This is a genomic window from Micromonospora psammae (assembly GCF_036902725.1).
In the GTDB taxonomy this organism is placed as follows: domain Bacteria; phylum Actinomycetota; class Actinomycetes; order Mycobacteriales; family Micromonosporaceae; genus Micromonospora.
The window spans coordinates 1-56,398 of record NZ_JBAKHM010000011.1; the positions used below are offsets into that span (position 1 = coordinate 1).

The following is a 56,398-nucleotide window of genomic DNA, read 5'->3' on the forward strand; positions in this document are numbered from 1 at the left end:
CGGGCTCCCGGGGCGGGCCGCGCGGCGGGGGTGGGCGAGGGCCCTCGCCCACCCCCGCCGCGCCGGCCGGGGTGGGCGTGCCGCCCCACTCACCGGGTGCGGGCACGCCCGGCGGCCGGATCTGGCGGCGACCGCCGCCCGCCTCCGACTCGCCCGGCTCCTTCGCGCCCGGCCACGGCTTGGCCACCCGGGAGGCGAGGACGAACTCCTTGCGCAGCGGATGCCCCTCGAACTCCGGCGGCAGCAGCAACGGCGCCAGGTCGCCGTGGCCGGCGAAGTCGATGCCGAACATCTCGTACGTCTCCCGCTCGTGCCAGGCGGCGCCGGGGTAGACGTCGACCACCGACGCCACGATCGGCGACTCGCGGGGCACCCGGGTGCGCAGCAGCACCCCGTGCCGGCGGGTGGTCGACCAGAGGTGCGCCACCACGTCGAAGCCGGCGGCCAGCTCGTCGACGGCGGAGAGCCAGTCGAAGAAGTCGCAGCCCAGCTCGGCGTCGTCCCGCGCCGCGCGCAACGCGTCCGCCCAGGCCGCTGGGGGTACGTCGACGGTGGCGCGGGCGTACCCCTGACCGCCGGAGACCGACGCGGTGGCCTCCACCGGCGCGAGCAGCGCGGCCATCCGCTGGCCGACCTCTTCCGGAGTCATGCCGCTGATCCTAGGGCCGACGGCCCGGGACCGGGTCGGGCCGCCCGGCGCAAGCATCTGCCGCTTTGCCCGGCGGGCGACCGCCCGACCGGGAAGGATGAGGGCGTGCGAGCTGTGACTGTCTCTCCCGGCATGCCCGATTCGCTGCGGCTGGTCGAGGACTGGCCGGAACCTCCCACCGAGGAGGGCGAGATCCTGGTCGAAGCCCTGGCGGTGGGGATCTGCGGCACCGACCTCGAGATCGTCTCCGGCGCCTACGGGGAGGCCCCGCCCGGCCAGGACCGCCTCGTGCTGGGGCACGAGGCGTTGGGCCGCGTGCTGGAGGACCCGACCGGCACCCTGCGACCCGGCGACCTGGTCGCCGGCGTGGTGCGGCGCCCCGACCCGGTGCCCTGCCCGAACTGCGCGGTCGACGAATGGGACATGTGCCGCAACGGGCAGTACACCGAGCACGGCATCAAGGGCCTCCACGGCTTCACCCGGGAGCGGTGGCGGATCCAGCCGAAGTACGCCGTCCCGCTGGACCCGGCCCTCGCCTCCGTCGGGATGCTGCTGGAACCGACCAGCGTGGTGGCGAAGGCGTGGGACCACATCGATCAGATCGGCGCCCGCGCCCTGTGGCAGCCGCAGACCGCGCTGATCACCGGGGCCGGACCGATCGGCCTGCTCGCCGCGCTGCTCGCCACCCAGCGCGGCCTGACCGTGCACGTGCTCGACCGGAACACCACCGGGCCGAAGCCGGACCTGGTGCGGGGGCTCGGCGCGACGTACCACACGGTGCCGGTGGCCGAGTTGGATCTGCAACCCGACGTGGTGGTGGAGTGCACCGGCGCCCCGGTCGTGGTGCTGGACGCGATGTGCAAGGTCGGGCCGACCGGCATCGTCTGCCTGACCGGCGTCTCCAGCGGCGGCCGGGCCATCGACTTCGACGCCGGTGCGTTCAGCCGCTCGATGGTGTTGGAGAACAGCGTCGTCTTCGGCTCGGTCAACGCCAACCGCCGGCACTGGGAGCTGGCCGCCCAGGCGCTCGCCCAGGGCGACCAGTCCTGGCTGAACGCGCTGGTCACCCGCCGGGTGCCGGTGTCGGGGTACCTGGACGCGTACACCCACGCCAGCGACGACATCAAGGTGGTGCTGGACTTCACCGCCTGAGCCGCCGCGTCGGGCCGCTCAGATGCCGGGAAGCCGGCCGTTGCGGAACAGGTCCACGAAGAGCTGGTGGTCCTCCCGGGTCCGGACGCCGTACGCGTGCGCGAAGTCGACCAGGTGCGCGACGAAGCCGTCGCTGTCGGCGTCGACCGCCGCGACGATCGCCTCCTCCGTGGAGTAGTCGACCAGGTCGTGGCTGGACTCGTCGTCGGCGACCGAGTGCATCCGGGCCACCGCCCGACCCAGGTGCGACAGCACGCCGCTGAGCTCCTCCGCCTCGTTGACGTCGGCCCACTCCAGGTCGGCCGCGTACGGGGAGATCTCGGCGACCAGTTGGCCGACCCCGTCCAGCTCGGTGAAGCCCAGCCACGGGTCGGCGTACGCCTGGAGGGCCCGCTGCGACTCGGCCGTGCGGTGCCCCTGGTGCCGGAAGTAGCCGCGGACCCGTTCGTCGTCGATGTGCCGCGCCACCGCGGGCACCTGCGCCTGCTTCATGTAGAGCACGACGTCGTTCTCCAGGGCCTGGGTGTGCCCCTCCAGCAGCAGGTTGTACGAGGGCAGCCCGGCCGAGCCGATGCCCACCCCCTTGCGCAGCACCACGTCCTTGATGACCGCGGCGACCGGGCGCAGCCGCCGGGCGGACTCCGGCCGGGTGGCGAGGTAGTCCTGGTAGGCGGCGCAGACCCGCTCCCGGGTCTCGGAGTCGATCTCGAAGACGCCCTCGGCCAGGGAGAACCGGCGTTCGTAGTTGTCGATCGTGGTCTGCGTGGCGAGCAGCTCGACCCGGGTGTTCAGCCGGGCCTGCTGGAGCACCCGGAGCAGCACGCCGTCGGCGGTGTCCAGCGTGATCGAGCCGATCGCGTCGTCCCCACCGGTGGCGATCCCCCGCAGCTCGGCCAGGTACGACCGGGCGAAGACGTCGACCAGGTCGCTGATCGCCCGGTCGGAGAGAGCCTTCGCGTAGCCGAGCAGCGCCACGCTGGCGGCGAAGCGCTTCAGGTCCCAGGAGAACGGCCCGACGTACGCCTCGTCGAAGTCGTTGACGTTGAAGACGAGCTGCCCGGAGGCGTTCATGTAGGTGCCGAAGTTCTCCGCGTGCAGGTCGCCGTGGATCCACACCCGGCTGGTCCGCTCGTCGAGGAACGCGTCGTCGGCGAAGTCGCCGCGCTGGTCGGCGTAGAAGAGCGCCGCGCTGCCCCGGTAGAAGGCGAACGGGGAGGCCGCCATCTTGCGGAACTTGCGGCGGAACGCCGCCGGGTCGAGCGCCATCGACTCACCGAACTCCTCGGTGAGCACGTCGACGATGAAGGCGGAACGCCGGTCCGCGGGCTGGGTCATGGAGCGCAGGTTAGCCCCCGCCCGCCACCTCGGGGCCTCGTCCGACCGATCGGTCCCACCCGGCCGACGGGCCGCGACGGGGTGGCGGGGAGGCCATCCATCGATCATGCTGTCCGGGTCACGTGCGGGGGCCGCGACACCACGGTTGCAGCGGGCGACGGCCCTCGGACCGGATCAGCCGGCGCGACCCGCGTCCGGCCGTCGACGTGGAGGACCACCGCGCAGGCCGGCTGACCTGAACATGGCGGCCGCCGCCCGGACCAGCTCCGGGTGGCGGCCGTCTTCAGTCGACGGCCGGGGGGCGTACCGGTGCGGCGGTGAGCGACTCGACGGGGCGCGGGGCGGCGGCGTCACGGGGAGGGGCGTCGGTCGGCGCGGCGAGCGGGTCGGGGCGGGGCACCCCACCGACGCCCGACTGCTCGGCGGCGATCTTCTCCTGGAGGCTGAGGATGCCGTGCAGCAGCGCCTCCGGCCGGGGCGGGCAGCCGGGCACGTAGACGTCGACCGGGATGAGCTGGTCGACCCCCTTGGTCACCGAGTACGAGTCCCAGTACGGGCCGCCGCAGTTGGAGCAGGAGCCGAAGGAGATCACGTACTTCGGCTCGGGCATCTGGTCGTAGAGCCGCTTGATCGCCGGCGCCATCTTGTCGGTCACCGTGCCGGAGACCACCATCAGGTCGGCCTGCCGGGGGCCGTGCGCGAACGGGATCACGCCGAGCCGGATGAAGTCGTGCCGGCCCATGCTGGTCGCGATGAACTCGATCGCGCAGCACGCCAGGCCGAAGTTGAACACCCAGAGCGAGTAGCGACGGCCCCAGTTCAGCACGAACCGGATCGGCTCGCCGAGCACTGCCGGCACCTGCACGACCGCCCCCTTCCTGACCCTCACGGACAGTCAATCACAGCTGCCGCGCCCCCTCCGCACAGTGGGGTCGCGCGGAGGAACAGCCCGAGTCCGACGGCAGGAGCCCGCAACCTTCCCCACCGTCCGGTTGTCTGACCTTCGTCGAGGTGCACGGCGCCGCGACCGCCACGGGGAGGACGAATGAGTGTGACGAAAGACGTGCGGGTGGGCGAGCCGCCGCCGGACCCCCTGCGGGAGGCGGCGCCCGACCGGTCCGAGCTGGTCTTCGACGACTTCTACCACGCCCACTTCCGGGGCCTGGTCGTTCAACTCGCCGCCTACACCGGGGACCGCGGCCATGCGCAGGACCTGGTGCAGGAGGCCTTCTGCAAGGCGTTCGCGCGGTGGGACCGGGTGGCCGGCTACGACGATCCGCTGGCCTGGGTACGGCGGGTCGCCTGGAACCTCGGCCACAACCGGTGGCGACGGCTGCGCACCGCGCAGGCGTACCTGCTGCGGCAGCGGGAGACGCACGTCGCCGGGCCGACGCCGGACCGGGTGGCGATCGACACCGCGTTGGCCAAGCTGCCGGACCGGCAGCGCCGGGCCGTGGTGCTGCACTATCTCGCCGACCTCTCGGTCGCCGAGATCGCCGCCCAGGAACGGGTCGCCGAGGGCACGGTCAAGTCCTGGTTGCACCGGGGCCGAACGGCGCTCGCCGCGCACCTGCGCGACAGCGCCGAGGAGGTGGGAGATGTCTGAGTTGGGGAACGTCGACCTTGCCGGGGAGTTCACCCGGTACCGCGAGACGATGCTGGCCGAGGTCGAGGTGCCGGGGCCGGCGGAGGCCCGTCGGACGGTACGGCGCCGGCGGCGCCACCATCTCGCCACGGCCGCCGCGGCGGCGGTGGCGCTGCTCGGCGGGCCCGCCGTCGGGTACGCGGCCCTGGACCGCTCCGGCCCACCACCCGAGCCGGTACGCCCCACGCCGAGCGCGAGCCCGACGCCCACGCCCAGCGGCTCGCCGAACCCGACCGGGCCGCCCTCGCCGACGACCGCCAGCCCGAGCCGGACGGCCCCGGACGGGCGGATCAGCCGGCAGCAGCTGGCCGCCGCCCGCGTCGACCTGCCGGCGTGGCGGCCCGGCCCGGCCTGCCCGACGGACGGGGTCCGGTTGGCCGCCGAGGCCGGTAGCGCCCGGGAAAAGACGAACGCCATCGAGGAGGTCGAGACCGGCGACGTCGACGGCGACGGGGCGGCCGAGACGGTGGCGCTGATCCGGTGCGCGCTGGGCAGCGGTGGCCCCCAGCAGGCCGTCGCGTTCGACCGGGACGACGCGGGCCGCATTGTCACGGTCGGCCGGATCACGGCGAGCACCATCGAGCAGCCGCAGTGGTTGACCGGGCTGGACGTGCGCGCCGACGGCGTCGTCCGGGTGCAGGTCGCCGACCTGGCGCCGGGCGGCGGCTGGCCGGGCGACTGGTCACAACGGCAGTGGCGCGGCTACCGCTGGAGCGGCGAGCGGTTCACGCAGGTCGAGGGGCCGACCTCGTTCGGCCCGAACCCGTACTCCACTGACCTGGCGGTGACCGCGAAGGACCTGATCTTGGCCGACGACCCGACCGACGGCTCCCGGGTCGGCGCGATCCAGGTGCGGATCCGCAACCTCGGGGACCGGCGGGCCGACGCGGTGCCCCTCACGCTCGACCTGCCGGTGGCCCTGCTGCCGTACGGCTCCGCCTGGTCCGGCTGCGGCCCGGACCCCGGGCGGTACCGGCCGCCGCTGAGCTGCGACCTGGGCCCGGTCGAGGCGGGGGGCGAGCTGGTCGTCCGTCTCGGGGTGCGGCTGCCCCCGGGTGCCAGGCTGACGCCGGGCACGGCGGCGGTGCGGGGCGCCGCGACCGGTCCGGGTGGGTACAACCTGCTGGACCCGGACGTCGACAACAACGAGGACACGATCGCCTACCGGTGACGGGTCGGCGGGGGTGGCCGGCGGCGGCCACCCCCGCCGGTCACCACGTCGGGCGTTGCAGCAGGCCGACGAACTCCACCAGCAGCCGTTCCCGCAGCGCGGGCGGTGCCGCGTCGAGCAGGGCGTTCACCGTGGCCAGCCGCCCCGGCAGCGGGCCGGGGCCGGCGCCGAGCCCCAGCCCGGCGGCGAGGTCGGCGATCAGCTCCGGGGTCAGCGCGTCCGGGGTCAGCGAGGTCGCCAGCGCGACCAGCTCCGCCGGCAGCCGCACCGGCCCGGCCGCCCGGGCGGCGGCGACCGCGTCGGCCAGGTCCGGCCCGAACTCCGCCACCCGGGGCGCCACCGAGGCGGTCACCGTCAGGTGCACGCTGGCCGGCAGGCCGGCGTACCTCAGCTGCGGCTGGGTGTGCCAGCCCCGGGCGGTCAGCTCGTCGACCAGGACGAAGAGGTCCAGCTCCGGGTCGGTCGCGGTGAAGCAGACGACCGTGGACTCGGGTTCGGCCATCAGCCGCAGCCCGTCGACGTCGCGCACCGCGTCGGCCAGACCGGCGACCGCGTCCCGGGTGGCGGCGGCCAGCCGCAGGTAACCGGCGTCACCGAGGTGGCGCAGGGTGGCGTACGCGGCGGCGATCGGGCCGCCGGAGCGGGTGGAGGCGAGCACCGGGTTGACCATCGTGTACCCGGGCCAGTCGGCGTACGCGAAGTACTGCGGGGCGCGCAGCGCCGGATCGCGGTGCAGCAGCACCGAGACGCCCTTGGGGGCGTACGCGTACTTGTGCAGGTCCACCGAGATCGAGGTGACCCCGGCGACGGTGAAGTCGAACGGCGGCACCGGCGAGCCGAGCCGACGCAGGTACGGCAGGGTCCAACCGCCGAAGCAGGCGTCCACGTGGCAGCGGGTCCCGGCCGCCGCCGCGGCGGCGGCGATCTCGGCGACCGGGTCGACCACGCCGTGCGCGTACGACGGGGCGGAGCAGGCCACCAGCACGGTCTCCGGGCGGATCGCGGCGGCCACGTCGGCCGCCGACGGGCGCAGGGTGACCGGGTCGACCGCGACCGTGTCGAGGGTGACCCGGAGCAGGTGGGCGGCCTTGGCGAAGGCGGCGTGCGCGCTGGCCGGCACCACGATCCGCGGCTCGGCCAGCCCGGGCCGGGCGTCCCGGGCCGCCTTCACGGCCAGGATCAGCGATTCGGTGCCGCCGCTGGTGACGCTGCCGACCACGTCGGGGGCGGTGCCGCCGGGGCCACCGCCGAGCAGCCGGGCGGCGGCCCCGACCAGCGCGTTCTCCATCGCCAGCAGCGACGGGAAGGCGGTCGGGTCGAGCCCGTTGACGTGCGCGCTCAGCGCGTACGCGGCCGCCCCGAGCTCGTCGAGCCCCGCCACCCCCGGGTCGTACACGTAGGCGAACAACCGCCCCCCGTGCGTTGGCCGGTCCAGCGCCCGCAGCTCCCGAATCTCCGCCAGCACCCGCTCCGCGGGCACCCCGTTTTCGTCGATCATGGACTTGTGGTGCCTTTCTCGTGGCGATCAGCGGCGTTTCTCTCGGACGAGAACCGCATGATCGGCGGGGACGGGGGGCGGCGCCGGAGGAGGAGGGTCGCGGGGGCGATCAGGAGGGCGGGGAGGACGGTGAAGCCGAGCAGGACGCCGAGGCGGGCGGAGTCGGGTTGGGCGGCCGCGGTGCCGGTGTCGGAGGAGACGTAGCCGGAGAGCTGGAGGACCAGGCCGTAGATGCCGGGCCCGAGGGCCAGGCCGAAGGTCTCCCCGGCGGTCCAGAGGCCGGTGAAGACGCCCGCCTGGCGGCGGCCGGTACGCGCGGTCTCGTCCGCCACCCGGTCGGGGAGCAGGGCGAGGGCGAAGACCTGCTGGCCGGCGTACCCGATGCCGATCAGCGCGACCAGCGCGTAGACCGCGGCGGCGGGCAGCACCGGAGCGGCGACCAGGGCCAGCGCTCCGGCGGCGAGCAGCAGCGACGCGGCGACCAGTGCGGCGCGCTTGCCCAGCCGCGCGCCGACCCGGGTCCAGAGCGGCATCACCAGCAGCGCCGGCCCGACGAAGCAGGCGAAGAGCAGGGTGGGGCCGTTCGCCGGGTCGCGCAGGATCTGGTCGGCGAAGTAGCTGACGCCGGCCAGGATGGTCGCCACCCCCGCCGACTGGATCACGAAGCAGGCCAGCAGCGCCCGGAACGGTCGGTTGCCGGCGGCCACCGCGAGCTGGGCGCGCAGCGTCGGCTCGGTCTGCGTGACCGCGCCGACCGGCGCGGAGCGGGTGCCGAGGAAGGCGCCGACCGCGCCGAGGCCGATCAGGGCGGCGACGAAGAGGCCCATCCACCGGTGCCCGGCCAGCCCGTCGCCGCCGGCGGCGACCACCATCGGGGCCACCGCCCCGGAGACCAGGATGGCCAGCGCCAGCACCGCGATCCGCCAGCTCATCAGCCGGGTACGCTCCGCGCCGTCGTCGGTCAGCTCGGCGGGCATCGCCACGTACGGCACCTGGAAGAAGGCGAACGCGGTGGCGGTGGCCAGGAAGGCGACCGCCACGTACGCCCCGGCGGCCGGGCCGCTGCCGAACGGCGCGGCGAAGATGGCGGCGAAGATGACGGCGAGGGCCAGCCCGGCGCCGAGCAGCCACGGCCGGCGGGGCCCCCAGCGGGAGCGGGTCCGGTCGGAGATCCGCCCGGCGACCGGGTTGACCAGCACGTCCCACGCCTTCGGCAGCAGCACCAGCAGGGCCGCCACCCCGGCGGCCACGCCGAGGGTGTCGGTGAGGTACGGCAGCAGCAGCAGCCCCGGCACGGTGCCGAACGCGCCGGTGGCCAGCGAGCCCAGCGCGTATCCGGCGTGCACCCGGCGCGGCAGCGGGCCCACGACCGGCGTTCCGGTGACCGGGGAGCCGGCTGGTACGGGGGGCGCGTCCATGCGGCCGAATGTTACTCACGTTATGGCACCGGTCACATCCCCTCTTCCGGCCACCAACTCGCCGCCGTCATGTCCACCCCGGCGGGACGCAGCGGGCAGCCCTCGGCGCGCAGCCGCGCCCGCGCCTCCACCTCGTGTCCGGGCGGCAGCCGGCCGGCCGAGTTCACCACCCGGTGCCAGGGCACCCCGCCACCGTGCCGGGCCATGATCGACCCGACCAGCCGGGCGGAGGCCCGACCCGAGCGCTCGGCCAGGGCGTCGGCCACCGCCCCGTACGACATCACCCGGCCCGGCGGGATCCGCTCGACCAGCGCGAGCACCGCCTCCACGTACTCCTCAGGCGTCACGAGCTGCCACGATATGGGAACGCTGCCGGGGGCGGCCGGATCGGTCACGCAGAATGGGCGGGTGCGCGACGCAGTCACCTCGGCCCGGCGGATCGTCGTCAAGATCGGGTCGTCCTCGCTGACCACCTCGGCCGGTGGTCTGGACGACACGCGGGTCGACGCGCTGGTGGACGCCCTCGGCGCGCTCGCCGCCGACGGCCGCGAGGTGGTGCTGGTCTCCTCCGGCGCGATCGCCGCCGGCCTGGCCCCGCTCGGCCTGGCCCGGCGCCCCCGCGACCTGGCCACCCAGCAGGCCGCCGCCAGCGTCGGGCAGGGCCTGCTGATCGGCCGGTACGCGGCCGGCTTCGCCCGGCACCGGCTCACCGTCGGGCAGGTGCTGCTGACCGTCGACGACGTCACCCGGCGGGCGCACTACCGCAACGCGTACCGCACGCTGCGCAAGCTGCTCGACCTCCGGGCCGTGCCGGTGGTCAACGAGAACGACACCGTCGCCACCGAGGAGATCCGGTTCGGCGACAACGACCGGCTGGCCGCGCTGGTCGCCGCCCTGGTCGACGCCGACCTGCTGGTGCTCCTCTCCGACGTGGACGCGCTCTGGACCGGCGACCCGACCCGGTCCGGCAGCAGCCGGATCACCGAGGTCCGTGGCGAGCGCGACCTGGCCGGCATCGACATCGGCGGCGCCGGCCGGGCCGGGGTCGGCACCGGCGGCATGGTCACCAAGGTCGAGGCGGCCCGCATCGCGACCGGCTTCGGCATCCCGGTGGTGCTCACCGCCGCGCCGCTGGCCGCCGCCGCGCTCGCCGGCGAGCCGGTCGGCACCTTCTTCCACCCCAGCGACCGGCGCCCGGCCGCCCGGCTCTTCTGGCTGGCCCACGCCACCTCGCCCCGGGGCCGGCTGTACCTGGACCCGGGCGCGGTGCAGGCCGTGGTGGGGCGGCGCAAGTCGCTGCTGCCCGCCGGGATCACCGCGGTGGACGGCGCGTTCACCGCCGGCGACCCGGTGGACCTGGTCGACGCCGCGGGCGCCCCGGTCGCCCGCGGGCTGGTCAACTACGACGCGGTGGAGCTGCCCGGGCTGCTGGGCCGCTCCACCGGTGAACTCGCCGCGGCCCTGGGCCCCGCCTACGAACGAGAGGTCGTCCACCGCGACGACCTGGTGTTGCTGTAAGCCGGGCCCCTGCCGGCAGGGGCCCTCCCACACCTGAGGAGTGCAGCATGAGCGTCGTCGAGCAGGCGCGACGGGCCCGGGACGCCGCAGCGGAGCTGGCCGTGGCCACCCGTACGGTCAAGGACGCCGCGCTGGCCGCGATGGCCGACGCGCTGGTGGCGCGTACGGGTGAGATCCTGACCGCGAACGAGGCGGACCTGGCGGCCGGGCGGACGGCCGGGCTGAGCGCGGCCGTGCTGGACCGGCTCGCCCTCGACGCGGGCCGGGTGGCCGGCATCGCCGACGCGCTGCGGCAGATGGCCGCCCTGCCCGACCCGGTGGGCGAGGTGGTCCGCGGCTCGACGCTGCCCAACGGGCTGGAGCTCCGCCAGATCCGGGTGCCCTTCGGGGTGGTCGGCATCATCTACGAGGCGCGGCCCAACGTCACCGTGGACGCCGCCGGGATCTGCCTGAAGTCCGGCAACGCGGCGCTGCTGCGCGGCTCCTCGTCGGCGGCGCACTCCAACGCCGCGCTGGTCGCGGTGCTGCGCGACGCGGTCGCCGGCGCCGGCCTGCCGGCGGACGCCGTGCAGCTGCTCGACGCCGGCTCCCGCGACTCGGTGAAGGAGCTGATGCGGGCCCGGGGCCTGGTGGACGTGCTGATCCCGCGCGGCGGCGCGTCGCTGATCCGCACGGTGGTGGAGGAGTCGACGGTGCCGGTGATCGAGACCGGGGTGGGCAACTGCCACGTTTACGTCGACGCCGCCGCCGACGTGCCGAAGGCGGTCGCGGTCACCCTGAACGCGAAGACCCAGCGCCTGTCCACCTGCAACACCGCCGAGTCGCTGCTGGTCCACGCGGAGGTCGCCGGGGCGTTCCTGCCGGCGGTGCTGGCCGCCTTCGCCGAGGCCGGGGTCACCGTGCACGGCGACGCCCGGGTGGCGACGTTCTCCGACGCGGTGGTGCCGGCCACCGACGAGGACTTCGCCACCGAGTACCTCTCGGCGGACATCTCTGTCGCCGTGGTCGACTCGCTCGACGCGGCGGTCGCGCACATCCGGCGGTACGGCACCGGCCACACCGAGGCCATCGTCACCGACTCGGCGACGGCGGCCCGGGAGTTCGTGGCCCGGGTGGACGCGGCGGCGGTGATGGTGAACGCGTCGACCCGGTTCACCGACGGCGGCGAGTTCGGCTTCGGCGCCGAGATCGGCATCTCGACGCAGAAGCTGCACGCCCGCGGCCCGATGGGGCTGCCCGAGCTGACCTCCACGAAGTACGTGGTCACCGGGGACGGCCACCTGCGCGGCTGACGGTCCCCGATGGAGGGTGACCCGACGGTCGCACCGGGTCGCTAGGCTGGTGCCCGGTTCGGCACTGCTCGGCTGGGGAGGCGGCATGCTGGGCGAGAGCGCCCTGGAGCAGCAACTGGCGGAGGCACGCGCCGCGCTGCGGGAGGTGAGCCGCACCGTGGTCCCGCCGGAGCGGGTCGAGTCGGTGGCCGAGGCCGCCGACGGGCGGATCCGGGTCACGGTCGGCGTCGACGGTCGGCTCAGCGCGGTCGACCTCGATTCCCGGGTGCTCCGGGAGGGCTCGGAGTACCTCGCCGACGAGCTGCGGCGGGCGGTGAACGCGGCGCTCGACGGCCAGGCCGAAGCGGTCGCCGGCACCGAGCCGATGCCCGACCTGGCCGCGATGACCGCCACCGTGGAGCGCCTCCAGGACCAGAGTCTGCGCCAGATGCGAGAGATCAGCACCGCGATCAGCGAGACCATGCGCAAGCTTCAGCAGCGGAGTTGACCGTGGAACCGCTCGATGTGGACATCGACGCCCTGCGCCAGGGGGCGGACCAGCTCGCCCAGGCCAAGGAGAGCGTCCGCCAGGCGTTCGAGGCCTTCCAGGCGGCGGCGGGCGGCTACGCCGACGCCTTCGGCGGCGACGGGATCGGCATGCTGTTGAGCGTGGGACACCAGGCCTGCCTGGAGGCGCTCACCGAGTGCTTCAGCACCAACGTCGCCGAGCTGGAGAGCTACGCGGACGGCCTGAAGGGGATGGCCGAGAGCTACCGGGAGATCGAGGAGGGCGTCAGCGCCTCGTTCCGCTCGATCCTCGGCTCACTGGGTGGCTGAACCGCCACCGACGGACGACGAAGGGGGCCGGTGTGGGTCTGACGCTGCCGGGTGAACTCGCCTCGCTGCTCTCCATGATCGGGTACGACTGGCCGGAGTCCGACGAGACCGCGATCTTCCGGCTCGCCGGCGAGTGGACCGGCATGGCCGACCGGATCAACGGCTCGGTCGCCCAGCTGGAGTCGGCGGCGCGGACCGTGCTCGACACCAATCGGGGAGAGAGCTTCACCGCGTTCGCCAGTGAGTGGAACGACAAGGAGTCGGCGGCCCGGAACATCGCCGACGCCGCCAACCCGGCGAGCGTCATCGGGATCGGGCTGATGGCCGCCGCCGGTGTGGTGCTCGCCCTGAAGATCAACGTGATCATCCAGCTCGTGGTGCTGGCGATCCAGATCGCCCAGGCGATCGCCACGGCGGCGGTCACCTTCGGCGCGTCCCTGCTCCAGATCCCGATCTTCAAGGTGATCACCGGCCTGATCGTCGACGAGCTCATCGGCATGGCCGTGGACACGGTGCTCAATGGCTAAGAAGCGGACCAGCCCGCCCCGGCAGGCCCAGGCGAAGGGTGCCCGGATCGTCTCGGCGCACCTGGAGAACGCCGACGTGTTCCGCACCGCCAAGACGGCCGGGACCACGCCGAACGGCCCGGCGGTGCTGGTGCTGCGCAACCGGCCGGATTTCGACAAGCGGGACTTCGACCGCAAGGCCAAGGACCTGGTCCGGCTCGGCCAGGAGGGGCGGCTGAGCAAGGCGAAGTCGGACCGGACGGCCAACAACGTCTACCACCGGGGCGGCCGGGGAACCAGGCCGGGCACCCGAACCCGCACCAACGTCTTCCGGGACCGGGTGATCCGCCGGCTGACGAAGAACGAGCAGCTGACCCAGCAGCACGGTGACCGGACGACCAACCAGTACCTGGCCAACAAGGAACTCGTCGACCGCCTCTACGACGGCCGAGGGCCGATCCGGGCCCGGGGCGAGGGGTTGGACCCGGACCACGTCCACGAGCTGCAACTCGACGGAAAGGACGAATACGCTAACCTGAGGCTGATGGATGCCTGGACCAACCGCCAGATCGGCAGTGACATCTCCGTGGCGTTGCGCGACGTCCCCGAGGGCACCCCGATCATCGTGAAGGTCCTGCCATGACCCGGCCGGGCCCCGCCGTCCTCGCCCGGATCGCCGAGAAGCTGGAGCTGCTCACCCGGGTCGAGTCCGAGCACGGCTTCGGCGTCCGCATCGACGGGCCGGCGCCGCTGGAGCCGATCGCCGAGCTGCCCGGCGTCGCCGAGGTCTACAGCCTGTTCCGGCGCCTGGAGGGCGACAACTTCCGGTTCCACGCGCCGAAGGAGATCCGTACCCCGCAGGCCTGGGCGGAGGACGAGGTCGACCCGAGCGACCCGATGGGCAGCCCGCTGATCGTCGGGTACGAGATGGACAGCGTCCCCGCCGGCCTCCGCGCCGAGATCCGCGGCGGTGACCCGATCTACCTCGACCGGGAGGACCTGGACGTGTACTACATGGAGTCCAGCGCCTACGTCTACCAGTACGAGCATCCCGACGAGGACGTCGAGTTCACCGTCATCGCTCCCGACGTCGCCACGTTCTTCGACGAACACGTGCTCGGCCCCCGCTACCCGGAGCTGACGGCCGTCGTCCTCGGTCCCGCCGCCCCCGAGCAGCGGCTGCGCAAGGGCCGGCACGCAGGCGAGTACGCCGACAACTGGCGACGCCTGCTGATCGCCGCCGGCCTCTCCTCCTGAATCGCCCGTCGACCCGCGAAGGACCGTCATGGCAGCTGATCCCCGGTTCACGGCACTGTGGAGCGAGGACGAGCTCATCCCGTACCCGCGCGAGGCGTGGCTGGAGGGCGGGTTCAGTCCCGACCTGCTCCCCGCCGGGGACGAGATCCCGCTCGACGTGGCGGTCGTCTACACCGCCTTCCTCGAAGGCGACATCGAGCTGTACGACACCATCGCGCTCACCACTGAGGACGGTGCGCTGGACGTCCGCCTGATCGTGGTCGGCGCGGTCGCCGACAACCCCGACCTGCTCTACGTGCTCGACCCACGCACCGGGGAGATCCTCCAGTACGACCTGGACCAGCAGGACGTCCAGGGCGTCAACAGCGACTTCCGCACCTTCGTCGAGTTCCTCTACCAGTTCGCGCTCTTCGTCGAGGCCGACGAGGGCAAGGAGGGCCGGGCCGAGCGGGCCGAGGAGCTGCGGACCGTCCTGGAGAGCATCGACCCGGCCGCGTTCGCCCCGGACGCCTGGTGGCCGCTGGTGATCAGTCAGCTGAAGTAGGCCGGCAGGCCCGGATCACGGTCAGCGTGGTGTGCACGTCGAACTGGTGGCCGTCGTCGCTGTCCCAGCCGCCGTCACTGCGCTGGGTCTCGGCGAGCCGCTTGCGCGCCGACACCAGAACCCACTGCTCCTCGCCCACCTCGACCCGGCGCAGCGTCGCGGCCAGCGAGGCCACGTCCGCCGGGGACATCTGCGGCATCCGCTCGGCCAGCACCGCTTGGATCCGCGCCGACTCGTAGTACATCTGCTGGCGGTGCAGCACGGCCGCGCTCAGCCAGCCGGCGGCGAGGAAGGACGGCCAGCTGCCGTCCGGCGCGAGCTGCGCGGCGAGCGCCTGCGCCGCGGCCTGCACCACCCCGGCGTACGCGCCGCCGACCCGGTGGTCGAGTGGGCCGGCGGCGCGGGCGTCCAGGCCGGCCACGCTGAGCCAGAAGCCGGCGTTGGCGGTGAGGTAGAGGCGGGCCTCCGGGTCGCCCGGCCGGGCCCACTCCGGGGCGTCGTCGGCCAGCGCCGGGTCCTCGTCCCAGCCGCCGTCGGGCAGTTGCCGGGCGGCCAGCCAGTCCAGCGCGTGCCGGGCGGCGGGACGGCCGAGGGCGCCGAGGTCGTCCAGTTCGGCCAGTCGGAAGCAGGTCGCGTCGATCGAGCCGACCGCACCGCCGAGGGTCGCCGGCCAGCCGCCATCGGGCGTCTGCCCGGCCTCGGCGACGTCGAGCAGCTCCGGCGGCACCGGCGTACCGGATCGCAGCCGGGAGAGACGGGCACGGTCCACCGCGTCCCCGTGTGCCACGACGAAACCGATCGCGGCGTCCATGTCGACCACGCACACACGCTACCTGCGGAAACCCGATTCCGCTTCGGGGAATCGGCCAGCGCGGGCCGGCCACCGGGGGCGGGTGGGTCGGGAAGGGGCCCTCCGGTGTCGGAGAGCCCCTCCCCAAAACCTCAGTACGCGGGCAGCGACGGGTCGATCTGCTTGATCCAGGAGAGCACCCCGCCCTGGACGTGCACGGCGTCGCGGAAGCCGGCCGCCTTCAGCGCGGCGAGCGCCTCGGCGGAGCGGACACCGGACTTGCAGTGCAGCACGATCTGCTTGTCCTGCGGCAGCTTCACCAGCGCCTCGCCGGAGAGGATGTCGCCCTTGGGGATCAGCGTCGAGCCGGGGATGCGGACGATCTCGTACTCGGCGGGCTCGCGGACGTCGACCAGGAAGATGTCCTTCCCGGCGTCCTGCCACTCCTTGAGCTCGCCAGCAGTGATGGTCGAGTCGACCACCGCCTCCTGCGCCTCCTCGGAGACCGCGCCGCAGAAGTCCTCGTAGTCCTCCAGCAGGTCGGTGACCGTGGGGTTCTCGCCGCAGAGCACGCAGTTCGGGTCCTTGCGGACCTTGATCTTGCGGTACTCCATCTCCAGGGCGTCGTAGACCATCAGTCGACCGACCAGCGGCTCGCCGATGCCGGCGAGCAGCTTGATCGCCTCGTTGACCTGGATCGAGCCGATCGACGCGCAGAGCACCCCGAGCACGCCGCCCTCGGCGCAGGAGGGGACCATGCCGGGCGGCGGCGGCTCCGGGTAGAGGCAGCGGTAGCAGGGGCCGTGCTCGGCCCAGAAGACCGACGCCTGGCCGTCGAAGCGGTAGATCGAACCCCAGACGTACGGCTTGCCGAGCAGCACCGCGGCGTCGTTGACCATGTACCGGGTGGCGAAGTTGTCGGTGCCGTCGACGATCAGGTCGTACCGGGAGAAGATGTCGCGGACGTTCTCCCGGTCCAGCGCGGTGTTGTGGATCTCGACGTTGACCAGCGGGTTGATCTCGCGGATCGACGCGGCGGCGGACTCGGCCTTGGATCGGCCGACGTCGGAGACGCCGTGGATGATCTGCCGCTGGAGGTTGGACTCGTCGACGGTGTCGAAGTCGATGATGCCGAGCGTGCCCACGCCGGCGGCGGCGAGGTACATCAGGGCCGGCGAGCCGAGGCCACCGGCGCCGACACAGAGCACCCGGGCGTTCTTCAGCCGCTTCTGCCCCTCGACCCCGACGTCCGGGATGATCAGGTGGCGCGAGTAGCGGCGGATCTCGTCAACAGTCAGCTCGGCGGCGGGCTCGACGAGCGGGGGCAGCGACACGGTGGACTCCCCGGGATCGGCTGGTGCGAACCGCGTCATTGTCGCTCGATGCGGCGGTGCTCGGCCATGAGGAGGGACACGTCGCCCGACATTCGGGAGCGGGAATAACTCAGATGCCGGGAACGAGTTCGCCGGAGTGGAGCTCGCCGTCGAGGTACGGGAAGGCGTTGGCGACGCAGCCGTCCAGGCCGTACGTCTGCTGCTGCATCACCGGCGCCGGCTCGCCGGGGCCGGGACAGGCCTGGTGCTCCTCGCCCAGCTCGTGGCCGACCTCGTGGTTGACCACATAGGTCCGGTAGGTCTCCAGCGGTGCGCCGTAGTCGGGTACGGCGTCCATCCAGCGGGCCAGGTTGATGATCACCTGGCCGGGCAGCCGGCAGGAGGTGTAACCCTCGGTGCGCAGGCCGCCCTCGGCGCACATCTGCTCGGAGGTCGCCGGGGTGGCCAGGTAGACGGTGAAGTCCGCGGCGTCGTCGTCGGAGACCCGTTGCAGCCGCACCTCCCCGGAGGCGATCCAGCTCCGCGGGTCGGCCAGCGTCCCGTCCACGGCGGCGGCGAAGGCGTCCACGTCCTGGCCACTGCCCTGCTCGACGGCGACCCGGTAGCGGCGCAGCGGGCCGTCGAGGCCCTGGATCGCGGACCGGCCGTCGGCGGCGACGAAGCGGCCGGGGCCGCTGGTCGGGTAGCCGGCCGGGGCGGCCCGTTCGCCGGCGCCGTGCCCGTCGGGGGTCCGCCCACCGACCGGGGGCGGGGCGTCCGGGGGGCCGCCGTCGCCGACCAGCGTCAGCCCGGCGGCCGTGGTGGCGAGCAGGGCCAGCCCGACCACGAGGCCGCGGTCCCGCCGGCGCAGCCGGAGCAGGGCCGACCGGACCGCCCGACCGGCGTGGCTCAGTGCCGTGCGCGCCCCGCCGACCCGGCGCGGGCCGGCCGGATGGGGACGCTCGGGCGGGATCGGCTCGAAGGGCTCCACGTCACCAGCATGGCAGGCCAAACGGGCATATCAGCGCCAATCCCCCGCGATGGTGAGGATGTTTCACGGAACCTCGCCGCAGCTCAGACCGACGGCCCGCGGTACCGCCGCCCGCCGAGGTACGGCCACGGATTGGCCGTGCAGCCGTCCAGGAAGAGCGACTGCTGCTGCATCACCGGCGCCGGACGACCCGCCCCCGGGCAGCGCTCGTGCCGGTGCCCCAACTGGTGGCCCACCTCGTGGTTCACCACGTACAGCCGGTAGCCCGACAGCGGCACCCCGGCCCGGACGAAGTGCGGCACGGACGTCCGCCACCGGTCCAGGTTGATGATCACCTTCCCGGGCGCCCGGCAGGAGGTGTACGGCCGCCCGCCGACCCGGATGTCCACTCCCCCGGCCAGGCACATCCGTCCCGCCGTCCGTGCCGTGGCCAGGAAGACGGTGAACTCCGCCGGGGATCCGCCCGGCACCCGGCGCAACCGCAGCCGGCCGCTGTCCACCCAGCTCCCCGGGCCGGCCAGCGCCTCCTGCACCACGTCGGAGAAGTCGTGCACGTCCTCCCCGGCGCCGTTCTCGACGGCGACCCGGTACCGCTGCACCCGACCCGCCCGGCCCAGCGTCGCCCCGGGCCGGTCGTCGTAGCCGAAGCTGCCGCGCCCGGCGACGGGCACCGGGCCGGCCAGCCGGAGCAGCGGCGCCAGGACCGACGGGGACGGGCTCGCGGTGACGGCCGGCGACGGCGACGGGAACGGAGCCGGAGCCGGGGCGTTGGCGGCCACCATGCCGGCGTCGACCTCCGGCCGCTCCGCGGAGAGCGCCCCGCCGGCACCGGCGGCGAGGGCGAGCGCGACCAGCACCACCACCGGCCATCGGCGGGCCAGTGGGGTCGGTGCGGGCGAACGACGGGCGTGGCGGTGCGGCCGCTGGCGCCAGCCGCCGCGGCGGAAGAAATCGGGCATCCTGGTCAGGATGCCACGTCCGCCGGCCCGGTCGCCTCCCCCGTTTCGGCGAGTAGCCCGACCACCGCCCGCGCCACCGTGCGAGGCACCTCGAGCTGGGCCACGTGCCCCACGTCGTGCAGCATCAGCAGCCGGCTGTCCGGGATGACCCGGGCCGCCTGCGGGGCCACCCGCACGTCCACCAGCCGGTCCCGCATGCCCCCCACCACCAGAGTGGGCGCCTGGATCGAGGCGGCGATCCGCCACATCGACCCCGACCCCGGCAGGTACGACCGCAGGAAGCTGGCGACCAGCCCGCGGAAGGTCCGGACGTACGCGGCCGCGTAGTGGGCGGCCTCGTAGCGCACCAGGATCTCCTCCAGCGCCTCCTGGCGACGCTGTTCGCAGATCCGGCTCAGGTCGGCGACGCACGCCTCCATCGCCTGCTGGGCCATCAGCTCGGGGGCCAGCTGGGCCAGTCGCCACGCCGCCAGGCGCTCACCGCGCGGGATGGCCAGCAGCGGCAGCATCCGCCCCTGCAACGACCGGCGGAAGTCCAGGAAGGGCAGCGCCGGGGAGATCAGGGTGAGGGTCCGCACCAGATCCGGCCGTAGCCCCGCCACCTGCACCGAGACCGCCCCGCCCAGCGAGTTGCCGAACAGGTGCACCGGGCCCCGCCCGGAGTGCTCGATCCAGCGGATCACCCGCGCCGCGAAGGCCGGGATGGTGTACCGCTGGCCCGGCTCGCTGCGCCCGAAGCCGGGCAGGTCGATGGCCTGGCCGTCGAGCCGGTCGGCGAGCAGGCCGGCCAGGTCCGTCCAGTTCTGCGACGAGCCACCCAGCCCGTGCACGTAGAGCGCCGGCTCGGCGTCCGGCCGGGTGGCGGGGGTCTCCCGGACGTAGGTGACCGTGCCGTCGAGGCGGACCGGCCGGCCGGGCCAGGGCGGGGGGACGTGGTGCGGCGGCAGAAGGTGGTCGGGCCAGAGGGCGGCGCGCTTCATGCCTCCAGTCTTCCCGTCCCGACCCGTACCGCCACCGTGACCATGGCCGCCTCAGGCCAGCAGCGCCTCGAGACGACGGTTCACCGCGGCCAGCGTCGCCCGGACCACCGCCTGCCGGGGGTCGCCGGCGACCAGCGCCGAGCCGGCCAACTGCTCGACCCAGCCGTCGCAGACCAGCAGCACCACCACGGTGGCGACCTCGCAGTTGCCGAAGGGGACCACCGCGGCGTGCTCGACGAAGCAACGTCCCCGGTCGGCGTCCCGCTCCGCCCCGCGCAGCAACTGGTCCACGGCCGCCGCGGCGGCCACCGCGCAGAGCCGCAGGACGTACCCGTCCACGGCCGGCCCGGTGGAGTGGCCGGCGGCGACCTCGCCACCGGCGAGCAGGCGCACCTCCACTGTGGCGTCGAGGCCGAACGTGCTCACCTGCACGTGGTCGATCACCACCCGGGGCCCCGGCACGCCGCCGGTGTCCAGCGGGCGGGAGGGCGCGGTCTCCGTCGTGGTCATCTGCCCGCCGGAGTACGACGTGCCGCCCGTCACCGGGCTGCCGGTGGCCGGGACCGCCAGGCCGGCCGTCGCCTCCTCCACACTGGCCCGTCCCCGGTGGGCGGAGCCCTGCCGGCGCCGGCGGGCGACCCCGGTCATCGTGCCGGCGGGGTCGGCCACCGGGACCGCCCCCGGATCCTGCTCCCGGGGCACGGCCCGGCGCGGCTCCGCGTCGCCGGCCCGGTCCCGGGGTTCGCCGGCGCGCGGCTGCGGGGTACGGGACTCGGCGGCGCGACGGCGCAGCGGGGCGGCCGGCGACCCGGGGAGGTTCTGCGGGGCCGCGGCGAGGCCCATCCGCTCCTGGAGCAGGCGGGCCACCATCCGGCTGACCTCCGCCGGGTCGGCCCCGTCGGAGAGGTCGAGCCGCAGGCTGTGCGCGCCGGCCGGGGTCCGGCGCAGCGCCGCGTCCCGGACGCCGGCGACCTCCCGGACGGCGTCGAGGATGGCGTTGACGTCGAAGCCCTCCGGGCGTTCCCGCAGCGGGGCGGGCTCGTCCTCGCGGCGCAGGTGGGTGGCGATCCGGGCGAGTTCCGGTGTCTCGGCGGGTGGCTCCACGGCTGGCGGCTCCGGCACGACGGGCACGTCCGGTTCGGCGGGGACGCGCTGCGGCAGCACCGCCATGTCGCGGTCCGACCTCAGGTCGTCCACGGCCGGCTCGGACGTGGGCGCCGGGTCGGGAGCGGATCGGCGGGCCGCGTAGGGGGGTGCGCTCGTCGGTGCGGGCGCGGACGACGTGCGGTCCGGGCGACGTGCGCCGCTCGTGGCGGGGACCGTCGCGGCACCGGGACCGGTGGGGGTGGACAGGTGGCCGGGGGGTTCGGCCGGGGTCGGCTCCTCCGGCACGGACCGGAGCCGGAACGGCTGCTCGGCCCGCTCGGCGACCGGCCGCTCCGCCGGGGCCGGTGGGGCGCTGCTCGGCGCGGAGGATGCGCTGCTGGGCGCGGACGATGTGTTGCTGGGCGCGGGCGGGGCGCTGCTGGGCGCGGCGGCGCGACCGCCACCCCAGGCGGCCCGCTGCTCCACCACCGGGCGGTCACCGGCCGCGGCCCGGTCCGGCCCGACGGACCGATCCGACCCGAGCACCCGGCCGGCGGCGTCCCGGCCGGCGGCGTCCCGGCCGGCAGCGTCCCGGTCCGCGGCGAGAGCCCGGCCCGCGGCGTCCCGGTCCCCGGCGTGGGCCCGGTCCGCGGCGTGGGCCCGGTCCGCGGCGGCCCAGTCGGCGGCGGCCCGGTCCGCGGCGTGGGCCCGGTCCGCGGCGGCCCAGTCGGCGGCGGCCCGGTCGGCGGCGGGGGCAGCGGCTCGGTCCGGACCGACGGGACGGTCCTCGGCCCGGCCACGGTCGGCGCGGTCCGGGGCGGCGGGGCCCGGACCGGACTGCGCCTCCTGCGCGGGCGGCGGCTCGGGCTCGGAGCGGGTGACCTCGTACGGGCGCGGGAGTTCGGAGCGCACCGGCTCGTACGGCCGGGCCGGCTCGGCGCGCACCGGCTCGTAGGGGCGGGCCGGCTCGGCGCGCACCGGCTCGTACGGCCGGCTGGGCTCGGCGGCCCACTCGGCGCGGGCACGCCGCCCGGCCTGCTGGTCCTCCTCGCGCGCCCAGGACGGCGCCCAGCTGCCGCCCCAGCTCGGCCGGTTCCAGCTCGGACCGGTCCAGTCCGGCTCGTCGGCGGGCGGCGGGCGGTGCTCGGCGGCCGGCTCGGCGCGCTGGTCGGAGTCGGCGGGGTAGCGGTCCGCCCAGGCGGACGCTTCGGCGGCGCGCGGGTCGGGGCCGGCGGCCGGCAGCTCGGCGGGGAACCGGTCCGCCCAGGCGGGCGGTTCGGTGGCCCGGGCCGGTTCGGCGTCGGGTTGCGGGGCGTGGAAGCCGGGCGGCACCTCGAAGCCGGAGGGGGCGGTGCCGGGCGGCGGCACCTGCACGGCGGGCGGGGCGGACGCGGGGAAGTTCCCCTCCGACCAGCGGCTCACCCGGGGCCCCGGGGGCTCCTCGGAGAGGTGGCGGCCGGCGGCGTCCGGTTCCTGCTGCTCGGCCGGGGGCACCGGCCGCTGGGCCGGTACGACCAGCTGGTCGCCGTCACCGTCCCGGCGCGGCTCGACACCGTAGCGCGGGGCGTCGACGGGTGGGGCGCTCATCGGGGCGGAGCGGCGCAGTGGGGACTCCTCGTCGGGGTGGCTGACGCCGTTGCGCGGGGTGTGTCCGTTGCGCGGGGCCGGTTCGCCGTCGGCGGGCGGGCTGGAGAAGGGGGCCGGCAGGTCGCCGTGGTGCGGTGAGGAGGCGCCCCAGCCGGTGGTCGGTTCGGACCGGCGCCACGGGGCGGCGGGCTCGCGGCCCCTCGGGGCGTCCGCCCCGCCGGACCACTCGGTGGCCGGAGGTGCCCACCCGCTGGCGGAGCGGGCCGGGTCGTCCTGCTGACCCGTCCCGTCGCCGTGCTCTCCCGGGGTGGCGGCACCGGGTTGCCCTGTTTCACTCACCGCGCGCTCCTTGGTCGCCCCAGCTGAGGCTACCGTGTGGTGACAGTGGCGATAAGTTACAGCGGCGGGCCAATTCCGGGACCAGGTGAGAGCCCTGACCGGTACGGGGTAAAAGTGCCGGCTCGTACGAAGGAACTCGGAGGATCCCATGACCGCTGTGGGGAACGGTGCGCACACCGCCGGCCGGCCCACCCGCCTGCCCCGTTCGGCGCGCCGCAAGCAGCTGCTCGCCGCCGCGCAGGAGGTGTTCGTCGCGCAGGGCTACCACGCCGCCGCCATGGACGACATCGCCGAGCGGGCCGGGGTCTCCAAGCCGGTTCTCTACCAGCACTTCCCCGGCAAGATGGAGCTCTACCTGGCGCTGCTCGACACGCACTGCGACGCCATCGTCGCCAAGGTGCACGACGCGATGCGCGGGACCATCGACAACAAGGAGCGGGTCAGCGCCTCGGTGCGCGCCTACTTCGACTTCGTCGACCACGAGAGCGAGGCGTTCCGTCTCGTCTTCGAGTCGGACCTGCGCAACGACCCGGCCGTGCGCCAGCGGGTGGAGCGGGTCGAGCAGGGCTGCATCGCGGCGATAACCGACACCATCATCTCGGACACCGGCGTCAGCCGGGCGCACGCCGAACTGCTCGCCTCCGGCCTGGTCGGGGCGGCGGAGACGGCCGCCCAGTTCTGGCTGGCCGGCGGCCGCCAGGTGCCGAAGGCGGAGGCGGAGGCGCTGGTCGCCGCGCTGTCCTGGCGTGGGATCGCGAGCTTCCCGCTGCAAGGTGAGTCAGCCTGAACATCCGGCCCCGAGATCGGATAGCCTTCCCAACGGCGGCTCTTTCGCCCACCTGAGGAGGCACAGTGGAGGTCAAGATCGGCGTGCAGTACGCGCCGCGCGAGCTGGTTCTGGAGAGCGCGCAGTCGCCGGCCGAGATCGAGCAGATCGTGACCGACGCCTTCGGCAAGACCGAGGGGACGCTGTCCCTGACCGACGAGAAGGGCCGGCGGGTCATCGTGCCGGTCAGCAAGGTCGCCTACGTCGAGATCGCCGAGGCGTCCCCGCGGGCGGTCGGGTTCACCGTCCGCTGACCCGGTCCGGCGCCCGCGGCGGCCGAGCCGCCGCGGGCCGGGACCGGACGTTCAGTTGTTGAGGCCGACGGCGGTCATCCGCGCGGTGTGGTTGGCGGTGAGTCGGCGGAACAGCGCCGGCACGTCCGCCCCGTCCCGCACGATCAACGCGGTGAGCGCGCCCCGGTCGGCGGCGGCGACCCGGCCGGCCTGGGAGAGCGCCTCGCCGACCAGGCGCCGCGCCCACATGGAGAGCCGGTTCGCCACCCGCGGGTCGGCCTCGATCGCGGCCCGGATCTCGGCGGCGGCGAAGTCGGCGTACCGGGATTCGTGCAGCACGTCGCGCACCAGTTGCCGGTACGGCTCGTCCAGCCGGTCGGCGATCTCGCCGAGGAAGTCGTCGGTGATGGCGTCCCCGACGTACGCCTTCGTCACCGCCTCCAGCCAGTCCTTCGGTTCGGTGGAGTCGTGGTACGCCTGCAGCGGCGCCACGTACGGGGCCATCACGTCGTCGGGTGTCGCCCCGAGGGCGGTGAGCCAGTCCGCGAGCCGCCGGTAGTTGCCGATCTCGGCGGCGGCCATCTCGCTCAGCGCCGCCCGACGGCGCAGGTCGGGGGCGAGCCGGGCGTCGGCGGCCATCCGGTCGAAGGCGAGCAGTTCGCCGTAGGCGACCAGGCCGAGCAGGTCGACGACGGCGGCGGAGCCCAGCGGGGCGGATTCGGGGTCATTCGGGGCGGACACGAGCGCAGGCTACCGCCCCGGACGCCGACCCGACGGCCTGGCAGAGTGACCCAGGTCACAAATTTCACCCCCGGCGGAGGCGCGGTCATCGTGCTCAGGGCTGAGCGGGGAGCCGCTCGGGTAGGATGGAGCAGTTGCCGTGGGCGCCGATCTCATCGAAGTCCTGCCTACGGCGCGCGTGCGGCCCGGTCCGGCTCGGCGTTCACTGCCGCCGATCGCGTGGCCCGCGCCATACCGATCGCGCCCTGAGGACAAGACGGGGCGCACCACGAGAGGGCACCCCCAGATCCAGATGAGCGAGCAGATTCTCGAAGAGCTGGGTGGCCACGAACTGGCCCCCACCGCCCCGGTCCGTCCGGAGGCCCCCACGTTCGCCGCGCTCGGTGCGCGGCCCGAGACCGTCGAGGCCCTGGCCGCGGCGGGCATCACGCGCGCGTTCGCGATCCAGGAGTACGCGATCCCGATCGCACTGCGCGGCGTCGACATGATCGGCCAGGCGCCGACCGGCACCGGCAAGACCCTCGGCTTCGGCGTACCGCTGCTGGAGCGGGTCTTCGCCCCCGCCGAGGGCGGCGACGGCGTGCCGCAGGCGCTGGTCGTCGTCCCCACCCGCGAGCTGGGCATCCAGGTCGCCAAGGACCTGGCCGCCGCCGGCCGCACCCGGGGCGTCCGGGTGCTGCCGATCTACGGCGGCGTGGCGTACGAGCCGCAGATCGACGCGCTGCGCAAGGGCGTCGAGATCCTGGTCGGCACGCCCGGCCGGCTGATGGACCTGCAGAAGCAGAAGCACCTGCGGCTGGACCGGGTCCGCGCGCTGGTGCTCGACGAGGCCGACCGGATGCTCGACCTGGGCTTCCTCGACGACGTCGAGAAGATCCTGGCGATGCTGCCGGAGGACCGGCAGACGATGCTCTTCTCGGCCACCATGCCGGACCCGATCGTCACGCTGTCCCGACGCTTCCTGCGCCGGCCGATGACGATCCACGCCGGGCACACCGCCGAGACCGGCCCGTCGCCGCAGACCCAGCAGCTGGTCTACCGGACCCACTCGATGAACAAGGTCGAGATCGTGGCGCGGATCCTCCAGGCGGAGGGTCGCGGCCTCACCATGATCTTCACCCGCACCAAGCGGGCCGCCGACCGGGTCGCCGAAGACCTCGACTTCCGTGGTTTCGCGGTCGCCGCCGTCCACGGTGACCTGGGTCAGGGCGCGCGGGAGCGGGCGCTGCGGGCGTTCCGGGCCGGCAAGATCGACATTCTGGTCGCCACCGACGTGGCGGCGCGCGGGCTCGACGTCACCGGCGTCACCCACGTGATCAACTACGACTGCCCCGAGGACCAGGACACCTACACCCACCGGATCGGCCGCACCGGCCGGGCCGGGGCGACCGGTGTCGCGGTGACCTTCGTCGACTGGGACGACATGCCCCGCTGGCGGATCATCGACAAGACGCTGGGCCTGGAGATGCCGGAGCCGCCGGAGACGTACCACACCTCTCCGCACCTCTACACCGACCTGGGCATCTCCACCGAGGTGTCCGGTACCCTGCCGACCGCCGAGCGGACCCGCGCCGGGCTCTCCGCCGAGGTGGAGGAGGACCTGGGTGGCCGGCCGCGTCGCGGCGAGGGCGGTGCCCGGGGTTCCCGGCGCGGCGAGGGCCGGGGCCGGGGCGAGAGCCGGGGCCGGGGCGACGACCGCGGCCGGGGCGACGACCGTGGCCGGGGCGACGACCGTGGCCGCGGCGAGCCCCGCCGGGACAGCTCCGACGCCGGCACGCCGGCCGCCGGAACGCCCGTCGAGGGCACCGAGGAAGGCACCCGTACCCCGCGCCGCCGGCGTCGCCGCCGGGTCGGCGAGGGCGTCGCGGGTGAGGCCACCGCGGTGATCTCCTCGGGCGAGGGCGCCGCCGAGCCGGCCGCCGCCGCCGAGGGCGAGTCGTCGACCAAGCCGCGCCGCCGCCGGCGCCGTCGTGGTGCCGGTTCCGGCACCGGTACGCCGGCCGAGGCGACCGCCGACTGACCAGCGACACCCGACGTCCCCCGCACCGCCGACGCGGTACGGGGGACGTCCCTTTTTCCCGCCGGCGCCGAGCCGACGACGGGACGCGACAGCGACCAACCCCACCCCACGGTGGCCTGCCGCCGGGCGGCCCTCGGACAGCAAGGATGATGGAGCGATGCCGGAACCGTTGGACGCCGCCCTGACCGAGGTACGCGCGCTGCTGCTCGACCCCGCGCTGACCCGGGCGGTCGCCGCCGGCCGCCGTCGCGGGCAGCGCCCCTCGGTGGTCCGCGCCGAACTGCGCCCGGTCGTCCTGAAGGCCGGCCCCCGGTTGCAGATCTCCACCTCCGACGGCGCCCGCCCGTACACCCGGAACGTCTCCCCGGGCGCGGAGGCCGAGTCGGCGGTGGACGGGCTGCTCGCCGAGCCCTTCGGCAACTGGCACGTGGAGACCGCCACCGCGACCCTCCAGCTGCGGGTGACCAAGTCCGGCGAGGCCCAGGTCCACCGATCCGCGGCGAACCGGAGGGCGGGGGCCGAGCCGGCCGGGCACGACCGGGCCAAGGAGTACCTGCTCGACCCGGGTGACGAGATCTTCGCCGAGATCGGCGGCTCGGCCGCGAAGCGGCGACAGGTCGACGCCTTCCTGCGGGCGCTCGCCGCGACCCTCCCGGACGACCTGAGCGGCCCGCTACGGGTGGTCGACCTCGGCTGCGGCAACGCGTACCTGACCTTCGCCGCCTACCGCTACCTGTCGCAGCGGGGCCTCGACGTCGAGCTGGTCGGGGTGGACGTCCGCGAGGACCAGCGGCGACGCAACACCGAGCTGGCCGAGCGTCTCGGCTGGGCCGGGCGGGTCTCCTTCGTCGCCGGCACCATCGCCGACGCGGTGGTGGAGCCCGCGCCGGACCTCGTGCTCGCGCTGCACGCCTGCGACACCGCCACCGACGAGGCGCTGGCCCGCGCGGTGCGGTGGAACGCGCGCTGGGTGCTCGCCGCCCCGTGCTGCCACCACGACATCGCCGCGCAGCTGCGCTCCCGGCCGGCCCCGGCGCCGTACGAGCTGCTGACCCGGCAGGGCATCCTGCGGGAGCGCTTCGCCGACGTGCTCACCGACGCGCTGCGGGCCGGTCTGCTCCGGCTGCACGGCTACCGGGCCGAGGTGGTCGAGTTCGTCGACTCCCAGCACACCCCGCGCAACCTGCTCATCCGCGCCCGCCGTACCGGCACCGACCCGACCGGGCAGCAGCGGGCCGAGTACCGCGAGCTGGTGGACCAGTGGCAGGTCACGCCCCGCCTGGAGGCGCTGCTCGCCGACGTACCCGAAGGGGCCCCGACGGCCTGAGCGGGTCAGTGGCGGCGGTCGCGGCCGGTCGGTCGCTCCCCCGAGTGGCCCCGGTCGAAGGCGGAGACCCGTTCGCCGCCGCGTCGGGACGACCGCTCGTCCTCGGCGGGCGAGGTGGGGAACGGGACCACCGTGCCGGAGGTCTCCGCGTTGCCCGCGGCGGCGAAGGCGTTCCAGGAGATGTCCACCAGCAGCCGCTTCAGCTCCGCGTGCCGGTCGGCGGCGCTGCGCTGCAACGCCAGTCGCGCGCCGAGCACCACGGCGACCAGGGTGGTGGTGATCGCCCCGGTGGCGGCCAGCACGTGCGCCCCGGTCGCCTCGTCGCCGGTCAGCACGAGCACCAGCAGCCAGATCCAGAAGGCCAGGGCGAAGACGGCGCCCTTCGCCACGAAGAAGAGACTGACCGCACCCGGGCGGTGCGGCACCGGACGGACGGGCTCGGCCATGCTGCTCCTCATCGCTGGGGCCGGCCCACCGCGGAGGTGCTCCGCCCGGCCGGCGGTGGGTTCATCGAGCCTAGTTGCTGGGTGGCGAGCGCCGCTGGACGACGACCCCGCCCGTCGATGGCTGGTCCCGTCGACGGGACGTTGGGGTCGATCGGTCAATTGCGACGACGCGTCGTCGTACTACCCTCAGAGGGCGCACCGGACACGAGCTTTCCGGCAGGAAAGGAACGATGGGTTCCGCAGAGGTTTCACCACAGATGGCCTTCGCACGGTTCGTGCGACGCGCCATCGACGACGCCCGCGACGAGCGGGGCTGGACGGTGAGCGACCTGGCGGCGCACACCGGGGTGGGTCGCTCCACCGTCTTCCGCTGGCTCGCCGGGGACTGGCAGGACTACCCGGAGCTGGCCAAGGTGCGGGGCTTCTGCGCCGCCCTCGACCTGCCCGTCGCGGCGGCGTTCCGCGCGCTCGGGCTGCCCGACGCGGGGCCGGCCCCCCGCCGGCGCACCGACGACAGCCCGGTGGAGGCGGACGTGCGGGTCATCCTGGACCGGCTCGCCGACCCGACGGTGCCGGCCGAGGAGAAGCACCACATCCGCGACCTGCTCCGCTACCTGGCCCGCCGCCCGGTCCGCCGCGCCGGCTGACGCGGCCGGCCGCCGTCACGGGACGGTGACGGTGAACTCGGCGGTCCGCACCTCGCCGGCCACCTGAAAGTCCAGGTACATCCGGTACCGCCCCGGGCCCGGCGCGGTCACCTGGAAGGTCACCGGGTCACCGGCGGCCGACGGCTCCGGGTGCACGTGCAGGTAACCGAGGTCGCCCTCGCGCAGCGCCACCAGATGGCCGTACGCGCCCAGGTAGCGCTCCAGGGCGGCGGGCGTCTGCCCGGCGCGGACCCGGAAGCGCACCGGGACGGCCGTGCCGACCTGCGGCGTGCCCTCGTACCCGGCGGTGAACCCGTCGACCGTCACGGTGGTGGCCGCCGGTGGCAGCGGCCGGGGCGTGTAGCCGCCGGGCGCGACCAGGTCCACCCCCAGGGTCACCGCGGTCTGTCGGCCGTCGTCGGCGAGCGCGGTGAAGTCGGCGTACGCCCGCCAGACGCCCGGCTCCGGCAGGGTCAGCGGCACCGTCCAGGTGCCGTCGGCCCCCATCGTCGGGTGCAGGTGCTGGTAGCCGGTGAGGTCCCGGCGGACCACGATCAGGTGCAGCGGCTTGTCGTGCACCACGGCGAACCGGGTGACCGGCCGGCGCCGCTCGTCGCGGATCTGGAAGCGGAACTCCCCGGCCCGGCCGGCGGCGAACTCCCCGGCCGACGGGGCGAGGGTGTAGCCGGCCGCGCTGACCGAGAGCCCGCCGGCGTCGCTCGAAGCGGCCTGGTCGGCGGCGGCGCCGTGGTCGTGCGCGCCGGTGCCGGGGGCGTGGGCGTGCTGGCCGCCGGTGCTCGCGGGGCTCACCGCGCCCGGGACGGCCGGCGGCGGGTTGGCCCGGCCGAGGCCGAAGCCGAGCAGGATGGCGAGCACCAGCCCGCCGACGGTCGCGGCCAGCCGCAGCGTGCTCCGGTCCGGCCCGGCCGGCAGGCCGTCGCCGGGGAGAGGCCCGGTCGGGAGGCCGTCGCCGGGGAGCGGGCCGGCTGACGGCGGGGGCGCGTCGGCGACCCCGCCGAGGGCCGCCGGCGGGGTGGGCGGGCGCTCAGGCACCGCCGCCGGCCAACTCGTACCCGGCCTCGTCCACGGCCGCCCGGACCGACTCCTCGGCGAGCGGACCCGCGCTGGTGACCGTCGCGGTGCCGGCGGTCAGGTCCACGCGGACCTCCTCGACCCTGGGCAGGGCGGACAGCTCACCGGTGACCGCGCGCACGCAGTGCTCGCAGGTCATCCCGGTGACGGTGTACGTCTGCGTGACGGATGGCATGCGCCCACGGTACCGCCGCGCCGGTCACCGGCCGGCCGCCGGCCGGTGACCGTGGCGACGGTCGCAATCCACCCGCCCCGGGAACTTTCCGCCCCCGGCGCGGACCGGGCGGAGGCCGGTCAGCCCGCGACGGCGAGAGCGAGCGGGAGCACGTCCGGGGCGCCGGCCCGGCGCAGCGACCGGGCCACCATCGTCATCGTCCAACCCGAGTCGACCAGGTCGTCGACGAGGAGCACCGGCCCGTCCAGTCCGGCGAGGGCGTCGGCCAGCTCATCGGGGACCGTGAACGCCTCGTGCAGGGCGCGTACCCGTTGGGCGCTGTTGCCGCGCGGCCCACCGGCTCCGGCCGGGCCGGTCGGGACGACCCGGCCGAGCAGCGGCAACCGGCCCACCGTGGCGATCCGTTCGGCGAGCGAGCCGACCAGCGTCGGGCGGGTCCGCGAGCCCACCGCGACCACCCCGGCCGGGCGGCGCGGCCACGGGTCGTCGCCGTGCGCCCACGCCTTGAGCACCTCGACGACGGCCGCGGCCACGTCGTCGGGGACGGGGGCGTCGGGCGCGTCCGGCCCCACCAGGCCGCGCAGCCGCCCACCCCAGCCCAGGTCGGAGAGGCGTCCCACGGCCCGCCCCGGCAGCGCCTGCTCGCCCGGGGGGATCCGCCCCTTCAGCGGTACGCCGACCGCCTCCAGCCCGGTCGGCCAGAGCTTCTTCGGGGTGATCTCCACACCGGGGCGGCCGAGGAAGGCCTGCGCGGCGGCGCGGGCCGCGTCGGACACCTCGGACGTGAACAGCGGCCCGGCGCACCGGTCGCAGCGCCCGCAGTCGCCCGCCTCCGCGTCGTCCAGGCACTCGCGCAGGTAGCGCAGCCGGCACCGGGACGTGGTCGCGTACTCCCGCATGGCCTGCTGCTCGGCGGTGCGCGCCTCGGCGACGCGGCGCAACCGAGCCTCGTCGTAGACCCAGGGTTCGCCGGTGGCGAGCCAGCCGCCGCGGACCCGGCGGACGGCGCCGTCGACGTCGAGCACCTTGAGCATCAGCTCCAGGCGGGTCCGGCGCAGGTCGACGATCGGCTCCAGGGCCTGGGTGGAGATCGGCCGGTCGGTGCGCAGGGCGGCCAGCACCGCCCGGACCTGCTCCTCCGGTGGGAACGCGAGCGAGGCGAAGTAGCGCCAGATGGCGGCGTCCTCGACGCCGGGCAGGAGCAGCACCTCGGCGTGCGCGACGGCCCGGCCGGCGCGGCCGACCTGCTGGTAGTAGGCGATCGGCGAGGGGGGCGCGCCCAGGTGCACCACGAAGCCGAGGTCCGGCTTGTCGAAACCCATGCCCAGCGCGGAGGTGGCGACCAACGCTTTGATCTTGTTGTCCAGCAGGTCCTGCTCGGCGGCCCGCCGGTCCGCGTCGTCGGCCTGGCCGGTGTAGGAGGCCACCGACCAGCCGCGCCCCCGCAGGAATTCGGCGGTCTCCCCCGCCGCCGCGACGGTCAGCGTGTAGATGATCCCGGAGCCGGGCAGCCGGTCCAGGTGGTCGGCGAGCCAGGCCAGCCGGTGCGCCGGGCTCGGCAGGTCGACCACGCCCAGCCGCAGCGACTCCCGGTCCAGCGAGCCGCGCAGCACCAGGACGTCCGGCCGCTGGGCGGCCGGAGCGGCCAGCTCGGTGCCCAGCTGCTCGGCGACGTCGGCGGTGACCCGGGCGTTCGCGGTGGCCGTGGTGGCCAGCACCGGGGTGCGCTCGGGCAGGTTGCCGAGGAAGGTGCGCAGCCGGCGGTAGTCCGGCCGGAAGTCGTGCCCCCAGTCCGAGACGCAGTGCGCCTCGTCCACCACCAGCAGCCCGGTGGTGGCGGCCAGCTTCGGCAGGACGGTGTCCCGGAAGTCCGGGTTGTTGAGCCGTTCCGGGCTGATCAGCAGGACGTCGACCGCACCGGCGTGGATCTCCCCGGTGATCTCGTCCCACTCGTCGAGGTTGGCGGAGTTGATGGTGCGGGCCCGGATGCCCGCCCGGGCCGCCGCCTCCACCTGGTTGCGCATCAGGGCCAGCAGCGGCGAGACGATCACCGTGGGGCCGTGTTCACCGCCCTGGCGGAGCAGGGCGGTGGCGACGAAGTAGACCGCCGACTTGCCCCAGCCGGTGCGCTGCACGCAGAGCACCCGGCGCCGGTCCACCACCAGCGCCTCGATCGCCCGCCACTGGTCCTCCCGCAGTCGGGCGTGCTCGCCGGCCAACCGGCGCAGCACCGCCTCGGCCCGCTCCCGTACCGCCGCCCGATCCTGGCTCATCCGGCATTTCTACCAGCGTCCCCGGCCCCGCCACCCGCCCCGTCGCGCTGAACAAGCGGTTTGCGTCGTCCTGGGGGTGGAATCCCGACCCTCGGTCACCTCGGGGGCGAGGAGGGCGGTGGGGTGGGGGGTGGGAGGAAGACCAGGACGTCGCGGAGGGCGTCGGTGACGGCCGGGGCCAGCAGGCAGCGGGCGGCCAGCTCCTCCATCGAGCCGTACGGGCCGCGCAGCCAGCGGTCCATCGCGACCTGGCGCAGCCGAGCCGCGTCCAGCCCGGGGAGAGTGGCCAGCACGTGCTCTCCGACGGCGTTGACGTCGATCAGGCCGCCGTCGTCGAAGGCGCGGGGCAGATCCGGCCGGCCGATCGACAGCTCGAACCGGGCCGCCGGATAGTGGTGCAGCAGGTAGCGGGCCTGTTCCCGGCGGACCCGACGGTCGTCGGTCGCCCCATCGTCGGAACGGCCGGTGAGCACGCGCCACACCTCGCGGCTGAGCAGCACCACGTGCACGGCCCCACCCAGCCAGCAGACGCCGAGCACGCTGAACCCGGAGAGCACCTCCCAGGTGGGTGGGTCGGCGTCCGGGTCGCCCCGGAGCAGCAGCCAGGTCAGCAGGACGGCGCCGCCGAGGTAGCCGAGCCCGACCAGGGCGAGCCGCCAGCTGCGCCGCCACGCCGCATACCCGAGCACCACCAGCCAGGTGAAGCAGCCGAAGGAGAGCAGGACGAGCAGCGAGCCGACGACCGTGGCGGTGACGCTGACCCAGCGGGGGGCGGGTTGCCGCCGGGGCGGGGCCGGCGGCGGGTCGGGAAGGAACGGCGGCGGCGTCGAGGGGAACGGCCGACCGGCCGGCGCGACGGCGAGACGAGCGTCCGGCCCGGCGGCGGCACCCGGTGCCGGTGACGCGGTCCCGGCCGGAGCCGGGGAGCCGGTGGCCGGACCGGCGTCGGGCAGCGGCGTCGGCACGGCAGCCTCGACCAGGGCCGGGGTCGCAGCGGTCTGCGTGACGGCCGGGCCGGGCACCGGCGGAGCGGGCACCGGCGGGACCGGGAGCGCGGCGGTCCGCGTGGCGGCAGGGGCGGCGACCGGGGGCCCGGTCGGCGGGGCCGGGACGGGGTCGGCGGCGGGGCGCGACGCGGGTACGGCGTACCCGGCGGGGGTTTCCCCGGCGGTGACCGGCGGCGGCGCGGCACCGGCGGGTGCCGGCGGGGACGCCGCCGGGCCCGGAAGCGCGGGTGCGGCGGGGGTGAGGGTCGAATCGGCGCGCAGGATGCGGCGGTTCAGCTCCTGGAGCACCTCCCCGGGCTCGATGCCGAACTCGTCGCGGAGCAGTCCGGCGAACTCCCGGTAGGCGGCCAGCGCCTCCGCCTGCCGACCGCTGCGGTGCAGCGCCAGCATCAGCTGCTGCCGCAGCCGCTCCCGGAGCGGGAACTCGGCCACCAGCCGCACCAGCTCGCCGACCAGTTCCCGGTGCCGACCCCGCTCCAGCTCCAGTTCGGCGCGGGTCTCCAGCGCGGTGGCCCGGGTCTCCACCAACCGGTGCCGGGCCGCCTCCAGCACCGGGCCGGTGAACCCGCCGAACGGCTCACCGTGCCAGAGCTCCAGCGCCGCCGCCAGCTCGGCCAGCGCCTCGGCGGGCCGGCCCTCGCCCCGGTGCCGCTCGGCCCGGCGTACGGCCCGCTCGAAGCGGACCGCGTCGACCGTCTCCGGGTCGATCCGCAACAGGTACCCGGCGTCGGTGAGGGTGAGCACCTGGGCGGGGGTGCGCGGGGACCGGTCCGGCTCCAGCACCCGGCGCAGCCCGGCGACGTGCTTCTGCACCACGTTCGGCCCGTTCGCGGGTGGGTCGTCCGGCCAGACCGCGTCGACGATCTGCGCGGTGGGCACGGGACGGCCGGCGGAGAGCAGCAGGACGGCCAGCACGGCCCGCTGTTTGCCCGGCCCGAGGTCGAGCCGGCGATCCCCGCGCCAGGCCCGCTGCGGCCCGAGGAGTTCGAAGCGCAACGCCTCCGACATCCGAGTTTCCGCTCCTGACAGCCCCTGGCCGTGCGTAGGGCGGTGCACGGCAGCCGGACGGCAGCATAACGGCAGCGATCCGGCGGTGCGGGTCTGTCAGGATCTGCTCCGGCAGCAACACCGTAGAAAGTGAGTCAACCAGATGACGCAGCGAACCGGCACCGCCGGAACGATCCGGCGGGTCGCGACGACCGCGACCGCCGTGCTGGCCGCCACCACCCTCCTGGTGGGATGCGGGTCGAAGAACGAGAACACCGGTGGCTCCTCGGCCGCACCGGCCACCTCCCCGTCGGTCGACCCGAAGTCGGCGCTGCTGGCCGCGGTGCCGGACGAGCAGGACGGCGCCTTCCGCTTCTCCGGGGTGGACGGCGCCGACAAGATCAGCGGCGCGGTGGACCCCGCCACCAAGGCGATGGAGATCAGCGTCTCCCAGAAGGTCGCGGACCCGGAGTTCACCATGGACCTGTCGTTCCGGGTGATCGACGAGCGCAGCTGGATGAAGGTGAAGGTCGCCGGCATCGATGGGCTCCAGGAGATGATGAAGATCCCGACCCGCTGGATGACGCTGGACAAGGCCAAGATCAAGGAAGACCCGCCGGTCTACACGGGCACCGACCCGGGCGACACGGCGGTGATCATCGAAACCGCGGACACGGTGACCGCCAAGGGCGACGGGACGTACACCGGCTTCGCCGACCTGACCGACGGCACGGAGGTGGCCGACGCGCTCAGCTCGGTGGACGTGGCGGCCCTCGGCGAGGCCGGCAAGAAGGTGCCGTTCACCGCGGTCGTCGGCGCGGACGGCAACCTCGCCTCGCTGACCCTGGAGATCCCCGCCGCCGGCAAGCAGAAGGCCCACAAGTACAGCGTCAAGTACTTCGACTTCGGCAAGGGGCCGAAGCTCCCCGCCCCCAGCGGCAAGGACGTGCAGAAGGCGCCGGCGGACGCGTACGAGCTGCTCAACAGCTGAGCCACGACATCGGGCGGGACCGCGGCCACACGGGGGGCCGCGCTCCCGCCCAGCGTCGTCCGGGTCGGCCGGCGTGAACCTCATTCCGGCTCCGCGCGGATAACAGGTGAACCACCTGTCGCCGAGCAAAGGACCCCTATGAACCGGACACGGCACGCCAGGGACACCACCGACGAGGAGGACGACGCCCGGATCATCGCCCACTCGGTACGGGAGCCGGAACGGTTCTCGGCCATCTTCGACCGGCACGCGCCGTACATCCACCGCTACCTGACCCGCCGGCTGGGCCGGCAGGTCGCGGACGACCTCACCGCCGAGACGTTCCTCGCCGCGTTTCACAAGCGGAGCCGGTACGACCTCGACCGGCGCGACGCCCGGCCCTGGCTGTACGGGATCGCCACGAACCTGATCGGCCAGCACCGCCGGGACGAACTCCGCGACCACCGGCTGCGCCAGACGATCGCGCCCGACCGGGACGAGTCGGGTCTCGCCGACCGGGTCGCCGCCGAGGTGAGCGCGCAGGCGTTGCGCCAGCCGCTCGTCTCGGCCGTCACCGGGTTGTCCCCCGGCGACCGGGACGTACTGCTGCTGGTCGCCTGGGCCGAGCTGACCTACGAGGAGGTGGCCGAGGCGCTGCTGATCCCGGTCGGCACCGTCCGGTCCCGGCTGCACCGGGCCCGCGTCAAGCTGCGTGCGGCCCTCGGCGACATAAATCCGACCAACCACATCGAGGAGCCCGTGAGCCATGGATGACCTGCAGTTGCTCAGTGAAGTGGGCCGGGAGACGCCCCTCCCGTCCGCCGACGATCTCACCCCCGCCCGGGACCGGCTGCTCGCCGCGATCACCGCGGAGCGGGCGGTGGCCGGCCCGGCGATGACCGGCCCGACCGCCGCACCGGGAACCGCCGGCACGCGGGGCCGGAGGCGCCGGTCCCGACCGGTCCGTCGGCTCCTGGTGGCCGGCATGGCCACCCTGGGCCTGGCGGCGGCGGCCACCGGTGTGCTGGTGCTCGGCCCGGACCAGGTCGGCGGCGAGGTGCCCGCGGCCAACGCGGCGGAGATCCTGGACCGCGCGGCGGCGGCGGCGCTCACCCGCCCCCAGGTGGCACCCCGCCCCGACCAGTTCATCTACACCCGCAGCCGGTCCGGGGGCACCGAGCGGGAGGCCTGGCTGTCGGTGGACGGTACCCACGACGGCCTGATCCGGAGCACTGACCCCAGGGATCCTGCCGAGTACCCGGTGCCCGGGTGCCGCGACGGGCGGGCCGCCGCGGTGAAGGGTGACAGGGTGGTCCCGAAGGTGACGGTGCCCTGCAAGCCCGAGCCGGCGTACCGGGCGGATCTGCCGACCGACGCGGACGCCATGCTCGAATATCTCAAGCGGAACGCCAGCGGCGGCGGACCGACCGATACGAACGCCATGGCCAAGGACGTGATGGTGCTCGCCGAGGGGTACGTGAGCCCGGCGACGCGCGCCGCGCTGTTCAAGGCCGCCGCCCGGATCCCGGGGATCAAGGTGGTCCCGGACGTGCGCGACGCGGCGGGCCGTCCGGGGGTCGGCATCTCCTGGTCGACCCGGGACGACGCCGGCGTGGTGCTCGTCTTCGATGCCGAGGACCACACCCTCCTCGGTACCGCCGACTCAGCCCAGCTGGAAGTCACCATCGCGGACCGGGCGGGGCAACGCCCCTGACGGCGACCGGGGCCGGCCGCCACGGCGGCCGGCCCCGGCACCGGTCCGAGGTGGGATCAGCGGCGGGCGCGCAGGGAGTGACGCAGGAGGGCCAGCCGGGGAGCCAGGCTGGCCAGGCCGCCGGGGAAGAAGTAGACGGCCAGGATGAAGATGGTGCCCAGCACGAACAGCGGCTGGCTCAGCGGGTGGCTGAGCACCGCCGGCAGGTCGTCCACCGCGGCACTGGCGCCGAAGGCGGTGAGCCGGTGGTCCAGGTACATGTAGCAGACGCCGCCGAGCACCGGCCCCCAGCGGGTGCCGGGGCCCCCGAGCACCACCATGACCAGCAGCGACAGGGTCAGCTCGGACGACGTGACGTGCGGTGAGGCGCCGCCGACGACCAGGCAGTAGACCACCCCGCCGGCCGAGGCCAGCCCGCCGGCCAGGGTGAACGCCACCAGCTTGAACCGGTACGGGTCCAGCCCGAGCACCCCGATCCGCCGCTCGTCGTCGCGCAGCCCGGCGAGCACCCGCCCGGTCGGCGAGCCGGAGACCCGGTGCACCACGAAGACCACCAGCGCCAGGTACGCCAGCGCCAGCCAGTACAGGTTGACCGTGTTCGCCACCCCGACCAGGGCCGGCGGGAGCCCGGAGACGTCCAGCGGCAGTCCCTCCTCGCCGCCGGTCCACCCGCCGAAGTCGCGCGCCACCAGGATCGCCCCGACCTGGGCGAAGGCGAGCGTGACCATGGCGAAGGCGATCCCGACGGTGCGCAGCGCCACCGCGCCGAGCAGCGCCGCGAGGATGGTCGCGCCGGTGACGGTGAGCAGCGCCGCCTGCCACAGCGGCAGCCCGGCCCGGGTGACCAGGAGGTCGGTGCCGTACACCCCGGCGGCGAAGTAGAGCGCGTGCCCGAAGGAGAGCATGCCGGTCCGGCCGAAGAGCAGGTCGTAGCCGGCGGCCAGCCCGCCGAAGATCAGGCAGATGGCGAGCAGTTGCAGGGTGCCGGGCGAGTTCAGCGGCCCCTCGAAGAGTCCCGGCAGGTGCACCGTGGAGTACGGCACGATCGCGGCCAGCACCAGCGCGACGAGCGGCAGGTACCGGCGCAGCCCGTGCCAGCGCGGGCGCCGGGGCTCCAGCTCGGCCGGCACCGCGGCCGGGGGCGCGTCGACCATCGAGTCGGTCATGCGTGAGCCACCTTTCCGGCGAAGCCCTGCGGACGCAGCAGCAGCACCACGGCGAGCAGCCCGACCACGCAGATGTCGCCCAGGCCGGACGGGCCGTAGTAGTTGACGAACTGTTGCAGCAGGCCCACCGCGACCGCCGCGTACGCGGACCCGACGACCGAGCCCATCCCGCCGATGACCACCACGATGAACGCGAAGATCAGCAGTGCGCCGCCCTGCCCGGGCGAGACCGTGCCGTAGTAGGTGCTGCCGAGCGCGCCGGCCAGCGCGGCGGCGGCCCCGCCGATCGCGAAGACCAGGGTAAACGCCTTCCGCACGTCGATGCCGAGCGCGGTGACCATCTCCCGGTTCTCCACCCCGGCCCGGATCACCAGGCCGTAGCGGGTCCAGCGGAGGAAGGCCAGCAGCGCGCCGAGCACCAGCACCGCGGCGACGATCAGCAGGAGCATGGCGTTCGGCACGGCGGCGCCGAGGACGGTGGTCACCCGCTGCGTCCACTCCGGACGCGGGAAGGGCCGCGGGTCCGCGCCCCAGGTCGCCTGGAGCAGCGCCACCCCGGCCAGCGACAGGCCGACGGTGACCAGGACCTGTTCGATGGTGCGGGTGTAGAGCGGCCGGATCAGCACCAGCTCCACCAGCACCGCGACCAGCGCGCCGGCGGCCACCCCGAAGGCCACCGCCAGCACGAAGCCGAGGCCGTCGGCCCCCGCGCCGGGCAGGTTCCCGGCGGCCCACCAGGTGGCGTACGCGCCGACGCCGAGGAAGAGCCCGTGCGCGAAGTTCAGCACGTCGGCCAGGCCGAAGACCAGGGAGAGCCCGGACGCGACGAGGAAGTACAGCGCCGCCAGGCCGAGCCCGGTCAGCGTGAGCAGGATGAGGGTGTCCATCAGCGCCCGTCCTTCCGCGCGGCGGCCGGCGTGCCGGTGTGCGGTCCGTCGCCGGACCCGACGCCGAGCAGCGACCGGGTCAGGTCGGTCTCCAGCAGCAGTTCCCGTGCCTCGCCGGTCCAGGCGACCTGGCCGGCGGCGAGCACCACCGCGTCGCGGGCGAGCCGGCGGACCACGGCCAGGTTCTGCTCCACCAGCAGCACGGGCACCGACTCGGCCACCCGTTCCAGCACCTCGGCCACCTCGGTCACCACCTTCGGCGCCAACCCCTTGGTCGGCTCGTCGATCAGCAGCAGCCGGTTGTCGTTGAGCAGCACCCGGCCGATGGCGAGCATCTGCTGCTGCCCGCCGGAGAGCGAGCCGGCCCGTTGCCGTCCGCGCCGGTCCAGCTCCGGGAAGAGCGCGAAGACCTTTTCGTACGCCGGGGTGGTGCCCCGCCGTTCGGCCAGCCGCAGGTTCTCGGCGACGGTGAGGCCGGCGAAGACGCAGCGGTCCTCCGGCACGTAGCCGAGCCCGCCGCGGACCAGTCGGTGGGTGGGGCGGGCCAGCAGGCTCTGCGCCCCCATCCGGATCGCGCCGCGCACCTCGCCGTTGCGCGGCGTCAGCCCGACGATCGCGCGCAGGGTGGTGGTCTTGCCCACTCCGTTGCGGCCCAGCAGGACGGTCACCCCGGTCGGCGCGACGGTGAACGACACCCCCTGGAGGATGTGCAGCCCGGCGATCCGCACCGACAGGTCCTCCACCGTCAGAACAGCCTCACTCATAGCGATTCCCCCAGGTACGCCTCCTGGACGGTGGCGTTGGCCATCACGGTGTCCGGGGTGTCGCAGGACAGCAGCGCGCCGTGGTGCATCACGGCGATCCGGTCGGCCAGCTCCAGGATCACGTCCATGTGGTGTTCCACCATCAGCACCGACCGGCCGAAGTCGCCGGTCAGCGACCTGATCACGGAGACCAGTTCGGGCACGTCCTCGGCGCTGACCCCGGCCATCGGCTCGTCCAGCAGCATCACCCGGGGTTCCCCGGCGAGCAGCAGGGCGATCTCCAGCTTGCGTTTCTCGCCGTGCGCGAGGGTGCCGGCGAGCGCCGCACCCCGGTGGTGGAGGCCGACCCGGTCGAGCGCCGCGTCGGCGGCGGCGGCCACCTCCCGGTCGGCCGCCGCCCGCCGCCACAGCTTCATCGAGCCACCCCGGTGCGCCTGTACGGCGAGCCGGACGTTCTCCCGGACGGTGAGCGAGCCGAAGACCGAGGACGCCTGGAAGGTCCGGCCCAGCCCGAGCCGGGCCCGCCGGTGCGGCGGGAGGTCCGTGATGTCCTCGGAGTCCAGCATGATCCGGCCCTCGGTCGGCCGGCGCAGGCCGGTGATCAGGTTGAACAGGGAGGTCTTGCCGGCGCCGTTCGGCCCGATCACGCCGAGGAACTCCCCGGGCGCCAGGTCGAGGTGGACGCCGTCGACGATGGCGACCTCACCGATCCGCCAGGTCAGACCGCGGGTGGCGAGCACTGGGTCAGCCCTTCATCCGGGTGACCGGCGGCGCGGTCTCGTCGCCGGTCAGGCTCTTCTGCGCGGTGGCGGTGAAGGCGGTGCCGCTGCCGGCGAGCTTCGCCTGGTACATCGGCTGGAGCAGGGCGTGGTCCTCGGCGCGGATGGTCATCGGGCCCTTCACCCCGTCGAACGTCCAGCCTTCGAGGGCCTTCACCATCTTGTCGACGTCGTCGCCGCCCTCCTGCGCGGCGCGGACCACCATCTGCGCGGCGGCGAAGCCGTCCGGGTGGAACAGGTCGAGGGTGCCGCCGGGGACCTTCGCCCTGGCGGCCTTGGCGGCCTCGGTGTCGCTGGCCCCGTCGAAGTAGTGCGACAGGAAGGAGATCTTGCTGCCGGCGGCGCCGAAGGTGGGCCACGAGGCGCGGATGTCCAGACCGGTGACGACCGTGGTGCTGGCGAGCACGCCCTGCTGGTCGAGGGTCTGCCACATGGCCGGGGCGGTGGTGCCGGCCCAGGCGACGAAGAGCAGGTCCGGCTTGGCCGCCTTGATCTGGCTGGCGAAGGGGGTGAACTCGGAGGCGCTGGCGGGGGCGCGGACGCTGCTGACGGTCGCGCCGGCCCCGCCGATCACGGCCTTGACGGCGGCCTCGTTGGCGTCACCGAACGCGCCGTCCTGGGCGAAGACCACCACCTTCTTGCCGGCCGGGTCGCCGATGAACGACTTGGCGGTCACCACGTCCTGGTAGGACTGCCGGCCGGAGCGGAACGTGTACCTGTTGGCGCCGGTGACCGCATCGGTGGCGGCCGGGCCGGAGATGAAGAGGACCTTGTTCTGCGCGGCGATCGGGGCCACCTGGAGCGCGACGCCGGACGCCGTCGACCCGGCGATGATCTTCGTGCCCTTGCCGATCAGGTCCTTGGCCGCGGAGACCGCCTTGGCGGGGTCGCCCGCGTCGTCGACCTCGGTCAGCTCGATCTTCCGGTCGCCGACCTTGCCGGTGCCCTTGGTGGCGAAGTCGAGGCCGGCCTTGAAGCCCTCGACGTACTGCTTTCCGTAGCTGGCCAGCGGGCCGGACTGGGAGTAGACCAGGCCGACCTTGACCGGGGCGGTGTCACCGCCGCCGGAGGCGGTGTCCTGCGGGCTGCCGCAGGCCGTGGCGGCGAGCGCCGCGGCCATCATCGTGGCGGCGGAGAGGAACGCCCGCCGGGTGTGCCGGACCGTCATCGCGACTCCAGGTGAGGACAGGAAGCATGTGTCGGCTCACGCTAGAAGTGACGTCACCCACGGGCTATGTGGCGGCGACACACAAGTGGCCTCGACCGGGTGGCCGACCGTAACAAGCTCCCCTCCTGCGACACCAGGGGCGAGGCGGCCGATGGCCACCGGACCCACCGGGCGACGCGGCTATGTGTCGTCGCGGGACACGGACCACCCACGCTGCCCTCGGCATGCGCTTCATCCGGCCACTGGACCCACCTGAAGCTGGCCGCTGATGCCGCACATGCGCCACACGCTTCAGAGCGAGCGCTCGGCGCGGTAGGGGTTCGGAGGCTTTGGAGCTGATGTCGTAGACGACTCAGCGGGGCCGGCTGCCCTGCGCCATCCCGCGGCATCGTGCCCTGAAGACGATGGCCCGCTGCGGCCGAGCGGCACCCCTGCTTCCGCGATCACCTCCACCACCGGTCCAGCGCGATCGCCACCCGTCCCGCCGGCCCGACACGCTGACTCGTTCACGTCATCAGCTCCAAAGGGCCGCGCGACACCATGCCGCCCCCAGGGTGCCGCGCCGACGGAGCTGCGCGTACCCGAGAAAGAGCAGGGGCCACCGGGAGCCGCGCCGGTGGGTGCGGCTCCCGGTGGGTGCGGCGGTCAGGGTGCCGCCGCCAGTGGCGGGCGGTCAGCGCGCGGCGAGGCCAGCGCGGGCGGCGACCGCGGTGTCGGGCTGGTCGGCGAAGACGCCGTCCAGGCCGAGGCCGTAAAAGAGCTCGTACTCGGCGGTGCTGTCACCCCGGGCGTTCGGGTCGGCGCCGATCCGGAAGTCGGCCGGGAGGAACTGGTTCTCGGCGCGGAACGTCCAGGCGTGCACGAGCAGCCGCTCCCGGTGCGCGTCCCGGATCACCGTGGCCGGCGCCCGGAGCTTGCCGGCGGCGTCCCGGGGGACGATCAGGTTCTTGTTCAGCCCGACCCCGTCGGCGTAGTCGGCGATCCACCGCAGACCCGCCGGGGTGGCCAGATCGGCGTAGGTCCGGGGGTCACCGGCGGCGGTGAAGTCGTAGGGACGGCCACCGGCGTCGAGCAACTGGACCAGCCGCACGTCGATCATCGCGTCGAGTCTGCGCAGGTTGGCGGTCTCGAAGGACTGGACGAAGACCGCGTCGCCCCGGTGGGTCAGCTTGTTCTTCCGCAGGACCGCGACCAGCGGCTCCTCTAGCGGCAGCCCGATCGAGGCGAAGTAGCTCGGGTGCTTGGTCTCCGGGTAGATGCCGATGGTGCGGCCCCGCTTCCGGCTCTCGGCGCGGGCCAGGTCGACGACCTCCTGGAAGGTCGGCACCTCGAACCGGCCGTCGAAGGCGGTGTTCGCCACCCGCACCTGCGGCAGCCGCTCCTTTGCCCGCAGGGTCTTCAGCTCGGCCAGGGTGAAGTCCTCGGTGAACCAGCCGGTGACGGTCACGCCGTCGATGGTCTTCGCGGCCCGGCGGGCGGCGAACTCGGGCCGGGCGGCCACGTCGGTCGTACCGGAGATCTCGTTCTCGTGCCGGGCGACCAGCACGCCGTCCTTCGTCGGGACCAGGTCCGGCTCGATGTAGTCGGCGCCCATCCGGATCGCCAGCCGGTACGCCTCCAGGGTGTGTTCCGGGCGGTAGCCGCTCGCGCCGCGGTGGCCGATCACCAGCGGCCGGTGGGTCGCCCGGTCCGCACGGTGGGCACGCTCCGCGTCCTCGCGGGCCGAGGCCGCGCCGGGCACGGCAACGGCCACCGCGAGCAGCGCGCCGGCCACACCGAGGGCGGAAAGGGTACGTCGCAACGCCGTCTCCTGTCGTCGAAGGTTCACGCCCAGCACACCCGCCCCGGCTGACCGCCAGTTGGTCGGTGGCTTTCCACCGCGTGAACCCTGCGGGATGCGCCATTCGCCGACCCCGCCGTGCCCGGAACCGGAAGATTGTCTGGTGCGCCGGTCCCTTGGTCACCCCGTGCGGCTGGTGCCCCTCGGCTTCCTGGTGGCGATCGCGATCGGCACCGGCCTGCTGATGCTGCCCTGGGCGACCGGCGAGCAGCGGTACACCCCGCTGGTCACCGCGCTCTTCACCGCCACCTCCGCGGTGTCGGTGACCGGCTTGACGGTCACCGACACGCCGAACTACTGGAACGGCTTCGGACTGGCGATGATCACCGTGCTCACGCAGCTCGGCGGGCTCGGCATCCTCACCGGCGCCGCCCTGGTCGGCCTCACCGTCTCCCGACAGCTCGGGCTCCGCAACCGGCTGCTGGTGCAGGCCGAGACCGTCGAGTACGGCATCGGGGACGTCCGCCGGCTGCTGCTGCGCATCGCCGGCACGGTGTTCGCCTGCGAGGCGCTGATGACCCTGGTGGTCACCGGCCGGCTCTGGCTGGTCTACGACTATCCGCCCGGCCGGGCCCTCTGGTCCGGCGGCTTCCACTCCGTGCAGGCCTTCAACAACGGCGGCTTCACCCTCTACTCCGACGGCCTGCTCGCCTTCTCCCGCGACCCGTGGGTGTCGCTGCCGCTGGCCCTCGGCGGGATCATCGGCGGCCTCGGCTTTCCCGCGCTCTTCGAGGCCGTCCGGCACTGGCGGCGCCCGGTCCGCTGGGCGGTCGCCACCAAGCTGACCATCTGGGGCAGCCTGGCGCTGCTGGTCGGTGGCTTCACCATGCTGCTCCTCGCCGAGTGGACCAACCCGCGCACCATCGGCACGTACGACGCCCCCGGCAAGCTGCTCGCCACGTTCACCCAGATGGCCCTGAGCCGCACCGGCGGTTTCGACCTGATCAACGTCGAGTGGCTCAGCGAGGAGAGCTACCCGCTGCTCATCGCGCTGATGTTCATCGGCGGCGGCAGCGCCAGCACCGCCGGCGGCATCAAGGTCTCCACCTTCTTCCTGCTCGCCTTCTGCATCTGGGCGGAGCTGCGCGGCGAGCCGGACGTGACCGTGGGCCGGCGTCGCGTGGCCGAGGCCAGCCAGCGCCAGGCACTGACCGTCGCGCTGCTCAGCGTGGCGCTGGTGGTGGCCGGCACGGTCGGACTGGTCCTGATCACCGAGGGGGTCCGGTTCAACGAGTCGCTGTTCGAGGTGACCTCGGCGTTCAGCACCACCGGGCTCTCCGTGGGGCTCACCCAACGACTCCCCGAACCCGGCCAGTACCTGCTCACCGCCCTGATGTACATCGGCCGGGTCGGCCCCCTCACCCTCGGCTCCGCCATCGCGTTGAACACCCGACGGCGGCTGTACCGCTACCCGAAGGAGCAACCCATTGTCGGCTAGAGGCGGGGGCGACATCGCGGTGATCGGACTGGGCCGGCTCGGCTGCCACCTGGCCGGCGTGCTGACCCGGCTCGATCACGAGGTGCTCGGCATCGACCACGACCCGGACCAGGTACAGCGCTGGTCGTCGTCGCTGGCCCGGGTCGTCCAGGCGGACTCCACCGAGGAGGGCGCGCTACGGCAACTGGGCATCGGGGACTTCAGTCGGGCGGTGGTCGCGATCGGCGCCTCGGTGGAGGCGAGCGTGCTGACCGTGCTGGCGCTGACCGAGGTGGGCGTGCCGCAGATCTGGGCGCGGGCCACCTCGGACAAGCACGCCAAGATCCTCGCCTCGGTCGGCGCCCACCACGTGATCTTCCCGGAGGCGGAGACCGGCGAGCGGGTGGCCCACCTGATCGTCAGCCGGATGCTCGATTTCGTCGAGATGGGCGAGGACTTCGCGATCGCCAAGGTGCCGGTGCCGGCGTCCCTGGTCGACCGGCCGCTGCGCGAACTGGCGATGCCGGAGCACCACGGCGTGCTGGTGGTCGGGGCCAAGCTGCCCGGTGAGCCGTTCCGGTACGCCACCCCGGACACCGTGCTCAGCGCGGGCAGCGTGCTCATCGTGGAGGGGACGATCAACCAGGTGCAGCGGTTCGCCGGCCTCGGCTGACCGCCCGACCGGCCGGCACGACGTCAGTCGTCGTCACCGTCCTCGTCCCTTTCCACGACCACGACTTTTTTTCCACCACCACCCTTGCCGCTGCCCGCCTTGGCCTTCGACCCACCGCCGGAGCTCTTCTCGACGGTGGAACCGCCGCCACCGGTCGCCTTCCGCGCCGGGGCCTTCCGGACCGGGGTCCTGGCCGCCGGGGCCTTGGCCGTCGCCGCTCTGGTCGCCGGGGCCGTGCTCGGCGTCGAGCCGGCCACTCCGGAGACCTGGACGGCGCAGTCGGCGTCACCGAGCTTGAACTGCACCGGCAGCGGGTTGCTGCCGGTGTACGACCCGGTCAGGGCGACCTTCTCGGAGGCGCCCGGCGCGAGCGGGGGACGACCGGCGGCTGGCTGGACCGCCACGGTGCTCCCCTGCTGCCGGACCGACGCCGGGGTGGCCCTGGTGACCTTCTGCCGACCGGGGAAGGTGAAGCGCATCGTCCAGTCGCGCAGCTCCTGCTTGCCCGTGTTGGTGAGGGTCACCTCCGCCGCGAAGTCCTTGCCGGAGTCCTTGCGCAGCGCGTAGGAGACGCCACAGACGTTCTGCTGGGGCAGCCCCATCCGCGCCTCGGTGGGCGGCTCCACCCCGCCGCTGGCGGAGCTGCCGGAGGTCACCCCCCACATCGTCGCGGTCACCGCGACCAGGCCGGCCGCGGCCACCCCGGCCTCGACCTTGCGCCGCCGGGACGCCGCCCGCCGGTTGCGGGTCCGCATCGACAACGGCAGCGCGTCGGTCTCCGAGGACCAGGGCAGGATCGTGGTGCCGGCGCTGGCCAGCTGCGCCGGGTCGAGCGTCCCCGGTGCCGGGGAGACCGGCACGGCCGCGATCATCCCGGCCGCGCCGGCGAGGGTACGGGCCACCTCGGCGGTGAGCGGGCGGTCCTGCGGGCGCTTGGCGAGGCAGCGCCCCACCAGCTCGGCCACCTCGTCGGGCAGCCCCGGCACCTCGGGCATCGGCTCGGGGTCGTTGTACATGTGCGCGCGGAGCATCTCGGTGGTGGTGCTGGCCTGCCAGGGCAGTCGGCCGGTCAGCATCCGGTAGAGCAGCAGACCCACCGCGTAGACGTCGGTGGCCGGGGAGACCTGACCGTTGTCCAGCCGCTCCGGGGCGAGGTACGCGGGGGTGCCGAGCAGCGCGCCGTCCGGCCCCTTCTCGCTCTCCCCGACCAGCGCGGAGATGCCGAAGTCGACGACCTTCACCCCGGTCGGGGTCAGCATGACGTTGCCGGGGGTGACGTCGCGGTGGACGACGCCCCGGGCGTGCGCGGTGGCCAGCGCCGAGGTGACCTCCGCGCCGATCGTCACCGCCTCCCGCCAGGGCAGCTGCCGGTCGCGCCCGAGCCGGGCGGTCAGCGGGCCGCCGTCGACCAGCTCCATCACGACGTACGGCACGGTCAACCCGACCTGCTCGGACTCGCCGTAGTCGTACACGTTGGTGATGTTGGGGTGGCAGAGCCGCGCGGCGGCCTGCGCCTCGATCCGGATCCGGTGCCGGAACGCCTTGTCGCTGGCCAGCCGGGAGGCGAGCACCTTCACCGCGACCTGGCGGCCGAGCACCTCGTCGTAGCCGCGCCAGACCACGGACATGCCGCCCGCCCCCAGCTGCTCGATGAGGCGGTACCGATCACCGAGGAGCTGTGCCTGTGCCCCGTTACGCGCTGCTCCACCCATGGTTGGAGGAGTTGCCCCGGTCCGGCCCCGCTACACCTGACTGGTCGTAATCGGTCAGGAACATCACCCGATCAGGCGGTGGCGAGCAGTTGGTCCACCGGCGCGTAGTCGTCGGTGAGCACCAGCGCGTCGTCCACGAAGCCGGCCAGGCCGGCGTCGGTGAGCAGGTCCGGCGGGGTGGCCAGGGCGTCCAGCCGCTGGCGCAGCGCGTCCAGCGGCAGCGGGCCGTCCGAGGCGACGATGAGGAAGTTGGACCCCACCTGGCCGTCGATGGCCGCCGGCGGCGCGATCAGCGCGACGGTACGGAACTCGGCGGCCACCGTGGCCAGCTCGCTGCGGATGAAGCGGCCCGGCGGGTGGTCGATGACGTTCTGCACGTAGATGCCGCCGGGACGCAGCACCCGGCGGACCTCCCCGGCCATCTCCCGGGTGGCCAGGTGCCACGGCACCACCAGGTGGCCGAAGGCGTCCCCGACGACCAGGTCGCGGCTGGCGGTGGGTTCGCCGTCGACCAGCATCCGGGCGTCGCCGACCACCGCCTTCAGCTCCGGCCCCGGGCGTACGCCGAGCAGCCGGCGGTCCAGCTCGACCAGCTCCCCGTCGATCTCGAAGACCACGTTGTCGGTGCCGGGCCGGGTGGCGGTCAGGTAGCGGGGCATGGTGAACCCGCCCCCGCCGACGTGCAGCGCGTCGAGCCGCTGCCCCTTCGGCGCCATCACGTCCGCCACCGCGCCGATCCACTGGGTGTACGCGTACTCCAGGTGGGTGGGGTCGGCCAGGTCCACGTACGAGTGTTCGGCGGAGTTGAGGTAGAGCACCCGGCCGGAGTCGCGGCCCGGGTCGCTCGCCACCCGGGCGCAGTGGTACGCCGTCTCCACGTCGCACGGGTTCGGGGCGACCGCGCTCAGCCCCGCCCCGACCAGCCCGAGCACCGCCAGCGTCGCCTTGGTCCGGGCCGGGCCGGGCAGCCCCGCCACCTCCCGCCGGCGCAGGTACACCCCGAGCGCCAGGCCGGTCACCCCGAGCAGCACCGCCAGCGCGACCAGGATGACCGTGCTGGGCAGCGCGGCGACCAGCACGAATCCGGTGACCAGGGTGGCGGTGATGCCGCCCAGCGTGCCGATGCCGGAGAGCCGCCCCACCACCTGCCCGGTGCGGCGCAGGTCGGCGAGCTGGAGTTTGACCACCAGCGGGGTGACCGCCGCGAGCAGGGCCGCCGGGACGAAGACGGCGAGTGCGGTGAGGAGCAGGATGCCGCTGGTCGCGCCGCCGCGCAGCACCTCACCGGCGTACCGGACCACCGGCAGCGTGACGGCGGTGGCGATGCCGGCGAGCACCAGCGCCGGGGCCAGCAGCCCGCGCGGGTCCCGGCGGTCGGCCAGCCAGCCGCCCGTCCACGCCCCGTACGCGATGGCGGCCAGCGCGATGCCGATCACCGAGCTGGTCACCTGGAGGGTCACCCCGACGTACGGGCCGACCAGGCGCAGCGAGACGGTCTCCAGCACCAGCACGGCGCCGCTGGAGAGGAAGACCAGGAACGCGGCGAGCCCGTTGGGCAGGGCGCGGGAGGTGGCCGGTGCCCCGACGGCGGCCGAGCCGGCCACGACCTCGGACGATGAACTGCTCACTGTCGAGATGGTACGCAGCGTGCCCGGCACTCCGGGTCAGTACATCGAAAGATGAACATGGTTTGTGTGGTCGGCGGCGGGGCTGCCGGAGCCGCTGTACGCCCGCCACCCGGTGTTCGGCATCCAGATCTGCCGGTACCAGATCACGTAGAGCACGCCGAGTCGGCTGGCGTTGTTCTTGTAGTAGTTGGCCAGGCTGTCGCCGTACGCCTTGTCGCCGCCGGTCGCCGTCTCGTCCTTGAAGGTGCTGGTGGCGGCGGAGAAGTCGCACGCCCGACCCTTCGGGTGCTCGCCGTCGCCGCCGGTGCGGAAGCACTTGACGTACCGCTTGTAGCCGGCCGCCTGGGCCTGCTTGAGGGCGTGCAGGGTGCGCGGGGTGATGCAACCGTCGGTGGTCGGGTCGTCGACCGAGCAGGACTCCGACGGCCACGAGCCGTCGGAGTTGCGCGGCGCCGGGCTGGCCGAACGGGACCCGCCGCTGAAGCCGGAGCTGCTGCCGGAGCTGACCGTGGCGAGCGCGCGTTCGGCGTCGCGCTTCTTCTTGGCCAGCGCGGCGAGCTGCTTCTGCTGCTCGCGCACCTCGCCGTCGATGGCCGTCTTGGCCTGCGCGGCGGTCGCCTTCGCCTTGGCGAGCGAGCGCAGCCGCTTGGAGTCGCGCTGGGCCATCACGTCCAGCTCGCCGGCGCGCTGGACGAGGGCGTCGGGGCTGGCGCTCTTGAGCAGCAACGCCGTCGGGGTGAGCCGTCCCAGCCGGTACGACTGCGCGGCCACCTCACCGACCTGGGCGTTCAGCTCGACCAGCTGTCCCTCGACCGCCTTGAGCTCCGCGGTCAGCGCGGCCTGGCGGCGCTTGGAGTTGTCCAGCTTGGCCTTGGCCTCGATGTGGCCCTTGGCGGCGGCCTCCAGCTGCTCGCGGAGCTGCTTGGTGCCCCCCTCGTTGGGCTCCGCGGCGGCCGGCACGACTCCGACGCCGAGCAGCAGCGCCACCGTGGCGAGCAGCACGGTCAGCGGCCGGCGGGCGCGCGGCCGGGTGAAGCTGGTCCTGGGCACGACGGTGTCCTTCCCTCGGCCGCGGGGCCCCGGTCGACCACGGCGCGGCAGCGGCCCCGCCGGCCCCGGGACGACGGCCCGCGGGCGGGAGACCGCCGGACACGATACCGGACGCAGACCGCTTGACCAGGCCCGCGACCGCCCGGGGCATCGATCGTCGACAGAGCGTCCCGACGCTGTCACCCAGCGCCGTCCGCGTCCCCCGATCCACCCGGCGACCGGACGGTCCACTCCGTCCGGTCGGGTCGGCTCGTCCGGCTCCCGCCGACCACGACCCGGGTGATCCACCCCGTTTGCGGCGTGTCGCGCCATCCACTCGCGCCGACACCCCGACACGCCGCAAGCGGCGGACTGCGGGCCGGACGGCGGACGGCGGACGGACGGCGGTTCAGGCGTCCAGGAGGGCGTCGCGCACGTCGGTCCAGAGGTGCTCGTCGGCGACGACCAGCAGGCCCCGGCCGTCGTCGGCCGGGTGGTACTCGGTGCCGTCGAAGCGGCGGGCCACCCCGCCCGCCTCGCGCACCAGCAGCACACCCGGGGCGTGGTCCCAGGGCAGGGTCCGCCAGAAGAGCACGAAGCTCTGGTCGCCGGTGAGCGCGTCGAGGTACTCCCGACCGGCGCAGTGCTGGCCGGGCAGCAGCTCACCGATCCGGGCCCCACCGGCCTCGACCCGCTCCCGGGTGCCCGGCGGGAGGAAGCGGGTCATCGCGGTGCCGCGCAGCGCGCCCAGGACCGCCGGCCGGTCGGCGGCGTGCACCGGCCGGCCGTCCAGCCGGGTGCCCTCGCCGACCCGGGCGTCGGCGAGGATGTCGGCCAGCGGGTCGAGCACCCAGGCGCCGGTCAGCTCACCGTCGGTCAGCAGCGCGACCATCAGCGCGAACGGCTGCCGGCCGGCGGCGAAGTTGCCGGTGCCGTCGACCGGGTCGACCAGCCAGACGTCACCGCCGCCGCGCAGGTGGCGCAGCAGGGTGGGATCGTCGGCGACGGCCTCCTCGCCGACCACCACCGAGCCCGGCAGGAGCCGGCGCAGCGCCGCAGCTATCTTCTCCTCGGCCCTCCGGTCGGCGACGGTGACCAGGTCGCCGGGGGCCTTCTCGGCGACGTCCGCTTCGTCGAGCCGCCGGAACAGCGGCAGCACGATCTCCGCCGCGGTCTCCCGCAGCAGCTCCCCGACGTCGTCCCGCAGCCGGTCAGCCACGCGGCGGGAGCTTGACCACGCTGACGAAGAACTCGTCGATCTGGCGGACCACCGAGATGAAGCGGTCGAAGTCCACCGGCTTGGTCACGTAGGCGTTGGCGTGCAGCTGGTAGCTGCGCAGGATGTCCTCGTCGGCCTGGGAGGTGGTGAGCACCACCACCGGGATGCGGCGGAGCTGCTCGTCCTCCTTGATCTCCTCCAGCACCTCCCGACCGTCCCGTCGGGGCAGGTTGAGGTCGAGCAGAATCAGGTCCGGCGTCACCGCGTCCGCGTACCGGCCCTCGCGGCGCAGGTAGGCCAGCGCCTCGGCGCCGTCGGAGACGACGTTGAGGCGGTTGCGGAGCTTGTGCTCCTCGAACGCCTCCTGGGTCATCAACACGTCGCCCGGGTCGTCCTCGACCAGCAGGACCTCGATCGGGCTCTTGCCGTCCGCCGGCGCGGTCATCCCACCGTCTCCCTCATGCCACCCGTTGTATCGCGTCCCGGTGCCTCGCCGGGCCCGTCGCCGTCCGCCGCGCCGTCCGGTTGCCGGCCGACCGGCGCGGACCCGCCCTCGACGGTCGCGCTCGCGTCGCCGCTCCGGGTCGACTCGCCGCCGGTGGCCCCGTCACCGGTGGCCTCCCCGGCGCCCTCGGCGCTCTCGTCCGCCGCCTGCTGGGCGGCCTGGGCCGCCGCCACGTCCTCCGGCAGCGCCGGAAGGGTGAAGTGGATCGCCGTGCCCTCGTCGACGTGGGTATCCACCCAGACCCGGCCATCGTGGTACTCCACGATCTTCTTGACGATCGCCAGGCCGATGCCGGTGCCGGGGTACGCGTCCTTGGCGTGCAGCCGCTGGAAGATCACGAAGATCTTGTCGGCGAACTCCGGCTCGATGCCGATGCCGTTGTCCCGGCAGACGATCTCCCACTCGTCGCCGACCAGCCGGGCCGAGACGTGCACCTTCGGCGGGACGTCGGGCCGGCGGAACTTGATCGAGTTGCTGACCAGGTTGGCCAGCAGGTTTGTCAGCAGCGGCTCCTCGCCGCGGATCACCGGCAGGTCGTCCCAGGTCAGCTCCGCCTCGGCGTGCTGCCGGCTCAGCTCGGTCTGCGCGGCGACGTCGCCCATCACCCGGTCGAGGTCGACCTCGGTGAAGCCGGTGGTGAGCCGGCCGATCCGGGAGAAGGCCAGCAGGTCGTTGATCAGGCGCTGCATCCGCTGCGCGCCGTCGACCGCGAAGGCGATGTACTGGTCGGCCCGCTCGTCGAGCTGCCCGGCGTAGCGGCGCTGGAGCAGCTGGCAGAAGCTCGCCACCTTGCGCAGCGGCTCCTGGAGGTCGTGCGAGGCCACGTACGCGAACTGCTCCAGGTCACGGTTCGAGCGGGTCAGCTCCTCCGCCTGCTTCTGCAACTGGCTGTTGACCCACTCGATGTTCTCGCGCGCCGCACGCACCTCCGCCAGATCCTTGGCGATCTTCTGGCGCATCACGTCGACGTCGTCGGCGAGCCGGACGAACTCCGGCGGGCCGGAGCCGGAGATGTGGTGCTGGTAGTCGCCCTCGGCGACCTCCCGCACCTGCGCCGCCAGCCCGCTCAACGGCCGGATCACCATCCGGTCCAGCGAGAGCACCAGCACGGTCCCCGCCACCACCACCACGACCGCCGCGACGATCAGCAGGAACACCAGCAGGCTGCTGGTGCCCCGGATGTCCCGGACGCTCCGCTCGCGTTCCCGCAGGATCTCCGCCTGGAGCTCGGCGACCGCGGCCCGGACCTGGTCGAACTGCTGCCGGGCCTGGTCGGTGACGAGGGCCTGGCCGGCCTCGGTGCCGCTGCGCTGGGTGGTGCTGATCACCGGCTCGGCGACCGACCGCCGCCACTCGTCCGCCTGCCGCTGCGCCTCCCGCAGGTCGGCAACGATCCCGGGGTGGTCCCGGTCCAGCCGCTCGATCTCCGCGACCGTGGCGCGCTCCTGCTGGAGCCCGTTCTGGTACGGGACCAGATCGGCCGCGTCGCCGCTGACCACGTACCCGCGGACGGCGGTCTCCTGGTTGAGCAGCGCGTTGAGCAGCTCCTGCCCCTGCACCCGCAGCGGGCCGGTCCTGCTCACCACCGCGTCGGTGTCCTGCCGGTTCTGCGTCGCCACGGCCGCCTCGGCGGCGGCGAGCCCGAGCAGCAGGGTGCCGACCACGGCGAGCAGCGCGAGGACCCGCCGGCGCAGCGTCCAGTCGGGCCGGTACGACTTCACCGGCCACCGCCGCGGGTGACCAGCAGCATGGCGACGTCGTCGGCGAGCGGGCCGCCGTTGATCTGCTCGGCCCGGCCGACCAGCCAGGCCGGCAGCTCGGACAGCGGCACCGCGAGGTTGGCCGGCTCCTCCAGCAGACCGGTCAACCCCGGCACGTCCAGCCGGTCGTCACCGTCGTCCACCCGTCCCTCGATCAGACCGTCGGTGTACATCAACAGGGACCAGTCATCGGTCTCGAACTCCAGGTCGAACGCTACGGGCCGGCGGGGTCGTACGCCGAGCAACAGGCCACCGGGCGCCGGGACCGGGGCGACCCGGCCCCCGGAGAGCAGCAGCGGCGGCGGGTGCCCGGCCAACCGTACGGTGGCCCGGTTGTCGTGCAGGTCCAGCGAGGCGGTGGCCACGGTGGCGAAGATCTCCTGGAGCCGGCGCTCACTCATCAGCACCTGCTCCAGCGCCGGCAGCACCTCGTCGTCCGGCACGCCGGCCAGGATCAGCGCCCGCCAGGCGACCCGCAGCTCCACCCCGAGCGCGGCCTCGTCCACGCCGTGACCGCAGACGTCGCCGACGATCAGGTCGACCCGGTCGGGCCGGGTCTGCACGACGTCGAAGAAGTCCCCGCCGATCAGCGCGGCGTGTCGGCCGGGCCGGTAGAAGGTGTGCACCGCCACCTGGTCGGTGTTCATCAGCGGCTGGGGCAGCAGGCCGCGCTCCAGCCGGGCGGACTCGGCCTGCCGCAGCTCCACCTCGCGCAGCCGGCGGGCGTTCTCGTCGGCCCGCTTGCGCTCCACGGCGTAGCGCAGCGCCCGGGTCAGCAGCACCCCGTCGACCTGGCCCTTGACCAGGTAGTCCTGGGCGCCCTCGGCGACCGCGACGATGCCGAGGTGCTCGTCGGAGCGCCCGGTCAGCACGCAGACGGCGGCCCCGCTGCTCATCTCCAGCACCTTGCGCAGCCCGTCCAGGCCCTGCGCGTCGGGCAGCCCCAGGTCGAGCAGGACGCAGTCGACGCCGGCCACCCGTTGCCGCGCCTCGCTCAGGCTGGTGGCGACCAGCAGGTCGATCATCGAGTTGGTCTCGGCGAGCAGTTCGCCGACCAGGAAGGCATCGCCCTCGTCGTCCTCGACCAGCAGGACCCGCAGCCGTTCACCGGGCGGCAGGTTGGTGTTGCGCCCGAGGCCGCCCTGCGGGTACGGCGCCACGGAGGGACCGGCCATGCCGCTCCCCCGGTGCGGCCGGGTCACCGCCGCGAGACGCGGGAGTTCGCTGGTGATGTCGGGACTCCTTCCGAGTGCCCTGCTGATCCTGTATTAGACAACGGTCCCACACAACACGACCCCGCCGGCACGGGCGTACCTGGGCAAGCCCGTCACACGGTGAGCGGTCGGGCGGGGGCGCGCGTTACGGTTCGGTCCCGAGATGACCCGGGTCACGTCGGGGCGGGCAGGATGGTGCCCACCCCCGCACCACCCGAGGAGTTTCGCCGTGGGCGCACCCCCCGTCCCCACCGCCGACCGGGCGCTCGCCCGGCCCCCCGCCGCCGCCGACCGGGCGCTCGCCCGGCCCCGTCGCCGGCTCCCCGCCGCCGTGGCCGCGCTCGCCGCCCTCGTCGCGGTCGGCGCTGTCATGCTGGTCACCCTGGCCACCCCGGCACCCCGCCCGGCGGACGCTCCCACCGACGAGTTCAGCGCCGGCCGGGCGTACCGGACGGTGCAGACAATCGCGGCCCGGCCGCACGTCGCCGGCAGCGCCGCCAACGACCAGGTACGCGAACACCTGGTGGGCGCGCTGCGCGGGCTGGGCCTGGAGACCGAGGTGCAGGACACCGTCGCCCCCGAGGCCGGGCAGCTCAGCGGGGCCGCCGCCGGGGCGACCCTGGCGCGGGTACGCAACGTGGTGGCCCGGATCCCGGGCAGCGACCCCACCGGCCGGGTCTTCCTGGTCGCGCACTACGACTCCGTGCAGACCGGGCCGGGCGGCAACGACGACGCGGCCGGCACCTCCACCATCCTGGAGGTGGCCCGTGCGCTGACCGCCGGTCCCCGGCCGCGCAACGACATCGTCCTGGTGCTGACCGACGCCGAGGAGGCCTGCCTCTGCGGCGCGTCGGCGTTCGCGTCGAGCCACCCGCTCGCCGCCGACGGCGGGGTCGTGCTCAACCTGGAGGCGCGCGGCGCCACCGGACCGGTCATCATGTTCGAGACGTCCCGGAACAACGCCGAGCTGGTGGACGTCTTCGGCCGCGCCGCCCCGCACCCGGTGGGCACCTCGTTCGCGGTGGAGATCTACCGGGCGCTGCCCAACGACACCGACTTCACCGCCTTCCTCGACGAGGACTTCGCCGGGCTGAACTCGGCGTACATCGACGGCGGGGCGATCTACCACACCCCGCTGGACACGCCGGCCGCGATGGACCGGGGCAGCCTCCAGCAGCACGGCGACAACGCGCTCGGGCTGGCCCGGGAGTTCGGCCGCACCGACCTGAAGGCGCTGCGCTCCGGCCACGACGCCACCTACTTCCCGGCGCCCGGCGGGCTGGTCCGCTACCCCGGCTGGCTGACCCTGCCGCTGGCGCTGCTGGCGCTGGTC

At 74.3% G+C, this 56,398-nt stretch carries 53 protein-coding genes (1 of these 53 cut by a window edge); 22 read left to right on the forward strand and 31 right to left on the reverse strand.

The genetic code is table 11. The features are described 5' to 3' along the window. Positions 1–649, reverse strand: a 649-nt coding sequence (locus tag V6U79_RS15120) for an NADH-quinone oxidoreductase subunit C (RefSeq protein WP_334615003.1), incomplete at its 3' end; no start/stop codon positions are given. A gap of 105 nt (positions 650–754) precedes the next feature. Here V6U79_RS15120 and V6U79_RS15125 point away from each other — a divergent pair. Further along, positions 755–1,801: a glucose 1-dehydrogenase gene (locus V6U79_RS15125; protein WP_334532752.1), complete on the forward strand. Its 1,047-nt coding sequence runs from the start codon at positions 755–757 to the stop codon at positions 1,799–1,801. A gap of 18 nt (positions 1,802–1,819) precedes the next feature. On the opposite strand, the gene V6U79_RS15130 is transcribed toward V6U79_RS15125, so the two are convergent. Then, entirely contained in the window at positions 1,820–3,136 is a 1,317-nt protein-coding gene (locus V6U79_RS15130; RefSeq protein WP_334615004.1) for a DUF2252 domain-containing protein, read from the reverse strand. Between the two features lie 283 nt (positions 3,137–3,419). Beyond that, entirely contained in the window at positions 3,420–4,001 is a 582-nt protein-coding gene (locus V6U79_RS15135; protein ID WP_334532757.1) for an NADH-quinone oxidoreductase subunit B, read from the reverse strand. 180 nt (positions 4,002–4,181) lie between these two features. Here V6U79_RS15135 and V6U79_RS15140 point away from each other — a divergent pair, with 180 nt between their 5' ends. Both V6U79_RS15140 and V6U79_RS15145 read left to right on the forward strand, forming a co-directional pair. Then, a complete protein-coding gene (locus V6U79_RS15140; RefSeq protein ID WP_334615005.1) occupies positions 4,182–4,742 on the forward strand; it encodes an RNA polymerase sigma factor in 561 nt (186 codons plus the stop codon). Then, complete coding sequence (locus V6U79_RS15145; RefSeq protein ID WP_334615006.1) at positions 4,735–5,952, forward strand: hypothetical protein; 1,218 nt, start codon at positions 4,735–4,737, stop codon at positions 5,950–5,952. The genes V6U79_RS15140 and V6U79_RS15145 overlap by 8 nt, the downstream gene beginning before the upstream one ends. A gap of 40 nt (positions 5,953–5,992) precedes the next feature. Here V6U79_RS15145 and V6U79_RS15150 read toward each other — a convergent pair whose 3' ends face one another. Genes V6U79_RS15150 through V6U79_RS15160 form a run of 3 tightly spaced genes read right to left on the reverse strand, consistent with a single transcriptional unit; the run spans position 5,993 to position 9,215 of the window. Next, positions 5,993–7,450 (reverse strand): pyridoxal phosphate-dependent decarboxylase family protein, encoded by a 1,458-nt coding sequence (locus V6U79_RS15150; protein ID WP_334615007.1) that lies wholly within the window; start codon positions 7,448–7,450, stop codon positions 5,993–5,995. Beyond that, positions 7,447–8,868, reverse strand: a complete 1,422-nt coding sequence (locus tag V6U79_RS15155) for an MFS transporter (protein WP_334615008.1) — start codon at positions 8,866–8,868, stop codon at positions 7,447–7,449. The genes V6U79_RS15150 and V6U79_RS15155 overlap by 4 nt, the downstream gene beginning before the upstream one ends. Positions 8,869–8,900: 32 nt before the next feature. Continuing rightward, positions 8,901–9,215: an MGMT family protein gene (locus V6U79_RS15160; protein ID WP_334532772.1), complete on the reverse strand. Its 315-nt coding sequence runs from the start codon at positions 9,213–9,215 to the stop codon at positions 8,901–8,903. A gap of 13 nt (positions 9,216–9,228) precedes the next feature. Between V6U79_RS15160 and proB the strand changes: the two genes are divergently transcribed. The 8 genes from proB (at position 9,229) to V6U79_RS15200 (ending at position 14,801) form a co-directional block, all read left to right on the forward strand. Further along, positions 9,229–10,386 carry a glutamate 5-kinase gene (proB, locus tag V6U79_RS15165; RefSeq protein WP_442933384.1) on the forward strand — a complete coding sequence of 386 codons (1,158 nt, stop codon included), beginning with the start codon at positions 9,229–9,231 and terminating at the stop codon, positions 10,384–10,386. Between the two features lie 47 nt (positions 10,387–10,433). Beyond that, positions 10,434–11,678, forward strand: a complete 1,245-nt coding sequence (locus V6U79_RS15170; RefSeq protein ID WP_334532778.1) for a glutamate-5-semialdehyde dehydrogenase — start codon at positions 10,434–10,436, stop codon at positions 11,676–11,678. A gap of 85 nt (positions 11,679–11,763) precedes the next feature. Further along, positions 11,764–12,165, forward strand: a complete 402-nt coding sequence (locus V6U79_RS15175) for a YbaB/EbfC family nucleoid-associated protein (RefSeq protein WP_334532781.1) — start codon at positions 11,764–11,766, stop codon at positions 12,163–12,165. A 2-nt stretch (positions 12,166–12,167) separates the two neighbouring features. After that, a complete protein-coding gene (locus V6U79_RS15180; RefSeq protein WP_334615009.1) occupies positions 12,168–12,494 on the forward strand; it encodes a hypothetical protein in 327 nt (108 codons plus the stop codon). Positions 12,495–12,526: 32 nt separating this feature from the next. Continuing rightward, positions 12,527–13,021, forward strand: a complete 495-nt coding sequence (locus tag V6U79_RS15185) for a WXG100 family type VII secretion target (RefSeq protein WP_334532787.1) — start codon at positions 12,527–12,529, stop codon at positions 13,019–13,021. After that, complete coding sequence (locus V6U79_RS15190) at positions 13,014–13,643, forward strand: hypothetical protein (protein ID WP_334615010.1); 630 nt, start codon at positions 13,014–13,016, stop codon at positions 13,641–13,643. The genes V6U79_RS15185 and V6U79_RS15190 overlap by 8 nt, the downstream gene beginning before the upstream one ends. Then, the gene (locus tag V6U79_RS15195) at positions 13,640–14,257 is read left to right on the forward strand and encodes a hypothetical protein (RefSeq protein WP_334615011.1); all 618 of its coding nucleotides are present in this window, start codon (positions 13,640–13,642) and stop codon (positions 14,255–14,257) included. Before V6U79_RS15190 ends, V6U79_RS15195 begins: the two co-directional genes overlap by 4 nt. A 28-nt stretch (positions 14,258–14,285) precedes the next feature. Beyond that, the gene (locus V6U79_RS15200) at positions 14,286–14,801 is read left to right on the forward strand and encodes an SUKH-4 family immunity protein (protein ID WP_334615012.1); all 516 of its coding nucleotides are present in this window, start codon (positions 14,286–14,288) and stop codon (positions 14,799–14,801) included. On the opposite strand, the gene V6U79_RS15205 is transcribed toward V6U79_RS15200, so the two are convergent. From V6U79_RS15205 to V6U79_RS15230, 6 genes are all read right to left on the reverse strand, one after another. Further along, the gene (locus V6U79_RS15205) at positions 14,785–15,612 is read right to left on the reverse strand and encodes a prenyltransferase/squalene oxidase repeat-containing protein (RefSeq protein ID WP_334532858.1); all 828 of its coding nucleotides are present in this window, start codon (positions 15,610–15,612) and stop codon (positions 14,785–14,787) included. The genes V6U79_RS15200 and V6U79_RS15205 overlap by 17 nt on opposite strands. 131 nt (positions 15,613–15,743) lie before the next feature. Further along, positions 15,744–16,964: an adenylyltransferase/sulfurtransferase MoeZ gene (moeZ, locus tag V6U79_RS15210; protein ID WP_334532794.1), complete on the reverse strand. Its 1,221-nt coding sequence runs from the start codon at positions 16,962–16,964 to the stop codon at positions 15,744–15,746. Between the two features lie 70 nt (positions 16,965–17,034). Beyond that, the gene (locus V6U79_RS15215; protein ID WP_334615013.1) at positions 17,035–17,895 is read right to left on the reverse strand and encodes a DUF3152 domain-containing protein; all 861 of its coding nucleotides are present in this window, start codon (positions 17,893–17,895) and stop codon (positions 17,035–17,037) included. Positions 17,896–17,978: 83 nt separating this feature from the next. Further along, positions 17,979–18,854: a DUF3152 domain-containing protein gene (locus V6U79_RS15220; RefSeq protein ID WP_334615014.1), complete on the reverse strand. Its 876-nt coding sequence runs from the start codon at positions 18,852–18,854 to the stop codon at positions 17,979–17,981. A gap of 5 nt (positions 18,855–18,859) precedes the next feature. After that, positions 18,860–19,834 carry an alpha/beta fold hydrolase gene (locus tag V6U79_RS15225; protein ID WP_334532801.1) on the reverse strand — a complete coding sequence of 325 codons (975 nt, stop codon included), beginning with the start codon at positions 19,832–19,834 and terminating at the stop codon, positions 18,860–18,862. Positions 19,835–19,885: 51 nt separating this feature from the next. Next, on the reverse strand, positions 19,886–22,846 hold the full coding sequence (locus V6U79_RS15230; protein WP_334615015.1) for a hypothetical protein: 2,961 nt from the start codon (positions 22,844–22,846) through the stop codon (positions 19,886–19,888). A 148-nt stretch (positions 22,847–22,994) separates the two neighbouring features. On the opposite strand from V6U79_RS15230, the gene V6U79_RS15235 reads away from it, so the two are divergent. Beyond that, on the forward strand, positions 22,995–23,633 hold the full coding sequence (locus V6U79_RS15235) for a TetR/AcrR family transcriptional regulator (protein WP_334532807.1): 639 nt from the start codon (positions 22,995–22,997) through the stop codon (positions 23,631–23,633). 65 nt (positions 23,634–23,698) lie between these two features. After that, entirely contained in the window at positions 23,699–23,926 is a 228-nt protein-coding gene (locus V6U79_RS15240) for a DUF3107 domain-containing protein (protein WP_334532810.1), read from the forward strand. Positions 23,927–23,977: 51 nt separating this feature from the next. Here V6U79_RS15240 and V6U79_RS15245 read toward each other — a convergent pair whose 3' ends face one another. Then, positions 23,978–24,646, reverse strand: coding sequence for a ferritin-like fold-containing protein (locus V6U79_RS15245; protein ID WP_334532813.1), 669 nt, complete (start codon positions 24,644–24,646; stop codon positions 23,978–23,980). A gap of 292 nt (positions 24,647–24,938) precedes the next feature. On the opposite strand from V6U79_RS15245, the gene V6U79_RS15250 reads away from it, so the two are divergent. Both V6U79_RS15250 and V6U79_RS15255 read left to right on the forward strand, forming a co-directional pair. Further along, on the forward strand, positions 24,939–26,666 hold the full coding sequence (locus V6U79_RS15250; RefSeq protein ID WP_334532817.1) for a DEAD/DEAH box helicase: 1,728 nt from the start codon (positions 24,939–24,941) through the stop codon (positions 26,664–26,666). 157 nt (positions 26,667–26,823) lie between these two features. Then, on the forward strand, positions 26,824–27,993 hold the full coding sequence (locus V6U79_RS15255; RefSeq protein ID WP_334615016.1) for a class I SAM-dependent methyltransferase: 1,170 nt from the start codon (positions 26,824–26,826) through the stop codon (positions 27,991–27,993). Positions 27,994–27,998: 5 nt separating this feature from the next. Here V6U79_RS15255 and V6U79_RS15260 read toward each other — a convergent pair whose 3' ends face one another. Beyond that, the gene (locus tag V6U79_RS15260; RefSeq protein WP_334615017.1) at positions 27,999–28,439 is read right to left on the reverse strand and encodes a hypothetical protein; all 441 of its coding nucleotides are present in this window, start codon (positions 28,437–28,439) and stop codon (positions 27,999–28,001) included. 230 nt (positions 28,440–28,669) lie between these two features. Between V6U79_RS15260 and V6U79_RS15265 the strand changes: the two genes are divergently transcribed. Continuing rightward, complete coding sequence (locus V6U79_RS15265) at positions 28,670–29,086, forward strand: helix-turn-helix domain-containing protein (protein WP_334532827.1); 417 nt, start codon at positions 28,670–28,672, stop codon at positions 29,084–29,086. A 15-nt stretch (positions 29,087–29,101) separates the two neighbouring features. Here V6U79_RS15265 and V6U79_RS15270 read toward each other — a convergent pair whose 3' ends face one another. From V6U79_RS15270 to V6U79_RS15285, 4 genes are all read right to left on the reverse strand, one after another. Continuing rightward, positions 29,102–30,139 (reverse strand): DUF8832 domain-containing protein, encoded by a 1,038-nt coding sequence (locus V6U79_RS15270; RefSeq protein ID WP_442933783.1) that lies wholly within the window; start codon positions 30,137–30,139, stop codon positions 29,102–29,104. After that, positions 30,132–30,353 (reverse strand): heavy-metal-associated domain-containing protein, encoded by a 222-nt coding sequence (locus V6U79_RS15275; protein ID WP_334615018.1) that lies wholly within the window; start codon positions 30,351–30,353, stop codon positions 30,132–30,134. The genes V6U79_RS15270 and V6U79_RS15275 overlap by 8 nt, the downstream gene beginning before the upstream one ends. A 119-nt stretch (positions 30,354–30,472) precedes the next feature. Beyond that, entirely contained in the window at positions 30,473–32,626 is a 2,154-nt protein-coding gene (locus V6U79_RS15280) for a RecQ family ATP-dependent DNA helicase (protein WP_334615019.1), read from the reverse strand. A 95-nt stretch (positions 32,627–32,721) separates the two neighbouring features. Further along, complete coding sequence (locus tag V6U79_RS15285) at positions 32,722–34,641, reverse strand: AfsR/SARP family transcriptional regulator (protein WP_334615020.1); 1,920 nt, start codon at positions 34,639–34,641, stop codon at positions 32,722–32,724. A gap of 142 nt (positions 34,642–34,783) precedes the next feature. Here V6U79_RS15285 and V6U79_RS15290 point away from each other — a divergent pair, with 142 nt between their 5' ends. The 3 genes from V6U79_RS15290 (at position 34,784) to V6U79_RS15300 (ending at position 37,304) form a co-directional block, all read left to right on the forward strand. Then, positions 34,784–35,611: a hypothetical protein gene (locus tag V6U79_RS15290; protein WP_334615021.1), complete on the forward strand. Its 828-nt coding sequence runs from the start codon at positions 34,784–34,786 to the stop codon at positions 35,609–35,611. Positions 35,612–35,749: 138 nt separating this feature from the next. After that, the gene (locus tag V6U79_RS15295) at positions 35,750–36,364 is read left to right on the forward strand and encodes an RNA polymerase sigma factor (RefSeq protein ID WP_334615022.1); all 615 of its coding nucleotides are present in this window, start codon (positions 35,750–35,752) and stop codon (positions 36,362–36,364) included. Beyond that, positions 36,357–37,304, forward strand: coding sequence for a CU044_5270 family protein (locus V6U79_RS15300; RefSeq protein WP_334615023.1), 948 nt, complete (start codon positions 36,357–36,359; stop codon positions 37,302–37,304). The genes V6U79_RS15295 and V6U79_RS15300 overlap by 8 nt, the downstream gene beginning before the upstream one ends. 56 nt (positions 37,305–37,360) lie before the next feature. On the opposite strand, the gene V6U79_RS15305 is transcribed toward V6U79_RS15300, so the two are convergent. The 6 genes from V6U79_RS15305 to V6U79_RS15330 form a co-directional block, all read right to left on the reverse strand. Next, positions 37,361–38,470 (reverse strand): branched-chain amino acid ABC transporter permease, encoded by a 1,110-nt coding sequence (locus V6U79_RS15305; RefSeq protein WP_334615024.1) that lies wholly within the window; start codon positions 38,468–38,470, stop codon positions 37,361–37,363. Beyond that, entirely contained in the window at positions 38,467–39,357 is an 891-nt protein-coding gene (locus V6U79_RS15310; RefSeq protein ID WP_334532847.1) for a branched-chain amino acid ABC transporter permease, read from the reverse strand. Before V6U79_RS15310 ends, V6U79_RS15305 begins: the two co-directional genes overlap by 4 nt. Then, complete coding sequence (locus V6U79_RS15315; protein WP_334615025.1) at positions 39,357–40,121, reverse strand: ABC transporter ATP-binding protein; 765 nt, start codon at positions 40,119–40,121, stop codon at positions 39,357–39,359. The genes V6U79_RS15310 and V6U79_RS15315 overlap by 1 nt, the downstream gene beginning before the upstream one ends. After that, a complete protein-coding gene (locus V6U79_RS15320) occupies positions 40,118–40,861 on the reverse strand; it encodes an ABC transporter ATP-binding protein (protein WP_334615026.1) in 744 nt (247 codons plus the stop codon). Before V6U79_RS15320 ends, V6U79_RS15315 begins: the two co-directional genes overlap by 4 nt. A gap of 4 nt (positions 40,862–40,865) precedes the next feature. After that, positions 40,866–42,068, reverse strand: a complete 1,203-nt coding sequence (locus V6U79_RS15325) for a substrate-binding domain-containing protein (RefSeq protein WP_334532855.1) — start codon at positions 42,066–42,068, stop codon at positions 40,866–40,868. Between the two features lie 673 nt (positions 42,069–42,741). Continuing rightward, positions 42,742–43,869: a glycerophosphodiester phosphodiesterase gene (locus V6U79_RS15330; protein WP_334615090.1), complete on the reverse strand. Its 1,128-nt coding sequence runs from the start codon at positions 43,867–43,869 to the stop codon at positions 42,742–42,744. A 94-nt stretch (positions 43,870–43,963) separates the two neighbouring features. Here V6U79_RS15330 and V6U79_RS15335 point away from each other — a divergent pair, with 94 nt between their 5' ends. Next, entirely contained in the window at positions 43,964–45,346 is a 1,383-nt protein-coding gene (locus V6U79_RS15335) for a TrkH family potassium uptake protein (protein WP_442933393.1), read from the forward strand. A 19-nt stretch (positions 45,347–45,365) separates the two neighbouring features. Continuing rightward, positions 45,366–45,998 carry a potassium channel family protein gene (locus V6U79_RS15340; RefSeq protein WP_334615091.1) on the forward strand — a complete coding sequence of 211 codons (633 nt, stop codon included), beginning with the start codon at positions 45,366–45,368 and terminating at the stop codon, positions 45,996–45,998. 23 nt (positions 45,999–46,021) lie between these two features. Here the strand turns inward: V6U79_RS15340 and V6U79_RS15345 are convergent, their stop codons facing one another. From V6U79_RS15345 to V6U79_RS15375, 7 genes are all read right to left on the reverse strand, one after another. Beyond that, on the reverse strand, positions 46,022–47,710 hold the full coding sequence (locus V6U79_RS15345; protein ID WP_334615027.1) for a protein kinase domain-containing protein: 1,689 nt from the start codon (positions 47,708–47,710) through the stop codon (positions 46,022–46,024). A gap of 71 nt (positions 47,711–47,781) precedes the next feature. After that, positions 47,782–49,338: a fused MFS/spermidine synthase gene (locus tag V6U79_RS15350; protein WP_334615028.1), complete on the reverse strand. Its 1,557-nt coding sequence runs from the start codon at positions 49,336–49,338 to the stop codon at positions 47,782–47,784. Positions 49,339–49,374: 36 nt separating this feature from the next. Next, positions 49,375–50,388 (reverse strand): coiled-coil domain-containing protein, encoded by a 1,014-nt coding sequence (locus V6U79_RS15355; protein WP_334533138.1) that lies wholly within the window; start codon positions 50,386–50,388, stop codon positions 49,375–49,377. 388 nt (positions 50,389–50,776) lie between these two features. Next, positions 50,777–51,586, reverse strand: a complete 810-nt coding sequence (locus tag V6U79_RS15360) for an inositol monophosphatase family protein (protein ID WP_334615029.1) — start codon at positions 51,584–51,586, stop codon at positions 50,777–50,779. Further along, a complete protein-coding gene (locus V6U79_RS15365) occupies positions 51,579–52,031 on the reverse strand; it encodes a response regulator (protein WP_334533133.1) in 453 nt (150 codons plus the stop codon). The genes V6U79_RS15360 and V6U79_RS15365 overlap by 8 nt, the downstream gene beginning before the upstream one ends. Beyond that, positions 52,028–53,812: a sensor histidine kinase gene (locus V6U79_RS15370; protein ID WP_334615030.1), complete on the reverse strand. Its 1,785-nt coding sequence runs from the start codon at positions 53,810–53,812 to the stop codon at positions 52,028–52,030. The genes V6U79_RS15365 and V6U79_RS15370 overlap by 4 nt, the downstream gene beginning before the upstream one ends. Further along, positions 53,809–55,026, reverse strand: a complete 1,218-nt coding sequence (locus V6U79_RS15375; protein WP_334533129.1) for a PP2C family protein-serine/threonine phosphatase — start codon at positions 55,024–55,026, stop codon at positions 53,809–53,811. Before V6U79_RS15375 ends, V6U79_RS15370 begins: the two co-directional genes overlap by 4 nt. Positions 55,027–55,294: 268 nt before the next feature. Here V6U79_RS15375 and V6U79_RS15380 point away from each other — a divergent pair, with 268 nt between their 5' ends. Then, on the forward strand, positions 55,295–56,398 hold the 5' end (the start) of the coding sequence (locus V6U79_RS15380; protein WP_442933784.1) for a M28 family peptidase. It continues 1,323 nt past the right edge of the window; the window shows 1,104 of its 2,427 coding nt (coding positions 1–1,104); the start codon lies at positions 55,295–55,297; the stop codon falls past the right edge of the window.

Bases quoted from the DNA above. Each gene is read 5' to 3' on its own strand.
- V6U79_RS15150 (WP_334615007.1), bottom strand. From the start codon at position 7,450: ATGATCGACGAAAACGGGGTGCCCGCGGAGCGGGTGCTGGCGGAGATT.
- V6U79_RS15235 (WP_334532807.1), top strand. From the start codon at position 22,995: ATGACCGCTGTGGGGAACGGTGCGCACACCGCCGGCCGGCCCACCCGC.
- V6U79_RS15300 (WP_334615023.1), top strand. From the start codon at position 36,357: ATGGATGACCTGCAGTTGCTCAGTGAAGTGGGCCGGGAGACGCCCCTC.
- moeZ (WP_334532794.1), bottom strand. From the start codon at position 16,964: ATGACGCGGTTCGCACCAGCCGATCCCGGGGAGTCCACCGTGTCGCTG.
- V6U79_RS15280 (WP_334615019.1), bottom strand. From the start codon at position 32,626: ATGAGCCAGGATCGGGCGGCGGTACGGGAGCGGGCCGAGGCGGTGCTG.
- V6U79_RS15315 (WP_334615025.1), bottom strand. From the start codon at position 40,121: ATGAGTGAGGCTGTTCTGACGGTGGAGGACCTGTCGGTGCGGATCGCC.
- V6U79_RS15190 (WP_334615010.1), top strand. From the start codon at position 13,014: ATGGCTAAGAAGCGGACCAGCCCGCCCCGGCAGGCCCAGGCGAAGGGT.
- V6U79_RS15305 (WP_334615024.1), bottom strand. From the start codon at position 38,470: ATGACCGACTCGATGGTCGACGCGCCCCCGGCCGCGGTGCCGGCCGAG.
- V6U79_RS15140 (WP_334615005.1), top strand. From the start codon at position 4,182: ATGAGTGTGACGAAAGACGTGCGGGTGGGCGAGCCGCCGCCGGACCCC.
- V6U79_RS15195 (WP_334615011.1), top strand. From the start codon at position 13,640: ATGACCCGGCCGGGCCCCGCCGTCCTCGCCCGGATCGCCGAGAAGCTG.
- V6U79_RS15260 (WP_334615017.1), bottom strand. From the start codon at position 28,439: ATGGCCGAGCCCGTCCGTCCGGTGCCGCACCGCCCGGGTGCGGTCAGT.
- V6U79_RS15325 (WP_334532855.1), bottom strand. From the start codon at position 42,068: ATGACGGTCCGGCACACCCGGCGGGCGTTCCTCTCCGCCGCCACGATG.
- V6U79_RS15250 (WP_334532817.1), top strand. From the start codon at position 24,939: ATGAGCGAGCAGATTCTCGAAGAGCTGGGTGGCCACGAACTGGCCCCC.
- V6U79_RS15225 (WP_334532801.1), bottom strand. From the start codon at position 19,834: ATGAAGCGCGCCGCCCTCTGGCCCGACCACCTTCTGCCGCCGCACCAC.
- V6U79_RS15130 (WP_334615004.1), bottom strand. From the start codon at position 3,136: ATGACCCAGCCCGCGGACCGGCGTTCCGCCTTCATCGTCGACGTGCTC.
- V6U79_RS15255 (WP_334615016.1), top strand. From the start codon at position 26,824: ATGCCGGAACCGTTGGACGCCGCCCTGACCGAGGTACGCGCGCTGCTG.
- V6U79_RS15310 (WP_334532847.1), bottom strand. From the start codon at position 39,357: ATGGACACCCTCATCCTGCTCACGCTGACCGGGCTCGGCCTGGCGGCG.
- V6U79_RS15295 (WP_334615022.1), top strand. From the start codon at position 35,750: ATGAACCGGACACGGCACGCCAGGGACACCACCGACGAGGAGGACGAC.
- V6U79_RS15275 (WP_334615018.1), bottom strand. From the start codon at position 30,353: ATGCCATCCGTCACGCAGACGTACACCGTCACCGGGATGACCTGCGAG.
- V6U79_RS15220 (WP_334615014.1), bottom strand. From the start codon at position 18,854: ATGCCCGATTTCTTCCGCCGCGGCGGCTGGCGCCAGCGGCCGCACCGC.
- V6U79_RS15205 (WP_334532858.1), bottom strand. From the start codon at position 15,612: ATGGACGCCGCGATCGGTTTCGTCGTGGCACACGGGGACGCGGTGGAC.
- V6U79_RS15265 (WP_334532827.1), top strand. From the start codon at position 28,670: ATGGGTTCCGCAGAGGTTTCACCACAGATGGCCTTCGCACGGTTCGTG.
- V6U79_RS15335 (WP_442933393.1), top strand. From the start codon at position 43,964: ATGCGCCATTCGCCGACCCCGCCGTGCCCGGAACCGGAAGATTGTCTG.
- V6U79_RS15145 (WP_334615006.1), top strand. From the start codon at position 4,735: ATGTCTGAGTTGGGGAACGTCGACCTTGCCGGGGAGTTCACCCGGTAC.
- V6U79_RS15375 (WP_334533129.1), bottom strand. From the start codon at position 55,026: ATGGCCGGTCCCTCCGTGGCGCCGTACCCGCAGGGCGGCCTCGGGCGC.
- proB (WP_442933384.1), top strand. From the start codon at position 9,229: ATGGGAACGCTGCCGGGGGCGGCCGGATCGGTCACGCAGAATGGGCGG.
- V6U79_RS15155 (WP_334615008.1), bottom strand. From the start codon at position 8,868: ATGGACGCGCCCCCCGTACCAGCCGGCTCCCCGGTCACCGGAACGCCG.
- V6U79_RS15285 (WP_334615020.1), bottom strand. From the start codon at position 34,641: ATGTCGGAGGCGTTGCGCTTCGAACTCCTCGGGCCGCAGCGGGCCTGG.
- V6U79_RS15365 (WP_334533133.1), bottom strand. From the start codon at position 52,031: ATGACCGCGCCGGCGGACGGCAAGAGCCCGATCGAGGTCCTGCTGGTC.
- V6U79_RS15175 (WP_334532781.1), top strand. From the start codon at position 11,764: ATGCTGGGCGAGAGCGCCCTGGAGCAGCAACTGGCGGAGGCACGCGCC.
- V6U79_RS15200 (WP_334615012.1), top strand. From the start codon at position 14,286: ATGGCAGCTGATCCCCGGTTCACGGCACTGTGGAGCGAGGACGAGCTC.
- V6U79_RS15345 (WP_334615027.1), bottom strand. From the start codon at position 47,710: ATGGGTGGAGCAGCGCGTAACGGGGCACAGGCACAGCTCCTCGGTGAT.
- V6U79_RS15290 (WP_334615021.1), top strand. From the start codon at position 34,784: ATGACGCAGCGAACCGGCACCGCCGGAACGATCCGGCGGGTCGCGACG.
- V6U79_RS15170 (WP_334532778.1), top strand. From the start codon at position 10,434: ATGAGCGTCGTCGAGCAGGCGCGACGGGCCCGGGACGCCGCAGCGGAG.